The organism is Stenotrophomonas sp. BIO128-Bstrain (assembly GCF_030128875.1).
GTDB lineage: Bacteria > Pseudomonadota > Gammaproteobacteria > Xanthomonadales > Xanthomonadaceae > Stenotrophomonas > Stenotrophomonas bentonitica_A.
In genome coordinates this window covers 4,183,187-4,238,176 of the sequence record NZ_CP124620.1, presented here as the reverse complement: position 1 = coordinate 4,238,176, position 54,990 = coordinate 4,183,187, and the positions used below count along the sequence as shown (strand labels likewise).

At 67.0% G+C, this 54,990-nt stretch carries 59 protein-coding genes, 2 tRNA genes and 2 pseudogenes (2 of these 63 only partly in view); 30 read left to right on the top strand and 33 right to left on the bottom strand.

All coding sequences use genetic code 11. The annotated features are described in order from the left end of the window. The 4 genes from yccS to POS15_RS19310 form a co-directional block, all read left to right on the top strand. Positions 1–875 carry the 3' portion of a YccS family putative transporter gene (gene yccS / locus POS15_RS19325; protein ID WP_284128692.1) on the top strand. 1,303 nt of this gene lie to the left of the window's left edge, so 875 of the gene's 2,178 nt are visible here — the last part of the coding sequence; its start codon lies off the left edge, out of view; the stop codon is at positions 873–875. Positions 876–1,045: 170 nt separating this feature from the next. Then, the gene (locus POS15_RS19320) at positions 1,046–2,935 is read left to right on the top strand and encodes an MFS transporter (protein ID WP_284128691.1); all 1,890 of its coding nucleotides are present in this window, start codon (positions 1,046–1,048) and stop codon (positions 2,933–2,935) included. Between the two features lie 214 nt (positions 2,936–3,149). Next, positions 3,150–3,509 (top strand): CD225/dispanin family protein, encoded by a 360-nt coding sequence (locus POS15_RS19315; RefSeq protein ID WP_019185331.1) that lies wholly within the window; start codon positions 3,150–3,152, stop codon positions 3,507–3,509. Next, positions 3,509–3,928, top strand: a complete 420-nt coding sequence (locus POS15_RS19310) for a DUF2752 domain-containing protein (RefSeq protein WP_284128690.1) — start codon at positions 3,509–3,511, stop codon at positions 3,926–3,928. The genes POS15_RS19315 and POS15_RS19310 overlap by 1 nt, the downstream gene beginning before the upstream one ends. Before the next feature lie 9 nt (positions 3,929–3,937). Here the strand turns inward: POS15_RS19310 and ampE are convergent, their stop codons facing one another. From ampE to POS15_RS19285, 5 genes and pseudogenes are all read right to left on the bottom strand, one after another. Further along, positions 3,938–4,831 carry a regulatory signaling modulator protein AmpE gene (gene ampE / locus POS15_RS19305; protein WP_046273058.1) on the bottom strand — a complete coding sequence of 298 codons (894 nt, stop codon included), beginning with the start codon at positions 4,829–4,831 and terminating at the stop codon, positions 3,938–3,940. A gap of 120 nt (positions 4,832–4,951) precedes the next feature. Beyond that, complete coding sequence (nudC, locus tag POS15_RS19300; RefSeq protein WP_284128689.1) at positions 4,952–5,857, bottom strand: NAD(+) diphosphatase; 906 nt, start codon at positions 5,855–5,857, stop codon at positions 4,952–4,954. 69 nt (positions 5,858–5,926) lie between these two features. Continuing rightward, the gene (gene erpA / locus POS15_RS19295) at positions 5,927–6,316 is read right to left on the bottom strand and encodes an iron-sulfur cluster insertion protein ErpA (RefSeq protein ID WP_019185327.1); all 390 of its coding nucleotides are present in this window, start codon (positions 6,314–6,316) and stop codon (positions 5,927–5,929) included. 150 nt (positions 6,317–6,466) lie between these two features. Then, positions 6,467–6,832 (bottom strand): annotated as a pseudogene (locus POS15_RS19290) (polymer-forming cytoskeletal protein); the annotation flags it as partial. A gap of 4 nt (positions 6,833–6,836) precedes the next feature. Next, the gene (locus POS15_RS19285) at positions 6,837–7,586 is read right to left on the bottom strand and encodes a DUF6776 family protein (RefSeq protein WP_019185325.1); all 750 of its coding nucleotides are present in this window, start codon (positions 7,584–7,586) and stop codon (positions 6,837–6,839) included. A gap of 181 nt (positions 7,587–7,767) precedes the next feature. On the opposite strand from POS15_RS19285, the gene POS15_RS19280 reads away from it, so the two are divergent. Genes POS15_RS19280 through POS15_RS19270 form a run of 3 tightly spaced genes read left to right on the top strand, consistent with a single transcriptional unit; the run spans position 7,768 to position 12,629 of the window. Continuing rightward, positions 7,768–8,394: a DUF4126 domain-containing protein gene (locus POS15_RS19280; protein WP_019185324.1), complete on the top strand. Its 627-nt coding sequence runs from the start codon at positions 7,768–7,770 to the stop codon at positions 8,392–8,394. 57 nt (positions 8,395–8,451) lie between these two features. Further along, positions 8,452–10,311: an EAL domain-containing response regulator gene (locus POS15_RS19275; protein WP_019185323.1), complete on the top strand. Its 1,860-nt coding sequence runs from the start codon at positions 8,452–8,454 to the stop codon at positions 10,309–10,311. A gap of 2 nt (positions 10,312–10,313) precedes the next feature. Beyond that, positions 10,314–12,629, top strand: a complete 2,316-nt coding sequence (locus tag POS15_RS19270; RefSeq protein WP_080341517.1) for an ATP-binding protein — start codon at positions 10,314–10,316, stop codon at positions 12,627–12,629. Between the two features lies 1 nt (position 12,630). Here POS15_RS19270 and bfr read toward each other — a convergent pair whose 3' ends face one another. The 3 genes from bfr to POS15_RS19255 form a co-directional block, all read right to left on the bottom strand. Further along, positions 12,631–13,101: a bacterioferritin gene (gene bfr / locus POS15_RS19265; protein ID WP_019185321.1), complete on the bottom strand. Its 471-nt coding sequence runs from the start codon at positions 13,099–13,101 to the stop codon at positions 12,631–12,633. A gap of 143 nt (positions 13,102–13,244) precedes the next feature. After that, positions 13,245–13,451, bottom strand: a complete 207-nt coding sequence (locus tag POS15_RS19260) for a (2Fe-2S)-binding protein (RefSeq protein ID WP_019185320.1) — start codon at positions 13,449–13,451, stop codon at positions 13,245–13,247. A gap of 116 nt (positions 13,452–13,567) precedes the next feature. Then, positions 13,568–14,197, bottom strand: coding sequence for an RNA pyrophosphohydrolase (locus POS15_RS19255; protein WP_019185319.1), 630 nt, complete (start codon positions 14,195–14,197; stop codon positions 13,568–13,570). A gap of 121 nt (positions 14,198–14,318) precedes the next feature. Between POS15_RS19255 and POS15_RS19250 the strand changes: the two genes are divergently transcribed. Further along, a tRNA-Met gene (locus POS15_RS19250) sits at positions 14,319–14,395 on the top strand. A gap of 49 nt (positions 14,396–14,444) precedes the next feature. Further along, positions 14,445–14,519: transfer RNA gene (locus POS15_RS19245), tRNA-Gln, on the top strand. A gap of 266 nt (positions 14,520–14,785) precedes the next feature. Here the strand turns inward: POS15_RS19245 and rpsI are convergent. Both rpsI and rplM read right to left on the bottom strand, forming a co-directional pair. After that, on the bottom strand, positions 14,786–15,178 hold the full coding sequence (gene rpsI / locus POS15_RS19240; RefSeq protein WP_019185318.1) for a 30S ribosomal protein S9: 393 nt from the start codon (positions 15,176–15,178) through the stop codon (positions 14,786–14,788). Positions 15,179–15,180: 2 nt separating this feature from the next. Then, a complete protein-coding gene (gene rplM / locus POS15_RS19235) occupies positions 15,181–15,609 on the bottom strand; it encodes a 50S ribosomal protein L13 (protein WP_017354548.1) in 429 nt (142 codons plus the stop codon). Positions 15,610–15,790: 181 nt separating this feature from the next. On the opposite strand from rplM, the gene coq7 reads away from it, so the two are divergent. After that, entirely contained in the window at positions 15,791–16,435 is a 645-nt protein-coding gene (gene coq7, locus POS15_RS19230; RefSeq protein ID WP_019185317.1) for a 2-polyprenyl-3-methyl-6-methoxy-1,4-benzoquinone monooxygenase, read from the top strand. Between the two features lie 81 nt (positions 16,436–16,516). On the opposite strand, the gene sugE is transcribed toward coq7, so the two are convergent. Together sugE and speD are read right to left on the bottom strand one after the other, a co-directional pair. Further along, positions 16,517–16,834: a quaternary ammonium compound efflux SMR transporter SugE gene (gene sugE, locus POS15_RS19225; protein WP_019185316.1), complete on the bottom strand. Its 318-nt coding sequence runs from the start codon at positions 16,832–16,834 to the stop codon at positions 16,517–16,519. Positions 16,835–17,006: 172 nt separating this feature from the next. Then, positions 17,007–17,801, bottom strand: a complete 795-nt coding sequence (speD, locus tag POS15_RS19220; protein WP_019185315.1) for an adenosylmethionine decarboxylase — start codon at positions 17,799–17,801, stop codon at positions 17,007–17,009. A gap of 170 nt (positions 17,802–17,971) precedes the next feature. On the opposite strand from speD, the gene crp reads away from it, so the two are divergent. Together crp and POS15_RS19210 are read left to right on the top strand one after the other, a co-directional pair. Further along, positions 17,972–18,637, top strand: a complete 666-nt coding sequence (crp, locus tag POS15_RS19215) for a cAMP-activated global transcriptional regulator CRP (RefSeq protein ID WP_019185314.1) — start codon at positions 17,972–17,974, stop codon at positions 18,635–18,637. A gap of 123 nt (positions 18,638–18,760) precedes the next feature. Further along, positions 18,761–19,522, top strand: coding sequence for a sulfite exporter TauE/SafE family protein (locus POS15_RS19210; protein WP_019185313.1), 762 nt, complete (start codon positions 18,761–18,763; stop codon positions 19,520–19,522). A gap of 50 nt (positions 19,523–19,572) precedes the next feature. Here the strand turns inward: POS15_RS19210 and POS15_RS19205 are convergent. The 6 genes and pseudogenes from POS15_RS19205 to POS15_RS19180 form a co-directional block, all read right to left on the bottom strand. Beyond that, positions 19,573–20,288, bottom strand: a pseudogene (locus POS15_RS19205) (haloacid dehalogenase-like hydrolase). After that, positions 20,285–21,079 carry an indole-3-glycerol phosphate synthase TrpC gene (trpC, locus tag POS15_RS19200; protein WP_019185311.1) on the bottom strand — a complete coding sequence of 265 codons (795 nt, stop codon included), beginning with the start codon at positions 21,077–21,079 and terminating at the stop codon, positions 20,285–20,287. Before trpC ends, POS15_RS19205 begins: the two are co-directional and overlap by 4 nt. Positions 21,080–21,142: 63 nt before the next feature. Further along, complete coding sequence (gene trpD / locus POS15_RS19195; protein WP_284128688.1) at positions 21,143–22,180, bottom strand: anthranilate phosphoribosyltransferase; 1,038 nt, start codon at positions 22,178–22,180, stop codon at positions 21,143–21,145. Between the two features lie 33 nt (positions 22,181–22,213). Then, positions 22,214–22,792, bottom strand: coding sequence for an aminodeoxychorismate/anthranilate synthase component II (locus tag POS15_RS19190; protein WP_284128687.1), 579 nt, complete (start codon positions 22,790–22,792; stop codon positions 22,214–22,216). A gap of 75 nt (positions 22,793–22,867) precedes the next feature. After that, complete coding sequence (gene trpE, locus POS15_RS19185) at positions 22,868–24,343, bottom strand: anthranilate synthase component I (protein ID WP_284128686.1); 1,476 nt, start codon at positions 24,341–24,343, stop codon at positions 22,868–22,870. Between the two features lie 223 nt (positions 24,344–24,566). Further along, the gene (locus tag POS15_RS19180; protein WP_139146347.1) at positions 24,567–25,691 is read right to left on the bottom strand and encodes a hypothetical protein; all 1,125 of its coding nucleotides are present in this window, start codon (positions 25,689–25,691) and stop codon (positions 24,567–24,569) included. Positions 25,692–25,725: 34 nt separating this feature from the next. On the opposite strand from POS15_RS19180, the gene POS15_RS19175 reads away from it, so the two are divergent. The 3 genes from POS15_RS19175 to POS15_RS19165 are packed head-to-tail and all read left to right on the top strand — an operon-like array spanning position 25,726 to position 27,717. Continuing rightward, positions 25,726–26,619: a hypothetical protein gene (locus POS15_RS19175; RefSeq protein WP_284128685.1), complete on the top strand. Its 894-nt coding sequence runs from the start codon at positions 25,726–25,728 to the stop codon at positions 26,617–26,619. After that, a complete protein-coding gene (locus POS15_RS19170) occupies positions 26,574–26,990 on the top strand; it encodes a hypothetical protein (protein ID WP_152663718.1) in 417 nt (138 codons plus the stop codon). Before POS15_RS19175 ends, POS15_RS19170 begins: the two co-directional genes overlap by 46 nt. Before the next feature lie 10 nt (positions 26,991–27,000). Continuing rightward, on the top strand, positions 27,001–27,717 hold the full coding sequence (locus tag POS15_RS19165; RefSeq protein ID WP_284128684.1) for a hypothetical protein: 717 nt from the start codon (positions 27,001–27,003) through the stop codon (positions 27,715–27,717). A gap of 66 nt (positions 27,718–27,783) precedes the next feature. On the opposite strand, the gene yegS is transcribed toward POS15_RS19165, so the two are convergent. The 5 genes from yegS to POS15_RS19140 form a co-directional block, all read right to left on the bottom strand. After that, the gene (gene yegS, locus POS15_RS19160; RefSeq protein ID WP_019185303.1) at positions 27,784–28,716 is read right to left on the bottom strand and encodes a lipid kinase YegS; all 933 of its coding nucleotides are present in this window, start codon (positions 28,714–28,716) and stop codon (positions 27,784–27,786) included. Between the two features lie 75 nt (positions 28,717–28,791). Then, complete coding sequence (locus POS15_RS19155; protein WP_284128683.1) at positions 28,792–29,283, bottom strand: hypothetical protein; 492 nt, start codon at positions 29,281–29,283, stop codon at positions 28,792–28,794. Positions 29,284–29,503: 220 nt separating this feature from the next. After that, entirely contained in the window at positions 29,504–29,986 is a 483-nt protein-coding gene (locus tag POS15_RS19150) for a GNAT family N-acetyltransferase (RefSeq protein ID WP_284129670.1), read from the bottom strand. Positions 29,987–29,995: 9 nt separating this feature from the next. Beyond that, the gene (gene rpe, locus POS15_RS19145) at positions 29,996–30,673 is read right to left on the bottom strand and encodes a ribulose-phosphate 3-epimerase (RefSeq protein WP_284128682.1); all 678 of its coding nucleotides are present in this window, start codon (positions 30,671–30,673) and stop codon (positions 29,996–29,998) included. 42 nt (positions 30,674–30,715) lie between these two features. After that, a complete protein-coding gene (locus POS15_RS19140; RefSeq protein ID WP_019185299.1) occupies positions 30,716–31,045 on the bottom strand; it encodes a DnaJ domain-containing protein in 330 nt (109 codons plus the stop codon). A gap of 143 nt (positions 31,046–31,188) precedes the next feature. Here POS15_RS19140 and POS15_RS19135 point away from each other — a divergent pair, with 143 nt between their 5' ends. From POS15_RS19135 to POS15_RS19100, 8 genes are all read left to right on the top strand, one after another. Continuing rightward, positions 31,189–32,115 (top strand): phosphoribosylaminoimidazolesuccinocarboxamide synthase, encoded by a 927-nt coding sequence (locus POS15_RS19135; RefSeq protein WP_019185298.1) that lies wholly within the window; start codon positions 31,189–31,191, stop codon positions 32,113–32,115. Between the two features lie 166 nt (positions 32,116–32,281). After that, positions 32,282–32,761, top strand: a complete 480-nt coding sequence (locus POS15_RS19130; protein ID WP_019185297.1) for an Mpo1-like protein — start codon at positions 32,282–32,284, stop codon at positions 32,759–32,761. A gap of 359 nt (positions 32,762–33,120) precedes the next feature. Then, the gene (locus tag POS15_RS19125; RefSeq protein WP_284128680.1) at positions 33,121–35,946 is read left to right on the top strand and encodes a monovalent cation/H+ antiporter subunit A; all 2,826 of its coding nucleotides are present in this window, start codon (positions 33,121–33,123) and stop codon (positions 35,944–35,946) included. Beyond that, positions 35,946–36,329, top strand: coding sequence for a Na+/H+ antiporter subunit C (locus POS15_RS19120; protein WP_019185295.1), 384 nt, complete (start codon positions 35,946–35,948; stop codon positions 36,327–36,329). The genes POS15_RS19125 and POS15_RS19120 overlap by 1 nt, the downstream gene beginning before the upstream one ends. Continuing rightward, positions 36,326–37,861, top strand: coding sequence for a monovalent cation/H+ antiporter subunit D (locus tag POS15_RS19115; RefSeq protein WP_046273052.1), 1,536 nt, complete (start codon positions 36,326–36,328; stop codon positions 37,859–37,861). Before POS15_RS19120 ends, POS15_RS19115 begins: the two co-directional genes overlap by 4 nt. Next, positions 37,858–38,364: a Na+/H+ antiporter subunit E gene (locus POS15_RS19110; RefSeq protein WP_070426120.1), complete on the top strand. Its 507-nt coding sequence runs from the start codon at positions 37,858–37,860 to the stop codon at positions 38,362–38,364. Before POS15_RS19115 ends, POS15_RS19110 begins: the two co-directional genes overlap by 4 nt. Continuing rightward, a complete protein-coding gene (locus tag POS15_RS19105; RefSeq protein ID WP_019185292.1) occupies positions 38,361–38,645 on the top strand; it encodes a K+/H+ antiporter subunit F in 285 nt (94 codons plus the stop codon). Before POS15_RS19110 ends, POS15_RS19105 begins: the two co-directional genes overlap by 4 nt. Further along, complete coding sequence (locus POS15_RS19100; protein WP_019185291.1) at positions 38,642–39,055, top strand: Na+/H+ antiporter subunit G; 414 nt, start codon at positions 38,642–38,644, stop codon at positions 39,053–39,055. Before POS15_RS19105 ends, POS15_RS19100 begins: the two co-directional genes overlap by 4 nt. A gap of 84 nt (positions 39,056–39,139) precedes the next feature. Here POS15_RS19100 and POS15_RS19095 read toward each other — a convergent pair whose 3' ends face one another. Beyond that, a complete protein-coding gene (locus tag POS15_RS19095; protein ID WP_284128678.1) occupies positions 39,140–40,096 on the bottom strand; it encodes a sodium:calcium antiporter in 957 nt (318 codons plus the stop codon). 100 nt (positions 40,097–40,196) lie between these two features. Beyond that, positions 40,197–40,778, bottom strand: a complete 582-nt coding sequence (locus POS15_RS19090) for a hypothetical protein (RefSeq protein ID WP_284129669.1) — start codon at positions 40,776–40,778, stop codon at positions 40,197–40,199. 156 nt (positions 40,779–40,934) lie between these two features. Here POS15_RS19090 and POS15_RS19085 point away from each other — a divergent pair, with 156 nt between their 5' ends. The 3 genes from POS15_RS19085 (at position 40,935) to POS15_RS19075 (ending at position 42,367) form a co-directional block, all read left to right on the top strand. Further along, positions 40,935–41,465: a hypothetical protein gene (locus POS15_RS19085; RefSeq protein WP_284129668.1), complete on the top strand. Its 531-nt coding sequence runs from the start codon at positions 40,935–40,937 to the stop codon at positions 41,463–41,465. Positions 41,466–41,603: 138 nt separating this feature from the next. After that, positions 41,604–42,071, top strand: coding sequence for a hypothetical protein (locus POS15_RS19080; RefSeq protein ID WP_284128677.1), 468 nt, complete (start codon positions 41,604–41,606; stop codon positions 42,069–42,071). 68 nt (positions 42,072–42,139) lie between these two features. After that, positions 42,140–42,367 carry a hypothetical protein gene (locus tag POS15_RS19075; RefSeq protein ID WP_019185286.1) on the top strand — a complete coding sequence of 76 codons (228 nt, stop codon included), beginning with the start codon at positions 42,140–42,142 and terminating at the stop codon, positions 42,365–42,367. An 8-nt stretch (positions 42,368–42,375) separates the two neighbouring features. On the opposite strand, the gene hmgA is transcribed toward POS15_RS19075, so the two are convergent. Beyond that, positions 42,376–43,677: a homogentisate 1,2-dioxygenase gene (gene hmgA, locus POS15_RS19070; RefSeq protein WP_019185285.1), complete on the bottom strand. Its 1,302-nt coding sequence runs from the start codon at positions 43,675–43,677 to the stop codon at positions 42,376–42,378. Positions 43,678–43,796: 119 nt separating this feature from the next. Further along, positions 43,797–44,912 carry a 4-hydroxyphenylpyruvate dioxygenase gene (gene hppD / locus POS15_RS19065; protein WP_019185284.1) on the bottom strand — a complete coding sequence of 372 codons (1,116 nt, stop codon included), beginning with the start codon at positions 44,910–44,912 and terminating at the stop codon, positions 43,797–43,799. A gap of 127 nt (positions 44,913–45,039) precedes the next feature. On the opposite strand from hppD, the gene POS15_RS19060 reads away from it, so the two are divergent. Further along, positions 45,040–45,528 (top strand): MarR family winged helix-turn-helix transcriptional regulator, encoded by a 489-nt coding sequence (locus tag POS15_RS19060; protein ID WP_026070113.1) that lies wholly within the window; start codon positions 45,040–45,042, stop codon positions 45,526–45,528. A 4-nt stretch (positions 45,529–45,532) separates the two neighbouring features. Here POS15_RS19060 and POS15_RS19055 read toward each other — a convergent pair whose 3' ends face one another. The 6 genes from POS15_RS19055 to POS15_RS19030 all read right to left on the bottom strand — a co-directional run bounded on the left by POS15_RS19055 (position 45,533) and on the right by POS15_RS19030 (position 52,065). Beyond that, positions 45,533–46,675 (bottom strand): hypothetical protein, encoded by a 1,143-nt coding sequence (locus POS15_RS19055; RefSeq protein ID WP_019185282.1) that lies wholly within the window; start codon positions 46,673–46,675, stop codon positions 45,533–45,535. 100 nt (positions 46,676–46,775) lie between these two features. After that, the gene (locus tag POS15_RS19050; protein WP_284128102.1) at positions 46,776–47,996 is read right to left on the bottom strand and encodes an ISL3 family transposase; all 1,221 of its coding nucleotides are present in this window, start codon (positions 47,994–47,996) and stop codon (positions 46,776–46,778) included. A gap of 117 nt (positions 47,997–48,113) precedes the next feature. Continuing rightward, positions 48,114–48,722 (bottom strand): thioredoxin family protein, encoded by a 609-nt coding sequence (locus POS15_RS19045; protein WP_284128676.1) that lies wholly within the window; start codon positions 48,720–48,722, stop codon positions 48,114–48,116. A gap of 8 nt (positions 48,723–48,730) precedes the next feature. Next, a complete protein-coding gene (locus tag POS15_RS19040; protein WP_046273049.1) occupies positions 48,731–50,233 on the bottom strand; it encodes a peptide MFS transporter in 1,503 nt (500 codons plus the stop codon). A gap of 243 nt (positions 50,234–50,476) precedes the next feature. Next, complete coding sequence (locus POS15_RS19035) at positions 50,477–51,355, bottom strand: tryptophan 2,3-dioxygenase family protein (protein WP_019185279.1); 879 nt, start codon at positions 51,353–51,355, stop codon at positions 50,477–50,479. 71 nt (positions 51,356–51,426) lie between these two features. Further along, entirely contained in the window at positions 51,427–52,065 is a 639-nt protein-coding gene (locus POS15_RS19030) for an NAD-dependent dehydratase (protein ID WP_284128675.1), read from the bottom strand. Positions 52,066–52,212: 147 nt separating this feature from the next. On the opposite strand from POS15_RS19030, the gene POS15_RS19025 reads away from it, so the two are divergent. The 3 genes in view from POS15_RS19025 to POS15_RS19015 are tightly spaced (at most 57 nt apart) and all read left to right on the top strand, a layout consistent with a single transcriptional unit that may run on beyond the window. After that, positions 52,213–53,775, top strand: coding sequence for a GGDEF domain-containing protein (locus POS15_RS19025; RefSeq protein ID WP_019185277.1), 1,563 nt, complete (start codon positions 52,213–52,215; stop codon positions 53,773–53,775). Positions 53,776–53,832: 57 nt separating this feature from the next. Then, on the top strand, positions 53,833–54,345 hold the full coding sequence (locus POS15_RS19020; protein WP_046273067.1) for a sigma-70 family RNA polymerase sigma factor: 513 nt from the start codon (positions 53,833–53,835) through the stop codon (positions 54,343–54,345). A gap of 10 nt (positions 54,346–54,355) precedes the next feature. Further along, a protein-coding gene (locus POS15_RS19015; protein WP_284128674.1) for a hypothetical protein crosses the window boundary here: on the top strand, positions 54,356–54,990 show its 5' portion. 25 nt of this gene lie beyond the right edge of the window; only the first 635 of its 660 coding nucleotides appear in the window; it begins with the start codon at positions 54,356–54,358; the stop codon falls past the right edge of the window.

The following is a 54,990-nucleotide window of genomic DNA, read 5'->3' as shown; positions in this document are numbered from 1 at the left end:
GCCCGCACTTCGGTGCCACCCGCCAGCGGCTGGCGCAGCGGATCGCCGGCACCCTGATCGGCCTGGTGCTGACCTGGGCGCTGATGCAGTTGTTCCAGGACCTGCGCATCGAGCTGCTGATCGCACTGCTCTCGGCGCTGCTGTTCTTCTTCACCCGCAGCGATCGCTACCTGGTGGCCTCGGCGGCGATCACGGTGATGGCGCTGACCTGCTTCAACCTGATCGGCGATGGCTTCCTGCTGATCTGGCCGCGGCTGGTGGATACGCTGCTGGGCTGTGCGATCGCCGCGGCGGCAGCCTTCCTGATCCTGCCCGACTGGCAGGGCCGCCGCCTGAACCTGGTGATGGCGCGGGTGCTCGACAACTGCGCCAGGTACCTGCACGCCGTGCTCGGCCAGTACGGCAGTGGCATGCGGGACGATCTGGCCTACCGCATCGCACGGCGCGACATGCACAACGCCGATGCGGCGCTGTCCACGGCCCTGTCGAACATGCTGCGCGAGCCGGGCCACGTACGCCGCAACCTGGATGCGGGGTTCCGCTTCCTGGCGTTGTCCAACACGCTGCTCGGCCATCTCTCCGCGCTGGGTGCGCACCGCACCCAGCTGGACAGCTACGGCCAGGACCCACTCGCCCTGTCCGGCGGGGAACGCGTGGAGCAGGCGATGCAGCAGATCGCCAGCGCGCTGCAGCAGCGCGAGCCGGTGGCCGAGGACGCCAACGACGGCGACCGCGCCCTGGCCGAACAGCTCGAGCAGATCCCGGACGACATGCCGCCCCAGCTGCAGCTGATCCGGACCCAGATGGGCCTGATGCTGCGCCTGCTGCCCAAGCTGCGCGGTGCCGCCAACGAGGCCGCGCGCACGCTGCGGTAGGTATCGACCGGTGGTCGATACGGATGTTGAACGTCTCACGGCCTATAGAACGTTCTCACGACCAACGGTCGTGAGCTACCCAGGACGGGGCTGCCTGCACCGTACCGCGGCGCTGCCATGCTGCGCCAACAGGGAGAATGCTAGGCTGCGCCGGTTCGCAAGGAGTCTCCATGTCCGGCCATAGTCAGTTCGCCCTGCTCAGGCAACGCCGTTTCCTGCCGTTTTTCATCGTCCAGTCGCTGGGCGCGTTCAACGACAACGTCTACCGCCAGGCGATCATCGCGCTGCTGTTCTTCCTCGGCACGCCGATCGAAGAGCGCTCGCTGTACACCAACCTGGCACCGGCAATCTTCATCCTGCCGTACTTCCTGTTCTCGGCGCTGGCCGGGCAGATCGCGGAGAAGCTGGAGAAGTCGCGGCTGATCGTGATCACCACGACCATGGAGATCGCGATCATGTCGCTGGCCGCGGTCGGCTTCCTGACCGAGAGCATGCCGGTGCTGCTGGTCGCGCTGTTCTGCACCGGCATGCAGTCCACCCTGTTCGGGCCGGTGAAGTACTCGGTGTTGCCCTCCATCCTCAAGCCCGAGGAGCTGACCGGCGGCAACGGCCTGGTCGAAATGGGCACCTCGCTGTCGATCCTGACCGGCATGATCGCTGGCGGTCTGATCTTCACCCTGGCGGGCAGCCATGGCCCGATCGTCGCCGCGACCGCGGTGATCGTATTGGCCGTGGCCGGCAACCTCACCGCGCGGATGATCCCGAAGGTCGATGCCGGCGCACCGGACCTGAAGATCAACTGGAACCCGCTGCCCGAGTCGCTGGCGGTGCTGCGCATGGCCAAGAAGCAGAAGGCGGTGCGCAACGCGATCCTCGGCGTGTCCTGGTTCTGGTTCGTCGGCACCATGCTGACCTCGCAGCTGCCCACCTACGCCGAAATCAATCTAGGCGGTGGCTCCACGCTGTACATCTTCGCGCTGGCGCTGTTCTCGCTCGGCACCGGCACCGGGTCGCTGCTGTGCGAGAAGCTGTCCGGGCGCACCGTGGAAATCGGCCTGGTGCCGCTGGGCGCGTTCGGCATGACCGCCTTCATGCTCGACCTGTACTTCGCACGTGTCGGGGAAGCCGCCGCCGCCGGGCTGTCGATCTGGCAGTTCGTACAGGCGCCGGGCAGCGTGCGCATCATCATCGACCTGATCGGCATCGGTCTGTTCACCGGCTTCTTCGTGGTGCCGCTGTTCGCACTGATCCAGAGCCGCACGGCCAAGTCGGAGATGTCGCGCGTGTTCGCCGCGCTCAACATCCAGAACTCCGGTTTCATCGTGCTGGCCGCAGGCCTGGGCCTGCTCACCCAGCGCGTGCTGGACTGGACCATTCCGCAGCTGTTCCTGGCCCTGGCGATCGCCAACGCCGTGGTGTCGATCTACATCTTCACGATCGTCCCCGAATTCCTGATGCGCTTCCTCAGCTGGGTGATGGTGCGTGCGCTGTACCGCCTTCGCCCGCACGGGATCGAGGCCAACGTGCCGGACGAGGGCGCGGCGCTGATCGTGTGCAACCATGTGAGCTACATGGACGCGCTGATCCTCTCGGCCACGATCCCGCGCCCGGTGCGCTTCGTCATGTACTACAGGATCTTCAACATCCCGGTGATGCGCTGGATCTTCCGCACCGCCAAGGCGATCCCGATCGCCGGTGCACGCGAGGATCCGGCGCTGATGCAGGCCGCGTTCGACGAGGTGGACAAGGCATTGGCCGAAGGCGAGCTGGTCTGCATCTTCCCCGAGGGCGCATTGACGCGTGATGGGCAGATGGGCGCGTTCAAGTCGGGCGTGGAGAAGATTCTCGAGCGCCGCCCGGTGCCGGTGGTGCCGATGGCGCTGCGCGGCATGTGGTCGAGCATGTGGAGCCGGCGCGACACGCGCCTGGGCCGGATGCGCGTGCCACGTCGGTTCCGCGCGCATGTCGGGGTGGTTGCGTCGGCACCGATCGCCGGCGAGGTCGCCACGGCCCCGATGCTGGAGACACAGGTGCGCCAGCTGCGGGCTGACCAGGCGTGAGTCCCGCCCTGCCTGCATGTAACCGTATACATGGACGCGGGTACATCGGTTAGATTACCGCCCGGGGCACCTCGCCCGCGCTGGCCGGCGCGGGCGGACGCTCGATGCCGGACATTGCCGTCGTGTCACCTGTTGCCGATCGTGCCTCATCGCGTGTGTTGTTCGCCCCGGATCCATCCCGTACACACCCACCCAAGCAAATGGAGCTTCGCTGATGAATGCCACCGCCCCCCTGCCGCCCGCCCCGGGCAGCATTCCGAACCACCTGATCTGGTCGATCGTCGTCACCATCCTGGCGTTCTTCGTGTGCTGCCTGTCGTGCCTGAGCTTCCCGGGCATCGTCACCGGCGTGGTCGCGATCGTGTTCGCCAGCAAGGTCAACGGCCTGCTCAACCAAGGCGACCTGGAAGGCGCACGTCGTGCCTCCAAGAACGCCAAGATCTGGGCGTGGGTCACCACCGGTTTCCTGATCGCCGGCGTCGTGCTGTTCGTGATCTCGCTGGCCTTCATGGGCGTTGACGGTTACATGCAGCAGATGCAGCAGTTCCAGCAGCAGATCGAAAGCGCCAGCTGATGATCGCGCTGCACGGCAAGCGCTGGTTGCTGGCGGCCCTGCCGCCGGCCACCTTGGCCGCCGGCGCGGGGTTCTGGGTGCTGCGGCACTACGACCCCAACAGCGCCAGCAGTCCGTTCCCGCCGTGCAGCTTCCTGGCCGTTACCGGGTACTACTGCATCGGCTGCGGGCTGACGCGTGCACTGCACGCGCTGGCCCACGGCGATGTGGTCGCCGCGTTCTCGATGAATCCCCTGGCCATGCTGATGCTGGCCGTCGCCCCGCTGGTGATCGGCTGGGCGCTGGGCTGGCGCCCACGCGTGCTGCAGCCGCTGATCACGCTGCTGATGAAGCCCGCCTTCTGGCTGATCCTGCTGCCCGCGTACTGGATCGCACGCAACCTGCCGTGGGTGCCGTTTACCTGGTTGGCACCGGGCTGATCCCAACCGCTAGGTGACCCAGCCGGCGATCACCAGCAACGCCAGCACTGCCATCCACAACAGCAGCATGCGCCACACCAGGCTCATTGCATCGCGCAGTTCCGGCAGCCGACGCCATACCGGCACCATGCCCGCATCGCTGTAATCGTGCGCATCCTCGCGCAGCTCGGCACTGACGCTCGCCCGCGCGACCGCGCCAAGGAAGTGCGTGGAGGCGGCCCACTGGTTGCCATGCGCCTCGCGCCACGCCTTGAATGCGGTATCGAAGTTGCCGACCAGCGCCATCGACAGCGACATCAGCTGCGCCACCGGCCATTCGAGCCAGGACAGCACCACGCGTGCACCGGCGACCGCTTCCACGCTGGCCAGCGAGCGCATCGGGCCGACCGCCAGCAACGCCAGCAGGCGATACAGCAGCGCGCCGACCGGGCCCAGCAGCAGGAACCAGAACAGCACCGCGAACCAGCGCCGCAGCGCGTTGAGCACCGTTGCTTCGACGAGCGAGGGGACGTCTTCGTGCAGGCTGCCACCGGCGGACTGCAGCTGCGCGATCGCCAGATGACGCGCATGGGCGTCATCGGCATCGATCACCGCCTCGACATCGCGGTCCAGGTCGCGCGGGCCCCAGCACATCACCAGCACCAGCACGCCCAGCAGCAGTGACGGCAGGCCGTACATCCGATCATCGAAGAGCCACTGGATCAGGCCCAGCACCACGACGAACGGCAGCACCGCCAGCCAGGCACCCTTGCGTCCGCGCCAGGCGCCGTCTTCGGCGGCATGCCGGTCCAGCCACTGCAGCCAGCGCCGGTAGAGGCCGAACCGCCGCAGCGCAACGGCCGCGCCCGGCGCGACATGGCCCAGGGCCAAGGCAACCAGCACGGCGACCAGGGTGGTGAACATGTAAGCCTCCGGCTCGGGACGTGGAACGCGCCGCTACTATGCCTTGCGGCCCGGCAATTCCCCGGGCCGTAGGTAATGTAACGCGCCGCGTGTTCAGCCTGCGGCAACGGCAGGCGACGGTCAGGCGACCTGCTGGCGGTACCAGTGCTCGATCAGGCTGCGCGAGATCGAGATCGGCGGGGACAGGCGGATGCCTTCGCCGTCGTCCTCGACATCCCGGGCCAGGGCAGCGCCCACTTCCTGGGCGGTGAACCAGCGGGCATCCTCAAGCTCGCCGTTCACGGTCGGCACGTCGTCTTCGGCCGTCGCGGCGAAGCCGAGCATCAGCGCGCCGGGGAACGGCCATGGCTGGGTCCCCAGGTAGCGGCACTCGCGCACGCGCACCCGGCTTTCCTCGAACACCTCACGGACCACGGTCTGCTCCAGCGATTCACCGGGCTCGACGAAGCCGGCCAGCACCGAATAGCGACGCGGGGCCCAGTTGGCCTGGCGGCCCAGCAGCAGCCGACCCTGGTTTTCCACGGCCACGATCACGGCCGGATCCACCCGCGGGTAATGTTCGGTTGCGCACTGGCCGCAGCGGCCGACGAAGCCGCCGCGGCTGAAGGTCACCGCGCCGCCACACACGCCGCAGAAACGGGTGCGCGACTGCCAGTAGGACATGCCGCGTGCGTAACAGAAGGCGGTGGAATCGGCGATCGACCAGGTCGCGGCCGACTGCCGCAGGTCGACCCGCTGCGGGGCCGTCACCGACAGGCCGGCGGCCTCCATCGAGAACCACGCCTGCTCGCCGCGCAGGCCGAGGAAGATCGCGGTACCCGGGCCACCGCCCAGCTCGGCGCCGGTCAGTGGCAGGGGCTGGCCGTCGTTGCCCGCCAGTGCGGTGCCGTCCTGGTCGAGCACCAATACGCGCGCGTCCGGCCACAGCCGCAACAACGCATCAGCGTCATCGCGCAGGGTATCGGAGCGCTCCAACGGCTCGCTGACGAAGGCGAAACCGGAAAGCTGCGAAGAGAATTTGGACATCGCAAGAGCCTGCCCACATTCGGCGGGACTGGCAAGCGGCAACCGACCCGCAGGCCGGTTGCGCGCGCATCACATGCTGAAACTGCTGCCGCAGCCGCAGGTGGTCTTCGCGTTCGGATTGCGGATCACGAACTGCGCGCCGGTCAGGCTCTCGGTGTAATCCACCTCGGCGCCCATCAGGTACTGCAGGCTCAGCGGATCCACCAGCAGGGTGACGCCCGCGGTATCCACCGCCAGATCGTCCTCGGCCCGGTTCTCATCGAACTCGAACCCGTACTGGAAGCCGGAACAGCCACCGCCTTCGATGTAGACGCGCAGGGCGAGGGCAGCGTTGCCCTCATCCTGGATCAGCTCCTTGACCTTGGCCGCAGCGGCCTCGGTGAAGTTCAGCGGACGGTCCAGGGACTGGTAGTTCGGCGCGGCGGCGGGTGCGCCGGGCAGGGAAACAAGCGTGCTCATGCCCCCAGCATGGGGCTGCATGAGCACGGTTTCAAGGTGAGGCGCCGGCGCGATTCAGGCCATCGCCTCGGCCAGCTTCTTGCGGGCGGCGGTGTCCTTGCCCTTGCCCTCGTCCGCATCCCCGGACGGCGGCGGCAGGGCCATCTGCGCCGAGGTGTGGATCAGGCGGCCGGTCAGCTGGGCACCGGCGTGCATTTCCACCACCTGGTAGTGGATATTGCCGGTGACCCGGGCGCTGGGGGTCAGTTCGACCCGCTCGGTGGCGTGCACATCCCCATCCAGGCGGCCGCTGATGACCACCACCTGGGCGCGGATCTCGCCCTCGATGGCGCCGTGCTCGGCCACCGTCAGGGTGGCGTTGCTGGCGCCGTCCTGGGCGATCACCTTGCCCAGGATGGTGCCTTCCACATACAGGCCACCGCTGAATTCCACGTCCCCGCGGATCACCACCTGCGCGCCGATCAGCGCGTCCACGACCAGATGTCCGTCGCGGTTGGACTTGTTGCTGCCAAACATGGGCTTACTCCCCTTCTTTTGCCGATGCCGCCGGTGCCCCGGCCTGTTTCCAATCGAATACCTGGGTGGCGCCCCCCGCGCCCGATCCCAGCGTGACCCGCACACGTTGCGGGGTGAAGCCTTGGGGCAGCATCACGCTGCCGGTGAGCTGCTGGAAGTACCGGAAGGAATAGTCCTGGCCCGGTACCTTGGTGCGCTGGTGCAGCTCGTCCCAGCTGACCGAGGTCAGCTTGCCGTCCTTGACGCCTTCCACGGTGAAGCGCATCTGCCCCTGGCTGATCGCCCCGCGGTTCAGGTTCTGGGTCAGCACCACGGCGTACTGCCAGGTGCCGCCGGTTTCCGGCGAAAACTCCACCGAATGGGTGTTCAGGCCCTTGCGCTGGCTGGTCGCCCCGACCAGGCGCTCGTAGAAGGCCACGTCGGCGCGCAGGCCGGCGATCTCTTCATCGCGCTCACCCAGCGAGGCCTGGACCTCGGTATTGGCAGCACGGCTGATGCGGTCGGAGGCCTGCAGGGTCGCCTGGCGCTGCTGCAGTTCGATGAGCTGCTGCTGGAGGCGCTCGTTGCGGGTCTCGGCGGCCTTGAGCTGGGTGCCGACGTCGCCGCCGGGCGAGCCCAGCCAGGCGCCGAGCAGCGCGGCCAGGATCAGCGACAGCAGCCAGGCACCGCCCAGCACCAGCAGGCGCTTGCGGTCCTGCACGGGCGGCGTGCCCGGCCGACGGATCTGGATGCGGGAAGGTGTGGGCTTATTCATGGCAGTCCTGGGCGACCGCGCCTGCCGGCGCTGTCGCAACGGCCCCTGTCTGGAACGACGGGCTAGTGTAAGTCAGGGGAAAGGCCTTGTCCGCGCAGGCTCGGGATCCGGGCAGTAGCGTTCATGGACGTCATCCACGATAGTGTGCGCCTGTGCACATTCTGCCACCGGAGCGCGTGCCATGACCGAAGCCCACCTGTTCGTGATCGGCATCCTGCTGGCCTGGCTGGCCGGTATCCGCGTGTACCTGACCGTGTTCGGCGTGGGGCTGGCCGGCCTGCTCGGCTGGGTCGACCTGCCGCCCGCGCTGCAGGCCACCGAATCGTGGTGGGTGCTGGGCACCTCGGCCGCGCTGGCCATCGCCGAGTTCTTCGCCGACAAGATCCCCGGGGTCGATTCAGTCTGGGACCTGGTCCAGACCCTGGCCCGGGTACCGGCGGGTGCGTTCCTGGCCGCGGCCACGCTCTCGCCCAGCGGTGAACTCAGCGGTACCGCCCTGGTGGCCGGGGCCGGGGTGGCGCTGGCCAGCCACGGGCTGAAGTCCGGCACCCGTGCCCTGCTCAACACCTCGCCCGAACCGGCCAGCAACTGGGTCGCCTCGGCGGCCGAAGACACCGTGGTGGTCGGCGGGCTGGCGCTCGCACTGGCGCACCCGTGGCTGGCGCTGATCCTGGTGGTGGCGTGCAGCCTGATCGGCGCGTTGATCGTGTGGATGATCTGGCGGACGCTGTGGAAGGGGATGCGCTGGCTGATGCGCCAGGCCGACAGTGGGCAGACGCAGGTGAAACCGGGCACCCTGCCCCGGTAAGGCGCGCCCTGCCTCCGGGCGTTCATCGCATAATTGCGGCGCAGACTGGGAGTACGGATGGCCGTTCACGACAACGTTGTTGCACCCGCCCGCGCCGTGCGCGCTGAAACGCCGCCGGCCGAGCACTGGCAGCGCTGGCAACGCCAGGCCACGCCCGCCGCGTTGGCGCACAGCAATGTCGTCGCGCTCAATCCTGTGCCGGCCAGCCCGCCGCCGTTGCTGCCGCCAATGACCACCGATGCCAGCGACCTGGTGCCGCCAGGCATCGATTCGCCGTACCGCGTCCTGATCGTCGAAGACGACCGCTCGCAGGCGCTGTTCGCACAGAGCGTGCTGCACGGCGCCGGCATGCAGGCGCTGGTGCACGGCGATGCCGAAGGCGTGCAGCAGGCCATCGCCGAGCATCGCCCCGACCTGATCCTGATGGACCTGCACCTGCCCGGCCTGGACGGCATGCGCCTGACCGCGTTGATCCGCCAGCAGCCTGGCCAGCAGCTGCTGCCGATCGTGTTCCTCAGTGGCGACCCGGATCCGGAGCGCCAGTTCGAGGTACTCGACAGCGGTGCCGATGATTTCCTCAGCAAGCCGATCCGCCCGCGCCACCTGATCGCGGCCGTCTCCAACCGGATCCGCCGCGCCCGTGCGCAGGCCGCCTCGCAGGCGGGCAACGCGGGTGCGCCGGCGATGAACAATCCCGAGACCGGCCTGCCCACCCGCCATCACGTGATGCAGGAGCTGGGCACCTCGCTCGCGCACCGCGATCGCGGCGGCCTGTTCTTCATCGAGATCGCCAGTGCGCTCGGCCTGCGCGAACGCTATGGCTATGCCGCCTTCGAACGGCTGATGACCCAGGCCGGCCAACGCCTGGCCGATGCCGCGCAACCGCACCTGCTGGCGCGCTTGAACGACAACAGCTTCCTGGTCCTGGCCCGCGATGCCGACGAGGACACGCTGGATACGATGGCGCACGCGCTGCGCGAACAGTTGTCCACGCGCGCGTTCGTGATCCGCGATGACGAATCGGTGCACCTGCGCGGCGTGGTCGGCCATGCCCAGCTTTCCCCGGGCTTCTCCGACGCGGGCAGCGCGCTGGAAGCGGTCGAACGCACGACGCTGCAGGCGCGCCTGCTGACCGCCGGCGTGGCCGCCTATGTGCGTCGCGAAGATGTGGCCGCACAGGAACATCTTGCGTTGCTGGAAGGGCAACTGGAACTGGCCTATCAACCCATCGTCGCCGTCGCCGGCGGCAACACCGCGCAGTACCAGGTGCTGCTGCGGCTGCGCCAGGCCGATGGCAGTGTGCTGGCCGCCGGCCAGGTGATTCCGGCGGCCGAGGCGGCCGGGCGCATCGCCGATCTTGACCAGCAGGTGCTCGACCACGCGCTGGGCCTGCTGGATCTGTATCGCCACGCCGCGCAACCGCTGCACCTGTTCGTCTCGCAGTCGCTGCGCACGCTGGCCCGCGATGCGTTCGGCGATTGGCTGCTGGAGTCGCTGGCCAGCCGCCAGATCGACGGCAGCGCGCTGGTCATCGACGTGCGCCTGCCTGATGCCCTGATCCACACCGTCACCCTGCAGCAGTTCTGCACGCGCATGCATGCGGCCGGCGTGCGCTTCTGCCTGAGCCAGTTCGAGCCGGGCGATGAGGCCAACGCCTTGATGGCGCAGCTGCCGCTGGCGTATGTGCGCATGGCCGCGCGCTTCTCCAACAGCCATGCCAACCAGCAGACCCGCGACGAACTGCGCGCAGCGATCGACCGGGCGCACCGCGCCGGGCTGCGCATCATCGGCCAGCAGATCGAAGATCCGCAGGCCGCGGCCGCGATGTGGATCAGCGGCGTTGATTTCATCCAGGGCAACATGGTCCAGTCCGCCGGCAGCGAACTGAACTTCGACTTCCAGAACTCGGTGCTCTGAGCATGGGACGCCACGGACGGCCAGCCCCCTCGCCCACCCCGGCCTCGCTGTGGATCGCCGCCGGGTCGGCCGCGGCCTGCGCGACCGCCGGCGTGATGGCACGGATCGGCGCCAATGGCCCCTGGATCGACATCGCCGCGGGCACCGCCGTGCTGGCGCTGCTGGCTGCGCTGCAGGTGGTGCGCCGCTGGCGGGAGACGCAGGATCAGTTCCACACCCTGCAGCTGCGCAGCGAGTCGCTGCTGCTGGAGCGCGATCACCTTCAACAACGCCGGCAGCAGCAGAACCAGCTCGAACAGGAACTGCTCAGCGCCAAGCAGGCCGCCGAAGCCGCGGCGCTGGCCAAGGGTGAGTTCCTGGCCACGATGAGCCATGAGATCCGCACGCCGCTCAACGGCATCCTGCCGATGCTGGACCTGATCGCGCGCGGCCAGCTCGGCAGCGACCAGCGGCAGATGCTGCAGACCGCCGCGACCAGCTCGCAGCAGCTGCTTCGCATCGTCGATGACATCCTCGATTACTCGCGGCTCGAAGCCAGGGGCCTGAACCTGGAGATCACCACGTTCAACCTGCGCGAGCTGCTGGAAGGACTGGTGCAGCTCATGCAGCGTGCCGCCGATCCCAAGGGCCTGCAGCTGTCGCTCGAGCTGGACCCGGCGGTGCGGTTGTCGGTTCGCGGCGATCCGGTGCGGCTGCGCCAGGTGCTCAGCAACCTGCTGGTCAACGCGATCAAGTTCACCGAGCGCGGCCAGATCCGGCTGCGCGTGCAGCGCCAGGGCGAGACCAACGCACAGCACCAGCTGCGGTTCGAGATCGCCGACAGCGGCATCGGCATCGATGACGCCCTGCAGGCGCGCCTGTTCCAGTCCTTCAGCCAGGCCGATGCCTCGACCACGCGCCTGTATGGCGGCACCGGCCTGGGGCTGGCGATCTGCAAGCGCATCATCGATCTCATGCACGGCCGCATCGGCGTGCATTCCACGCCCGGGCAGGGCGCCACGTTCTGGTTCGAGATCCCGCTGCTCAAGGTGATCGGCGACCTGCCCGCCATCGGCACCGTGCGCCGCGCCCTGCTGATCACGCGCGATGCGTTGCTGGCCCAGCGCATCGAGCGCGTGGCCCAGCACCATGACCTGCGCCTGCACACGGTGGAGACCGCCGCCGAAGCGATCGACGCCCTGCGCGCGCCGCAGCGCCCCGGCATCGACCCGGTGCTGGCCTGGGTCATCGCCGACACTGACGGCCTGCGTCACGGCACCCAGGCGCTGCAGAAGGCATTGGCCGGCAACGAGCGGCATGCCGGAGCGCAGCTGTTGTGGCTGTACGGCGAGGAGGCACCCGCGCCCGAGGCCCTCGGCCCGGGACCGGCGCTGCCGCGGCAGGTTGCAGACAGCGAACTGCATGCACTGCTGAGGCCGGTGGTCGCCAGCGCCCGGCCGGCCGCGCTGCTGGCCGAGGTGGAGTACGCCGGCTCGCCCATGGCCCTGCCGCAGTTCCCATTGCGCGTGCTGCTGGTGGAGGACAACAGCGTGAACCTGCTGGTCGCCCAGCGCCTGCTGCAGGTATTGGGCTGCGAGGTGGAGACCGCCACGCAGGGCGAGCAGGCGCTGGCGGCGCTGCACGCGCGGCCATTCGATGTGGTGTTGATGGATTGCCAGATGCCGGTGCTGGATGGCTACGACACCACCCGCCGTTGGCGCGCGCACGAGGCCCCGCGCGGCACCGCACGGTTGCCGATCGTGGCGATGACCGCCAACGCGATGGCCGGCGACCGCGAGCGCTGCCTGCAGGCCGGCATGGATGACTACCTGTCCAAGCCGATCAACCGCGAAACGCTGCAGGCCGTACTGGCGCGCTGGGGCAGTGCGATGGCCGATGACCCGGCAGTGCAGCCACCGTCCCTGCCTCAGCACGCGCCGGCTCCGCCCGCCGCTTCGCCGACCCGCGACGAGTCACCGGCCCCGGTGCTCGATCAGGAGGTGCTGGATGAACTGCTGGAGGTAGTCGGCGCCGACACCGCGCGCATCATCGGCGTGTTCCTGGATGACACGCCACCGTTGATCCGGCAGCTGCAGGACGCCTCGGTTGCCGCGGATCTGGACCAGCTGCGCGCGTTGGCGCACAGCCTCAAATCCGCCAGTGCGAATGTGGGTGCGATGGCCTTGTCGGCCGCGGCCTGGCGGATCGAGCACGATGCCCGCGCCGGCACGCTGGAGCGCCCCGCGGTCGCGGTGGCGCTGTTGATCGCCGAGTTCGCGCGTGCACGGATCGCGCTGGGCGGCTATCACGCCCGCCTGCGCGCCCCGTTGCAGGGCTGACTCAGTCTTCGATCTTAGTCAGCAGGTAGTTCGGTTCGCCGATGCGCTCGATCAGATCCAGCTGGGTTTCCAGCCAGTCGATATGCTCTTCCTCGGACTCGAGGATCTTCACGAACAGCTGGCGGCTGACGTAGTCACCGATCGAATCGGCATAGGCCACCGCTTCGCGCAGGGTCACCACGCCATCGCGTTCCAGGCTGAGGTCGCACTGCAGGATCTCGGCCGGGTTCTCGCCGATGCGCAGCTTGCCCAGTGCCTGGAAGTTCGGCAGGCCTTCGAGGAAGAGGATGCGGTCGGACAGGATGTCCGCATGCTTCATCTCTTCGATCGATTCCTTGTACTCGTGATCGGCGAGCTCCTTCAGACCCCAGTTCTTCAGCATCTTGGCGTGCAGGAAGTACTGGTTGATGGCGGTCAGCTCGTTGTAGAGGACCTTGTTGAGGAATTCGATGACTTTCGCGTCGCCCTTCATGAGCGTGCTCCTGCTGCGTGGAATCGCGGGCACTGTAGCGCGTCGCGCGGAAGCATGAAGGAACGCGAATCGTGCTCAGTTGCGACCCGGCAGAAGGGCAAGCCCACCCTGGGCGGCCGGCGGCTCGCGGGCGCACCGCCCGGTCAGGCGGCCTGGAGGCCCAGGACCGGCAGGGGCAGATCGTGGGTGGCGCTGAACTTGGCCAGCAGGTCCGCCGCCATGTCCAGGCAGGACCCGCAGGTGGCGCCGCAGCCGGTGCGCATCGTCAACTCGGACACGCTCGCGACACCGCTCTGGGCGGCTTCACGGATCTGATGGTCGGTAACCCCGTTGCAGATGCAGACGTACACGTGCGGACTCGGCAGGCAGGCCCGGATCGGCCTGCTGCTATTCCAATCGAAACGAGAATGGTTGTCAATTTCGAACCTGAATCATTCTCGATACGGTTCACGGCCACCGGGATCGCTCAGACCGCGCCCGGCTCGCCCTTGGTCTTGCGCGGCCAGTAGCCGCCGCCCCGCTTGGGCGTGGTGCGCTTGCGTGGCCGGTCGTGGCCGGCCGCATTGCCGGGCATCCAGGCTTCCTGGGCGGATTTCGGCATCGATTCCACCCCCGTCCCGGCCACTCCCCGGGCCAGCGGCGCCAGATGGCGCAGGGCGCGTGCGTAGACGCCCCGCTTGAACATCACCACGTGCTCCACCGGGTACCAGAAGTCGACCCAACGCCACTGGTCGAATTCGGGGCTGTCGGTATGGTCCAGGGTGACGTGGGATTCGTCCCCGGCCAGCCGCAGCAGGAACCACACCTGCTTCTGGCCGATGCAGACCTGCCGTTCATTGCGGCGGATGGCCCGGGCCGGCAGCCGATAGCGAAGCCAACCCGGCGTCGCCCCGAGCACTTCAACGTGCTCCGGCAACAGCCCGGTCTCTTCCTGCAACTCGCGATACATGGCTTCGACAGGCGTCTCGTCGGTGTTCATGCCGCCCTGCGGGAACTGCCAGCCATCCCGGCGCACGCGTCGTGCCCAGAAAACCTGCCCATCCTGCCGCATCAGCACAATACCGACGTTCGGTCGATAGCCGTCCGGATCGATCACGATGCGGACTCCTAGAAAAATCTACTGATCGGGACTGTGCCACGCCCGCTGCCCACTCACAAGCGCGGTGAAAAAGTGTTGACAGATTCCAGATACATCTCCAGAATTACCGGCTCCCTGAGGCTATGTAGCTCAGCCGGTTAGAGCACAGCACTCATAATGCTGGGGTCGGTGGTTCGAGTCCACCCATAGCCACCAAGTTCGCTTGGTTTTTCAGGGAGAAAGTGCAATAATTGCACGCACATTTTGCCCCGTCGCCAAGCGGTAAGGCACCTGACTCTGACTCAGGCATTCGGTGGTTCGAATCCATCCGGGGCAGCCAAACAAACAGAAAAGGCCGATCGAAAGATCGGCCTTTTCTGTTTGTTTGGGCGTTTGTCGGGACGCGAAGCGCCCGGACCCCACACCTTGCGCAGCAAGGTGTGGGCGCCAGCCCTCCCCTGCCCTGCCTGCCACATCCCCTCGCCTGGCGGCGCGCGCCCCCGGACGGGGACACCCACCCCCGGAAACGACAAAAGCCCGGCCGAAGCCGGGCTTTTGCGTACCTCCCAGGGGGATCCCGAAGGATCCCACGCCAGGCGCGATGGATCAGCGCTTGGAGAACTGGGTGGCGCGACGTGCCTTGTGCAGGCCGACCTTCTTACGCTCGACTTCACGGGCGTCACGGGTCATGAAGCCAGCCTTGCGCAGCTCGGACTTCAGGGTTTCGTCGTACTCGATCAGCGCGCGGGCGATGCCCAGACGGATCGCACCGGCCTGACCGGTGGTACCACCGCCAGCAGCGGTGACCATGATGTCGAAGGTTTCGGTGTTCTTGGTCAGTTCCAGCGGCTGACGCACGATCATGCGTGCAGTCTCACGGCCAAAGAACTCGTCCAGCGGACGGCCATTGACGGTGATGTTGCCGGCGCCCTTGCGCAGGAACACGCGGGCGGTGGAGGACTTGCGGCGGCCGGTGCCGTAGTTTTGCGTGATAGCCATGATTAGATATCCAGAACCTGGGGCTGCTGAGCGGCGTGCGGGTGCTCGGAACCCGAGTACACCTTGAGCTTGCGGTACATGGCGCGGCCCAGCGGGCCCTTCGGCAGCATGCCCTTGACGGCGGTCTCGATGACGCGCTCCGGGTGGCGCTCAAGCGCCTGGGCCAGAGTTTCGGTCTTCAGGTTGCCGATGTAGCCAGTGAAGCGGTGGTACAGCTTGTCCTGCAGCTTGTTGCCGGTGACGGCAATCTTTTCTGCATTGATGACAACCAGGTAATCACCGGTATCAACGTGGGGGGTGTAGACCGGCTTGTGCTTGCCGCGCAGACGGCGGGCCAGCTCGGTGGACAGACGGCCCAGCGTCTTGCCGGAAGCGTCGACGAGATACCAGTCGCGCTGGACGGTCTCGGACTTTGCAGTGAAAGTGCTCATGAAAGAACTCAAGTAGGTCGGGCTCATTACGGCGCAGTACGGCCGGAACTCTGCCACGCGTTGTGAAGAGGCGGGATTGTACTGGCCATCCCCACCACATGCAAGTTGACCCCGATCCCGGCTTGGCACACCGGCCCCATGGGGCGAGAATCGACGGTCCCCCGCCGCGACACCGCCTGCCATGACCGCGCTCCGCCAGATCACCCCGCTCGACCACCTGCTGACCGAAGCCCAGCGGGCCCTGGATACGGTGTTCGGCAACCCGCCGGCCAGCCGCCCCTACCCCGCCGAGGGCACCCCGGACGTGCAGATGGCCGCACCCGAGCGCCGCCACGCCGCCGGCCTGATGCGCATCAACCACGTCGGCGAGGTCTGCGCCCAGGGCCTGTACTTCGGCCAGGCCGCGGTCGCCCGCGAGCCGGAAACCCGCGCCCACCTGCTCGATGCGGCCCAGGAAGAGACCGACCACCTGGCCTGGTGCGCCCAGCGCCTGCGCGAACTGGACAGCCGTCCCAGCCTGTTCAACCCGATCTGGTATGCCGGCAGCTACACCATCGGCACCCTGGCGGGCCTGCGCGGGGACGGCTGGAACCTGGGTTTCGTGGTTGAAACCGAGCGCCAGGTGGAAGCCCATCTGGACGAACACCTGGACACCCTGCCGCCGGCCGACCTGCGCAGCCGCGAGGTGATCAAGGTGATGAAGATCGACGAGGCCCGCCACGCCGACCACGCCGAGCATGCCGGCGCGCGCAGGCTGCCCGCCCCGATCCCATCGGTGATGGCGCTGGCCTCCAAGGTCATGAAGACCATCGCGTACCGGTTGTAACGGCGTATCGACCAACGGTCGATACCTGCCGCGGTGGCGCGGAGGCCCAGCGGTAGCGTCCGACCGTTGGCCGGGCGACGATCAGACCGAGACCAGCTTCAGCCCGATCACCCCGGCCACGATCAACGCGATGCAGGCCAGCCGCGACGGCGAAGCGCTGTCGCCGAACAGGAAGATGCCCAGCATCGCCACGCCCAGTGCGCCGATCCCGGTCCAGATCGCATAGGCGGTGCCGACCGGAATGGATTTCATGGCCTGGCTCATCAGGTAGAGGCTGACCAGGGCGGCGGCGACGGTGGCCAGCGTGGGAAGGGGCTTGCTGAAGCCTTCGGAGTACTTCATTCCGATGGCGAAGCCGATCTCGAACAGACCGGCCACGAGAAGATAGATCCAGGGCATGGGGGATTCCTTGGGTTAACAAAAACAAAACGGCCCGGTGTTTTCACACCGGACCGTCGTCGGTAGCTGCCGTGGAACCCGATTTTGCGCAAACACCGGTTCCACAGGGCGGGCCGTCCCGCCTGGACGAGGTCGGCCGGGGCCAGGCCCGGACGAAATCGCAGGGTGTGCCTTACTCGGCCAGGTTGCGCCCGTGGAACAGCTCTTCGATCTCACGACGCAGCAGCGCCTCGATCTTCATGCGTTCCTTGAACGACAGGTTCTTGGCCTTCTCTTCGAACAGGTACTGGTCCAGGTCGAAGTCCTTCAGGTGCATCTTCGTGTGGAAGATGTTTTCCTGATAGACATTGACGTCGAACATCTCGTAGCGCGACTTGATGTTCTTGGCCAGGAAGTTCTGGATCGAGTTGATCTTGTGATCGATGTAGTGCTTCTTGCCCTTCACGTCACGGGTGAAGCCACGCACGCGGTAGTCCATGATCACGATGTCCGATTCCAGACTCTCGATCAGGTAGTTCAGCGCTTTCAGCGGGGAAATCACGCCACAGGTGGCCACATCGATGTCCGCGCGGAACGTGGCGATGCCCTCCTGCGGATGGGTTTCCGGGTAGGTATGGACAGTGATGTGGCTCTTGTCCATATGGGCGACCACGGCATCGGAGATCAGCTCCTTGCCGGCCTGCTTCTTGTCGATCACCGGCTCTTCCGAGATCAGGATCGTCACCGAGGCACCCTGGGGGTCGTAGTCCTGGCGGGCCACGTTCAGGATGTTCGCGCCGATGATCTCGGCAACGTCGGTCAGGATCTGAGTCAGCCTATCGGCGTTGTACTCTTCATCAATATATTCGATGTAACGCTGACGCTCCTCTTCGGTGCGGGCGTAACAGACGTCATAGATGTTGAAGCTCAGCGCCTTGGTGAGGTTGTTGAAACCCTGCAACCTCAGGCGAGGCAACGGCTTGACCACGGCGGTCGATCCTGTGTGTGGTGGGAAAGAAGTAATTATGGGGCAAAGTGATCGGGGGCGAAACTTGCATTGAAACGAGTAGCTGTGCTCGGTTTGCCCTTAACAATTCGGATCGTTAAGCTCCCGGCACATAGCCGTGAATTCTTCATGAGCAATCGGAGCGCCTCAACGTGTCAACTGTGCGCCTTGCCACAAGTCCATTGGCCCTGGATATCGCAACAATCGATCGCTTCCTGGCCCACAGCCACCGCCGCCGTTATCCCGCCCGTACCGACGTGTTCCGTCCGGGGGATCCGGCAGGCACCCTGTACTACGTCATCAGCGGCTCCGTCTCAATAATGGCTGAGGAAGATGACGATCGTGAGCTGGTGCTGGGCTACTTCGGCTCGGGAGAGTTCGTCGGCGAGATGGGGCTGTTCGTGGAATCGGACCGCCGCGAGGTGATCCTGCGCACCCGCACCCCGTGCGAACTGGCCGAGATCAGCTACGAACGCCTGCATCAGCTGTTCCTCGGCCCGCTCTCCGCCGATGCCCCGCGGCTGCTCTACTCGATCGGCCAGCAGCTCTCCAAGCGCCTGCTCGACACCAGCAGGAAAGCCAGCCGCCTGGCCTTCCTGGACGTGACCGACCGCATCGTGCGGACCCTGCACGACCTGTCCCGCGAGCCGGAGGCCATGAGCCACCCGCAGGGCACCCAGCTGCGCGTCTCGCGCCAGGAGCTGGCGCGCCTGGTCGGCTGCTCGCGTGAAATGGCCGGCCGCGTGCTCAAGAAGCTGCAGACCGACGGGCTGCTGCATGCCCGTGGCAAGACCGTCGTTCTGTACGGCACCCGTTGATCCTGCCCGCGTAGTGCCGGCCGCTGGCCGGCAACCATGCAGATCCCCCCTTGCCCGTCGACCTGGACGAGGTGGCCGGCCAACGGCCGGCACTACCTGCCCATTTGCCGCTAGGCTGTTCGCATGGAACTTGGCAGCGAATTCTATTGGTTCATCCTGATCGGCCTGGGCGCACAGCTGGTCGATGGCGCATTGGGCATGGCCTTCGGGCTGGTGTCCTCCTCGGTGATGCTGAGCATGGGCGTGCCGCCGGCAGCCGTGAGCGCCAGCGTGCACACCGCTGAAGTCTTCACCACCGGCGCCTCCGGGGTGTCGCACCTGGTCGCCGGCAATGTGGACCGCCGGCTGTTCCTGCGCCTGGCCCTGCCCGGCGCGGTCGGTGGTGTGGTGGGCGCCTACGTGCTGACCCAGCTGCCCGGTGACGTGATCCGCCCCTTCATCTATATGTATCTGCTGGTGCTGGCGATCTTCATCCTGCTGCGCGCGGCCGGCCGGATGCTGCCGGCGCAGGAAGTGAAGCGTGTCCCGCTGCTGGGCTTCGTGGCCGGCCTGCTGGATGCCAGCGGCGGCGGTGGCTGGGGCCCGGTGGCCACCTCCACCCTGCTCGCCCGCGGCGGAAAGGCCCGCACCACCATCGGCACGGTCAATGCCGCCGAGTTCGTGGTGACCCTCGCGGTGTCGATCACGTTCCTGCTGACCATGGGCGTGCAGTACCTGAACATCGTCGCCGGCCTGCTGATCGGCGGCATGATGGCCGCGCCGATCGCCGCGATTCTGGTCAAGAACGTCAAGGAACGCTGGGTGTTGATCGCCGTCGGCGTGCTGGTCCTGGGCATCAGCCTGTTCCAGATCAGCCACGCAATCGTGCAGTGGCGCGCAGGCTGAGCCGGACGCGACACGCTTTTCAGCCCTTCCCGGGCGTTTTCAGCGCCGGATCAGACCGGGTCGCCGGCCCGGTCCACGCAGCCCCAGTTGAGCACCGGGGTACCGGGGGCAGCACCTGGCGGAAGTACGCCACCCGCGAGGCCTTGGGATTGACCACGACCGGCGCGGCCGCGGCCAGCAGCAGCGGCAGGTCGGCGCTGCTGTCGGAGTAGGCGACGTCGATCTCGCCATAGCCGCGCTCGCGCAGCATCCGCATCTTTTCTTCGTTGTGGCAGTGCCGGGTGGCGATGACCGCGCCCAGGAACGGGCCGACCTCGCTGCCGATCACCGGCACGCCCTGGTGGGCGACGAAGGCCAGGATCGCGCGGGCCAGTTCCGGCGGCGCACCGGTGGCGACCACCACGCGGTCTCCGGCGGCCCGGTGGCGGGCAAACACCTCCAGCGCGACCGGCAGCAGGCGGCGGCGGATGTCGGCCTCGTGCTTGAGCACGTAGCGGTCGATCACCTTGTTGAACTCGCGCGCCCGGTGCAGGCCGAACGTGGCGATCCAGACATAGCCGGAGATGCCGCGGCGCCGGGTCGGCAGGAACGCCACCAGCGGGCCGAGCAGCGGCGTGGCGATGAGGGCGGCCAGCAGCCGCAGCGGGTTGCGCTTGATCAGCCAGGCGAACAGATGGCTGCCGGAATCGCCGTCATACAGGGTGTGATCGAAATCGAAGACCACCAGCGGGGCGTCGTCGCGCGGCGTTGGGTAGATCGCTGTCATGCGCTGAAGAATAGCTGACGCAGGCCCTCGCCGGGCTCTTCCACGCGCATGAAGGCCTCGCCGACCAGGAACGCATTGACCCCGGCCTCACGCATCACCGAGACATCGGCCGGGCCGAGGATGCCGCTTTCGGTGACCAGCAGGCGGTCGCGCGGTACGGCCTGGCGCATGTCCAGCGTGGTCTGCAGCGAGACCTCGAAGGTGCGCAGGTTACGGTTGTTGATGCCGATCAGCGGCACCGGCACCTGGATGGCACGCTCCAGCTCGTCGATGTCGTGCACTTCCACCAGCACGTCCATGCCCAGCTGCATGGCCAGGTCGGAAAGCTCGGCCAGCTGGCGGTCGTCCAAAGCAGCCACGATCAGCAGGATGCAGTCCGCGCCGAGCACGCGCGCTTCATACACCTGGTAGGCATCGATCACGAAGTCCTTGCGCAGCACCGGCAGCGTGCAGGCCTCCCGGGCCTGCTGCAGATAGGCATCGCTGCCCTGGAAGAAGTCCACGTCGGTCAGCACCGACAGGCAGCTGGCGCCACCGAACTCGTAGCTCACCGCGATATCGGCCGGATGGAAGTCAGGGCGGATCACGCCCTTGGACGGGCTGGCCTTCTTGATCTCGGCGATCACGGCCGGGTTGCCGGCGGTGATCGAGGCGCGCAGCGCATCGGCGAACCCCCGCACCGGCGGGGCCTGCTCCACGCGCGCGATCAGCGCCTCCAGCGGCACCTGGGCACGGCGTGCGGCGACTTCTTCGGCCTTGCGGGCCAGGATGGTATCGAGGATGTCGCTCATGTCATTGGGGTCCTGGAGGCCGGCCATTATCGGCCAGCCCCGCTGAATTCTGAAAACGCGGGCTCAGACGGCCCCGCGGATGCGGCGGGTGGCGGCTACGTACTGCTCCATCCGCGAGCGCGCACTGCCATCGGCCAGCACCGCGCGCGCGCGGGCCAGGCCATCGGCGATGCTGTCGGCGACACCGGCCACATACAGGGCGGCGCCGGCGTTGAGAGCGACGATGTCCAGCGCCGGGCCGGGCTGGTTGTCGAGCACGCCGCGCAGCATGGCGATGGATTCCTCCGGACTCTCGACCTTGAGGTTGCGGCTGGCCGACATCGCGATACCGAAGTCTTCCGGATGGATCTCGTACTCGCGCACCTTGCCGTCGCGCAGCTCGCCGACCAGCGTGCCGGCACCGAGCGAGATCTCATCCATGTTGTCGCGGCCCCACACCACCAAGGCGCGCTCGGCACCGAGTTCGCGCAGCACGCGTGCCTGGATGCCGACCAGATCCGGGTGGAACACGCCCATCAGCACATTGGTCGCACCGACCGGATTGGTCAGCGGGCCGAGGATGTTGAAGATCGTACGCACGCCCATTTCGCGGCGCACCGGCGCGACGACCTTCATCGCCGGGTGGTGCATCGGCGCGAACATGAAGCCGATGCCGGTTTCGGTGATCGCGCGCGCGACTTCGTCGGGGGTGAGGTCGATGATCGCGCCCAGCGCCTCGACCGCATCGGCACTGCCGGACTTGGAGGAAACACTGCGGTTGCCATGCTTGGCCACCTTGGCCCCCGCCGCGGACACCACGAACATCGCGCAGGTGGAGATGTTGAAGGTATGCGAGCCATCGCCGCCGGTGCCGACGATATCCACCAGATGCGCCTTGTCCTCCACCGGCACCGCGAGCGCGAGTTCGCGCATCACGGTGGCCGCACCGGCGATCTCGCCGATGGTTTCCTTCTTGACCCGCAGGCCGGTCAGGATCGCGGCGGTCATCACCGGCGAGACCTCACCGCGCATGATCTGCCGCATCAGGTCGACCATTTCGTCGAAGAAGATTTCGCGGTGCTCGATGGTGCGCTGCAGGGCTTCCTGGGGGGAGAAGGTCATGCGGGGGTCCTTTGTGATGCAGGTGCAGCGCGCTCAGCGCTGCAGGAAATTCTTCAGCAGGGCGTGGCCATGCTCGGTGAGGATCGACTCGGGGTGGAACTGCACGCCCTCGACCGGGTACTCGCGATGGCGAAGGCCCATGATCTCTTCGATCGAGCCGTCCTCGTTCTCGGTCCAGGCGGTCATTTCCAGGCACGCCGGCAACGTGGTCTTGTCCACCACCAGCGAGTGGTAGCGCGTGGCCTGGTAGCGGTCCGGCAGGCCGGCGAACACGCCCTTGCCCTCATGCCGGATCGGCGAGGTCTTGCCGTGCATGATGTTGGTGGCGCGGATGACATCACCGCCGTAGACCTGGCCGATGCTCTGGTGGCCCAGGCACACGCCGAGGATCGGTGTGGTCGGGCCGAGCCGGCGGATCAGCTCCAGCGACACGCCCGCTTCGTTGGGCGTGCACGGGCCGGGCGAGATCACGATGCGCTCGGGCGCCAGCGCGGCGATCTCATCGACGCTCAACGCGTCGTTGCGCACCACCTTCACCTCGGCGCCCAGCGTCTGCAGGTACTGTACGAGGTTGTAGGTGAAGCTGTCGTAGTTGTCGATCATCAACAACATGGTCAGGGTCCGTCTTGAATGGGGAAGTGGCGTGCGCGCAACCGCGCACGGGCCAGGCCGTTCGGCAATGCGCCGTTACAGGCCCTTGGCAGCCTGCGCGACCGCACGGAACAGCGCGCGGCCCTTGTTCATCGTCTCGTCCCATTCCTTGCCGGGATCGGAGTCGTAGACGATGCCGGCACCGGCCTGCACGTGCAGGCGGCCGTCCTTGATCACCGCGGTGCGGATCGCGATGGCGGTGTCGGCATCGCCATGCCAGCCGATGTAGCCGATGCTGCCGGCGTAGACGTTGCGCTTGATCGGTTCCAGCTCGCGGATCACTTCCAGCGCGCGGATCTTCGGCGCACCGCTGACGGTGCCGGCCGGGAACGTCGCACGCAGCACGTCTGCATAGCTCAGGCCCGGCTGCAGCTGCCCGGTGACTTCGCTGACGATGTGCATGACGTGGCTGTAGCGCTCGATCACGAACTGCTCGCCCACTTCCACCGTGCCGGCCTTGGACACGCGGCCCGCATCGTTGCGGCCGAGATCGATCAGCATCAGATGCTCGGCGCGCTCCTTGGGGTCGGCCAGCAGTTCCACTTCCAGCGCGTTGTCTTCTTCCACCGTCGCGCCACGCGGGCGCGTACCGGCGATCGGACGCACGGTGACTTCCCCGTCCTGCAGGCGCACCAGGATTTCCGGCGAGGAACCGACCACCTGCACATCGCCGGTATCGAGGAAATACATGTACGGCGAGGGATTGAGCGCACGCAGCGCGCGGTACACATCCACCGGGCGCGCCTTGAACGGCACGCTCAGGCGCTGGCTCAGCACCACCTGGAAGATGTCGCCGGCGCGGATGTATTCCTTGGATTTGTCGACCGCGGCGATGAAGCCTTCGCGGGTGAAGCCGGAGACGAAATCGTTCTCGTCCAGCACGTCGCGGGTGATCGGCGCGGGGTAGCCGGCACCCGGGGCGCGCAGCTTGGCGACCAGTGCATCCAGCCGTGCCTGGGCCTCCTCCCATGCACCGGGCTGGCCCGGGTCGGCATGCACGATCAGGTACAGGCGGCCCTTGAGGTTGTCGAACACCGCCAGTTCTTCGGAGTGCAGCAGCAGGATGTCCGGCGTGCCCAGCTCGTCGCGGCCACGCGGCGGCGCCAGGCGCGGTTCGATGTAGCCGATGCACTCGAACCCGAACCAGCCGACCAGGCCCCCGGTGAAGCCGGGCAGACCGGCCAGCTTCGGCACCGAGTGGGCGCTGCGCAGGGCCTCGACCTCGGTGAACGGGTCGGCGACCTCGCGGGTTTCCACCACGGTGCCGGATTCGCTGATGGTCAGGGTATGGCCGTGGAAGGCATACACCCGGCGCGCCGGCAGGCCGATGATGGAATAGCGCCCGAAGCGTTCGCCGCCCTCGACCGATTCAAACAGATAGGTATGCGGGCCGTCGGCGAGCTTCAGATAGACCGAGAGCGGCGTGTCCAGGTCGGACAGCACTTCACGGACGACGGGGATGCGGGTGTGGCCTTCAGCGGCCTGCTGCTGGAACTGCTCGAGCGTAATCAAGACGACTTTCCTTCCGGGAAACGGCGGTGGCGGGACGGACGACGGCAACAGGCCACCATCGCCACCAACGGCGAGCGGAAGAAAGGGTATGCGGGGTCGTCAGAATGGACACCCGGCGACTGTACCTCAGCCCGGCGCGGGGGGGAACCCCGCCCGGGCCTGCGTGCAGCCGCTCCAAGGCCGACGTGGCGGCCCACTCCGGCATGGAGCGACTGCCCGGGCGTCAGTACAGCGGCAGCGGGCGCTCACTGGCCAGCATGCCGTTCAGGGTGTCCAGCATCCTGACCAGGTCCACCTGCCGATGCAGGCGGGTCTTCTCGAAAATGCTCTGCAGGCGGGTCCGCGCACTCCCGACACCGATGCCGCAGGTCGCTGCGGCGGCCGACAGCTCGCCCTGGTGATGCAGCGCTACGGCCAGCGTCGCTTCGCCCGGGGTCAGGCCGAAAAGCTCGCGCAGGGTGGCGGACAGCCCCGCCGAGGAGCGGCGCACCAGCGTGTTGACCGTCATGACGAAACGGGCGGTGCCCGTACCGGGAATGTACTTTCCATAGGGCCGAAGCGATGCGAATCCTGCCAGGAGTCCATCTGCATCGTGCAGAGCGACGATATCCTCTCCGGGGTCCTGCGCCGGACCGCCCCGCAGCGCCAGGCGCCGGACCAGGGCATTCCAACCCGCCCGCGAGGCGGGATGCACCGGCTCCAATGCCGCCTTTCGGCGCACACGCAGGACGCGCGCCAGCAGCATCTCCTCGCCCCCGGCATTGACCGATACTGGCCGCAGGTTCTCATCGAGAAGCAGCAGGGCCAGCGTTCCTGCCTGCCGCCACGCGTCCTGCAGTGCCTGGCGCAGCTCGAAGGCATTGACGAAGTGAGGGGCCAACGCTTCGCACAGTGCCACCTCGCGGGCATCGAAATCACCGCGCCGCTCGGTTCCCACGAAGGTCAGCATGGTCACCTGGTCCGGCTTGCGCGAGGCACACAATGCCACCGAACGCAGCGTGTCGATCTGGCGCAGGAAATCCAGGTAGTACCGCGTTCCACGCATCTCATCGAGCGTGGCCACCCGATCGCTGACGATGACGCTGCCAGCACGCATCGTCGGCGCGGCCCGGTTGAACCAGAGGTTGTCCACCGAGTAGAGCGTGTCTTCGTTGAAGCGCTCCACCGTACGCGGGTCGGCCATCGCGCCGGCCGCGACCAGCGCCCTGTGTCGCCCCCCGTGCACGTCGCGCAGGGTCACGCTGCCGGAGTGGCAACCGACTGCGCGACCGAGACGTTCAACGAATGACTGCATCCGCTCCGGGTCGGTGACCCCCGCGTACAGCTCTTCCATAAGCTCCGCTTTCACAACCATCTCCTGTGTTGTTCGTCAAGTCATGTCCATGACCTGCGTCGCTGCGCATCTGGACGCAGATTTGCCGCCATCCCATCACCACGTCAAGGACGCCATGGCCCTCTCTGCGCTGCGATCAGTTTCTACTGCGCTCACCCTGTCCCTGCTGCTCGTCGGATGCGGCGGCAGAGGCGATGCAGCCTCCCCGAGTACCGATAAGGACAGCAACGCCGCTGCGGCCGAGGGTGAGGCAAACGCCGATAAACCGGCGCCCACCCCCCTTCCTCAAGCCGACCTGGCCAAGCCGCTGGCCGAGTACCGCAAGTTGGATAGCGGCCAGCAGGTCATGTTTCTTTATGCCGCCATGTCCAGGCTTCCGACGGATTTCGACACGATGGCCAGCCTTGCCTCGCAGGAATACCGCGGCACCGCCGATACCTTCCGCCGCAAGGACCTGATGGGGGCGCTTCGCCCGCAGCTCGAACAGAGCATCGCAGACGCTGGCCGCTCGCCCTATTACTGGAGCGAACTGGAGGATGCCGACCTGCAGGCCTATGACTTCGAGCGGAAGGGCTTCCCGGTCGGCGAATTCAACGGCGGCAAGTACCGCTACTTCATGGACATTCCGGAGTACAGCTACACCTGGGCCAATCCCGCGCAGGTCCAGCTTGCCCCGGTCGCTGACGAAACGGTTGCCCGCCAGCTCGAAGGGCTTCGCAGCCGATGGAACAGCAAACCCCGGCTGCGGACCTACTTCTTCGTCCAGTCTGCCGATCTGAACCAGCGTCGCATCAATGCCTATGTCACGCATGTCCAGCTTCTGGACCGCAGCGGACGCGTCCTGGCGTCCTACTCGCCCGATCCGGCGGTGGCAGCGCAGCCAGCGGAAGAGGATCCGTGCGTTTCACCGGAGGACTGCGCACGGCGTGCGTTGGGCAGCTGATCGTTTCGGAATCCACAGGGGAATCATCCATGAATCAACTCAATGAAAGCGACGTCCAGAACGCGCTGCAGCAGCGCCTCGTGCGCGAGGAAGCCGGGCGGCGCGCAACCGACGGCCTGATGCGCACGGCCAGGACGCTGCGATGGATCGGCTGGGGCTGCGCGCTGGTGCCGATCGTCGGCATCGTCGGTGTGGTGCTGTTCCTGCTCAGCACGATCCTGTGTTTCGCCTATGCGCAAAGCAAGGGGAACCCCGATGGCATCAAGCAGTTGTTGATCACCTTGGCCAGCCTGTTCGCTGCGGGCATCGTCTGGGTGCTGGTCAATCTCACCGTGCTCGGCCTGTTTGGCGCAGCCATGTCCATGCATTGAGGATCTGCACATGAACGGAATCACCTTGAAGCAGTCGCTGCTGTCGGCCGCTGCGGCGGCCGCATTGCTGGCCGGTCAGGCCGTGCCTGCCCACGCACAATCCGCCGACGCGCTCCGTCGTGAGAACGCACAGCTGCGTGCCCAGCTGGACGCGTTGAACCAACGCTGCGGCGTGCCAGCCCCCGACAACACCGGCGCACTGGAGCGATTTGGCGATATCGAAGCGCGACTGGATTCGATCCGGGCAGGACAGCGCACGCGCGGCTCGGTAGAGATCACGGTGACGATGACACTGCGCAATGTGTCGTCGCAGCCGATGGTGTTGAATTATGAGTACGACACCTTCAACGTGACCGACAGCCACGGCTATACCTACCGCTTCTTCGGCGGGCAGGACAAAGACACGATCAAGGGCATCCCGATCGCCACCACGAACCGGGTCGACCCGACCTTCACCCTGCTGCCAGGCCGATCCAGCACGGTCACCTTCCTCGTGCAGCGCGCCATGAACGAGGCGCAGACCCCGGGCAGCCGCTTCGATATCAGTGCCAGCTTCGGCCAGTACGAAAACCTGGGCCAGGGACGACTGCGACGGCTGCAGACATTCCCCGTTTCCTTCAAGGATCGCCCAGTCACGTCGGCCGGCGTCGCCACGGGTATCGGCGGGCGCGCGGATCAGACGGTTGAAAACGCGGCCGGCAGGTTGTTGGACCGCCTGTTCAAGTGAGCCGGGCACGGCAGGCGCCACCACGCGCCAGCCGTATGCAGGACGGCCCCGCAGCCGCGCCGGGACTCAGGCCCTGGACAGCAGCGGGCTGTCCAGCGCCACATGCAGGTTCACCCGCCCCGGCACGCAGTCGATGCGGAAATGGCGGGCTTGGACCGGCTCGCCATCCAGATTGAGGGTCAGCGGCGCCTCGGCCTCGATCTCCACCCACGGCGCCTGGACACGTTCGGCCACCTGTTCCAGCGCACCGCGCTTGCCGCCCTTGACCAGCGCAGCGAAGGTGGACGCCACCTCCCCGCTCAGCTCGGGAATCACGGTGATATCGAGCACACCATCGTCGATCAGGGCCTCCGGGCACAGCACTTGGCCGCCGCCGGCCTGGCGGCCGTTGCCAACGCCCAGCGCGATGAAGCCACCGGCCCATTCGAAGCCCGGCGCCCGGACCCGCGCCTGGATGGGATCGATCCGGCCCAGCCGCGAGACCCCGGTCACCAGATAGGCCAGCCCGCCGAGCACCTTCTTCAGGCCCTCATCGGTCTCCACCGTCACCTCGGTGCCGAAACCGCCACTGGCTACGTTCGCGCACCACCACACCTTGCCGTCGGCATCGATGCGCAGCAGATCGACCGGCCGCGCCGGCGCGTGCCTGATCAGCTCCAGCGCCGCCAGCGGTTCGTCGGGAATTTCGGCCGCCGTGGCGAAGTCATTGGCCGTGCCCAGCGGCAACAGGCCCAGCGACGGCAGTGCATCGGCCGGCTCCTCGCGATGGGCCAGCGTCTCGGCCACCTCGCTGAGCGTGCCGTCTCCGCCGGCCGCGATGATCGTGTCGACCCCGTGTGCGATCGCCTCGGCCACGTAGCGCTCGGCATCGCCCGACTCCCAGGTCACCCGCACCTCCAGCTGCACCCCGCGCTCGCGCAGTGCTGCCACCGCCTCGCGCACATCCTCATTGCCGGTGGCCTTGCCGTTGAGGATCAAACGCCAATGGGGACGGCTCATGCGGTACTTCCAGGGAGTGGGGAAGCGAAGGCTAGCAGCGCGCGGGGTGGCCGTCGGTGAAGCCGGCGAAACCGTTCAGCCGAGCGCCATGACCGCGACCCTCAGGGGATGCTTTTCCGTGTACATCGGCTCGTTTACATCGACATCGATGCCGCCGTCTGCACCGTCTTCTTCAAAGCACATGTATCGAGGGTTGTTCCAATCGTCGACCACGATGGCTTGCACAACGCTGCGGATATCCGTCGTTTCAACGTAGTGGCAGCCAAATGGCAGATGGCCGTGCCCGAATGACACCAGACTCAGGCGCAGCTGCCGCACCATCGCGTCGTGCCAGCAGTAGAACGTCATTGCGTGACCCGCGACCTGCGAGGCCCGGTGCGTGGCAACCCGGTTGATGAAGGCAACCACCGGCTCAACTTCCAGGTTCATTTCTGGAGGTGGAGAGAAAGCGCAGAGATTCCCACGCGCCTCGGTATTGATGGAGTCCAGATCAACGACCAGTGCATCTTCTGCCGCAAACTGGAACCATGATTCAAGCAGCGCAACGACATCGGCATCATTTTCCATCGACGCATTCTAGTGCGCATGCGCTGCTCTCCACAGGGCCATTGACGACATCATGTCATCTGCCTGTCATCGGCCACCGGGAGAATGGAAGGCCATAGCAGGGAAGATGGATGGAGGCAGGATCAGCCTCCCGCTGTTCCCGGGGCCGCATCTGCAAGGGTGCGGTCTTTTTTCTTGCCGCCGGGAGGGCAGCCGACCAACGGTCGGCTCTACCGGGTGCTCAGCCTTCGGCGAAGGTCCGCAATGCCTCGCCTTCCATCCGGTACACCGTCCACTCGCTTTGCGGCTTCGCACCGGCGGCCTGGTAGAACTGGATCGCCGGTTCATTCCAGTCCAGCACCGACCACTCGAACCGGCCGCAGCCTTCGGCCACCGCGATCCGTGCGATGTGCTGCAGCAATGCCTTGCCGGCCCCGCTGCCGCGCCGTTCCGGGCTCACGTACAGGTCTTCCAGGTAGATCCCGTTGCGGCCCAGCCAGGTCGAGTAATTGTAGAAATACACCGCATAGCCGATGGCCACGCCGTCGGCCTCGCAGATCAGCGCGTGCGCTTTCGCTTCCGGCCCGAACAGGCTCGCGCGGATGCCCGCTTCGTCGGTCTGCACCGACGACTCGGCCTTCTCGTAGATCGCCAGCTCGCGGATGAAGCGCAGGATCAGCGCTGCATCGTCGGCGGTGGCCACGCGGATGGTCACAGTGGCCACCGTCATGGCTCAGCCCCGCGCTTGGGCGACGTTCTGGCGCATCTGCGCGATCACGTCCTGGTAGCTGGTCTTCGCATTGAAGATCGCCGAGCCGGCCACGAACGCATCCGCACCGGCCGCCGCGATGGCACCGATGTTGTCGGCCTTCACGCCACCGTCGATCTCCAGGCGGATGTCCTTGCCGCTGGCATCGATCTTCCTGCGGATCGCGCGCACCTTGTCCAGCGCCGAGGGAATGAAGGCCTGGCCGCCGAAGCCCGGGTTGACCGACATCACCAGCACCAGGTCCAGGTCATCGAGCACCCAGTCCAGGATGTCCACCGGCGTGGCCGGATTGAGCACCACGCCCGGCTTGCAGCCCAGCGAACGGATCAGCTGGATGGTGCGGTGCACGTGGCGGCTCGCCTCCGGATGGAAGCTGATGTAGGTCGCGCCGGCCTCGGCGAAATCCGGAATGATGCGGTCCACCGGCTCCACCATCAGGTGCACGTCGATCGGTGCGGTCACGCCATGCTTGCGTAGCGCCTGGCAGACCAGCGGGCCGATCGTCAGGTTCGGCACATAGTGGTTGTCCATCACATCGAAATGCACCCAGTCGGCGCCGGCCGCGAGCACGTTGTCCACTTCCTCGCCCAGGCGGGCGAAATCGGCGGACAGGATGGAGGGAGCAATGATGCAGTTGGACATGGCCGGGACCTTCAGGATGTTGAAAGGGGGCGCCGCGCGGAATCAGCGCTTGCGCAGGGTCTTGATGCGGTCATAGGCGGCATTGAGCTGGCGCGACTTGCGCTCGGCCTGCTGGCGCAGCTCCGGGGCGGCGCCGACCACCTTGTCCGGGTGGTACTGGGACATCAGCCGGCGGTAGGCCAGGTCGATCTCGGCATCGGTCGCCTCGGAGGTCAGCCCCAGCTCGCGGTAGGGGTTTTCCCTGTTCAGCCGGAACCAGTCGGCGTCGAAGGCATGCCCCAGCAACAGCCCGAACGCGGCCCCGAACAGCGGATTGGGCCTGAACAACAGGGCGCCAGCGATGAATCCGAGCAGTTTTCCGTACCAGCGCATGGTGGTCTGGGCAGCCGAGGCGACAAAGGATCCTCATTTTACGTCACAGCGGGCCCAACCCGCTTTACACTAGGCCGCCCGCTGTCTGTGCGGGCCCTCCGGGTCCCCTGGACAGCTGTCATGACGAAGCCTCAGGAGTGCCCGTGCCGACCACGTTGTTGCAATCCGATCTCCCCGGCCTGCCCTTGCGCCATCGCGGCAAGGTGCGTGATGTTTTCGACATTCCGCGCGACCGGCTCCCCGCCGGCACTCCGCCGGGGGACTACCTGCTGATGGTCGCGACCGACCGTCTGTCAGCCTTCGACGTGGTGCTGCCCGATCCGATCCCCGGCAAGGGCGAAATGCTCTGCCAGGTCTCGAACTTCTGGTTCGCCAAGACCGCGCACCTGATGCCCAACCACCTGACCGGCATCGATGTCGCCAGTGTGCTGCCCGAGGGTGTCGATCCGGCGCTGTACGCCAAGCGCGCGGTGGTCACCCGCAAGCTCAAGCCGGTCCCGGTGGAGGCGATCGCCCGCGGTTACCTGATCGGCAGTGGCTGGAAGGACTACCAGCGCACCGGCAAGATCAGCGGCATCGAGCTGCCTGACGGCCTGCGCCAGGCCGAGCAGCTGCCCGAACCGATCTTCACCCCCTCGACCAAGGCCGCCGTCGGCGACCATGACGAGAACATCGATTTCGATGCGATGGTGAAGGCGGTCGGTGCGGACCTGGCCGAGCGCGTACGCGATGCGACCCTGCGCATCTACGCCTTCGCCGCCGACTATGCGCGCGAGCGCGGCATCATCCTGGCCGACACCAAGTTCGAGTTCGGTACCGATGCCGATGGCCGTCTGTACATCATGGACGAGATGCTGACCCCGGATTCCTCGCGCTACTGGCCGGCCGACGAGTACGAGGTGGGCACCAGCCCGCCAAGCTACGACAAGCAGTTCGTCCGCGATTACCTGGAGACGCTGGACTGGGGCAAGACCGCGCCCGGCCCGAGCATCCCGGCCGAGATCATCGAACGTACCCGCGCCAAGTACGCCGAGGCGCTGCAGCGCCTGGCCGGGATCTCCGTCGACTGATTCGCCTGCGCCCCCGGCCGTGATGGCCGGGGGGTCCCGGCCGTAGAGTCGACCGTTGGTCGACGGCCGCGGACGTTGGTGGCCTAGTGCCTGGGTGAGAGCAAGCCGACCAACGGTCGGCTCTACCCGCCCGGGGCGGTATGCTCTGCAGATCCTGGGAGGGACCATGGCCACCACCGTCGCACGCCCGATCGACCGCTACTTCGCCAGCTATTCCGACGACCACCGCAATGTGCTGAACCAGCGCATCCACGTCCTGGCCGTCCCGGCGATCGCGTGGTCGGTCATCGCCCTGCTGTGGTGCCTGCCGCCGCTGATCACCTGGTTCCAGAACGGAATCTGGGCCGGCCTGGCGATGTTCGCCGCCTGGTGCTTCTACAACCGTCTTTCGCGCACGCTGGGCTACGGCATGCTGGCGTTCTTCTTCGTCAGCGGCTGCGTCTGCCGGTTGCTGGAAGCCGAGATCGGCCTGGTGAACCTGTTCTGGCTGGCGCTGGGGGTTTTTGCCGTGGCGTGGGTGGCGCAGTTCATCGGCCACAAGCACGAAGGCCGCAAGCCGAGCTTCCTGACCGATCTGGTCTACCTGTTGATCGGCCCCCTGTGGGTATTGGCCAAGCTCTATCGCCGGATGGACTGGCGCTACTGACCCGCTTTTCCTGAACGAGCGCGGACACTCACCGGCACTCCACGCCGCACCCTCCAGCATCGTCCCCAGTGGCCTTTCGAGCGACGGCCACCGTTCATCTTCGTGCACACCGTTTCGGCCCCGCAGCCCCTGCGACGCCTGGTTCCGGATCCGTTTCCACAGGCGTCGGGAGGCCACAGTCGGCAAAGTCACCAGCGGGCTTCCATACGGCCGCCGACGGACCCGAATGGGGCCGGGCGCTGCCCGGAAAAAATGAATCAGTGCACGTTACATGCAATTGAGGGCGTATTCGGGTGTATCGGCAGCAATTGCCTGCCTGTTAGACTGAACGGCCTGCTCGTGAATCCCGCATTCCCTGCATGAATCCTAGTCTGCTCCTGCTGCTCGCCCTGCCCTTCCTGATGGCAGTGGCTGTCGCTTCATTCCGCCGCACCTCCCGCTCCACGGCCGCCTGGGTAGCCGCGGCCGCTCCGCTGGGGGGACTGGCGCTGTTGGCGACGATGACCCCGGCGATCATGGACGGCGGCATCGTCCGCAGTTACGGGGAGTGGATACCGCAGATCGGCCTGGCCTTCTCGCTGCGCCTGGATGGCCTGGCCTGGATGTTCGCCGGGATGGTGCTGGCGATCGGCGCACTGGTGGTGATGTACGCCCACTACTACCTCAGTGCCCGCGACAGCGCCCACCGTTTCTACTGCTACCTGCTGCTGTTCATGGGCGCCATGCTGGGCATGGTGCTGTCGGGCAACCTGTTGCTGCTGATGGTGTTCTGGGAAATGACCAGCATCAGCTCGTTCCTGCTGATCGGCTTCTGGTCGCACCGGCAGGACGCCCGCGAGGGCGCCCGGATGGCCCTGGTGGTCACCGGCGGCGGCGGCCTGGCCCTGCTTGGCGGCGTGCTGTTGATCGGCCGCATCGTCGGCAGCTTCGAACTGGATGCGGTGCTCGCCGCCGGCGATCTGATCCGCGCCAGTTCGCTGTATCCCTATGCGCTGTTCCTGGTCCTGGCCGGCATCTTCACCAAGAGCGCCCAGTTCCCGTTCCACTTCTGGCTGCCGCACGCGATGGCCGCGCCGACGCCGGTCTCGGCCTACCTGCACTCGGCCACGATGGTCAAAGCCGGTGTCTTCCTGCTGGCCCGACTGCACCCGGCGCTGGCCGGCACCGACCTGTTCTTCTATACGGTCAGCGGCATCGGTGCGATCACCCTGTTGATCGGTGCCTGGAACGCGATCTTCCAGCATGACCTCAAAGGCCTGCTCGCCTATTCGACGATCTCCCACCTGGGCCTGATCACGATGCTGTTCGGCCTGTCCGCGCCGATGGCGGTGGTGGCCGGTGTGTTCCACATCCTCAACCACGCCACCTTCAAAGCCTCGCTGTTCATGGCCGCCGGCATCATCGACCATGAAACCGGTACCCGCGACATGCGCAAGCTGGGAGGACTGCGAAAGCTGATGCCCATCACCAGCGCGCTGGCGATCATCGCTTCGCTGGCCATGGCGGGCATCCCGCTGCTCAACGGCTTCCTGTCCAAGGAAATGCTGTTCGCCGAAGCCCTGACCGCCGGGCCGGAGGCGATGCGCATCGCCATGACGATCGCCGCGCTGCTGGCCGGCGTGTTCGGTGTGGCCTACAGCCTGCGCTTCGTGCACGACACCTTCTTCGGCAAGGGGCCGCACGATCTGGACCGCGTCCCGCATGAGCCGCCGCGCTTCATGAAGGTGCCGGTGGAGATCCTGGTGGTGGTCTGCGTGGCCGTCGGCGTTGCGCCGGCGATCACCATCGCCCCGGTACTGCACGCCGCCGCCTCGTCCATCCTCGGCCCGGCGATGCCGGCTTACAGCCTCTCGGTCTGGCACGGGTTCAACATGCCGCTGGCGATGAGCGCAGCCGGTGTGGTCGGGGGCATCGCGCTGTACTTCGGTCTGCGCCGCCTGATCGACCTGCACGCGGTGGTCAGCCGCAGCATCGGCCGCAACATTTTCCACAAGCAGCTGGACCTGGTGTTCGGCTTCGCCCACCGGCTCACCCAGGGCCTGGCCAACGGCAGCCTGCAGCGCATGCTGATGGCGCTGGTGGTGGTGGCGGTGATCGTCGCCGCCGCCCCGTTCGTGGCCCATCCCGCCTCGCCCAACTGGCCCTCGCCGCAGCCGATCCCGCTGCTGGGCTGGGCCCTGTGGCTGGTGATGATGGCCTGCGCGCTGGGCGCGCTGTTCGTCTACCGGCAGCGTTTGCTGGCGGTGCTGGTGGTCGGTGGCGTCGGCCTGATGGTGTCGCTGACCTTCGTGTTCCTGTCCGCGCCGGATCTGGCCCTGACCCAGCTGCTGGTGGAGATGGTCACCCTGGTGCTGATGCTGCTGGGCATGAACTACCTGCCGATCCAGTCGCCGCCGGAGAAGTCGGTCTGGCGCAAGCGGCGCGATGCGGTGATCGCGATCGTCGCCGGTGGTGGCCTGGCCGCGATGGCGTACACCGCCATGACCCTGCCGCCCAACACCATGGCCGGCGAGCTGCTGGCACGTGCGCTGCCGGAGGCCTATGGGCAGAACGTGGTCAACGTGATCCTGGTCGACTTCCGTGGCTTTGATACGTTCGGTGAGATCACCGTGTTCGGCATCGCCGCGCTGGTGGTGCACGCCATGCTGCGCCGCTCGCGGATGGCACCGGAGCAGATCATGCCCGGCCCGCCGATCAAGCTGCCGGTACCGGCCGATCTTGCCCAGATCATGTTCCCGCTCACCCTGACCGTCTCGATCTTCCTGTTCCTGCGCGGCCACAACGCGCCCGGCGGCGGCTTCATCGCCGGCCTGGTGCTGGCCGTGCCGCTGCTGATCCAGTACGTCATCCAGGGCACCACTTCGGTGGAATCGCGCTTCGGCTTCGATTACATCCGCTGCATCGGTGCCGGTCTGCTGATCGCCATCCTCAGTGGCTGCGCCTCGATGCTGTTCGGCGTGCCGTTCCTGACCAGCGGCCATCTGGACCTGCACATTCCGCTGATCGGCGAGGTGCCGCTGGCCAGTGCGGTCGGCTTTGATACCGGCGTGTACCTGGTGGTGTTCGGCGGTGTGATGCTGATGCTCTCGATGATGGGCACGATCAAGCCCTCGCGCACCCGCAACGCCCGCAAAGGCGAGATCGATCCCACCCGCCGTTCGGCAAAAACCGGGGAGATGCACTGATGGAACTGGCCCTGGCAAGCGCCATCGGCGTACTGAGCGCGATCGGCATCTACCTGTTGCTGCGCGCGCGCAGCTTCGATGTGATCCTCGGCATGACCTTCCTGTCGTATGCGACCAACCTGCTGATCTTCGCCGGTGGCCGGCTGGTGCAGGGCAAGGCGCCGGTGCTGCGTGAGGGCATCGACAGCGACCTGGGCAACTACACCGATCCGCTGCCGCAGGCGCTGGTGCTGACCGCCATCGTGATCGCGTTTGCGATGACCGCGGTCAGCATCGTGCTGGCCATGCGCAGCCGCAGCGACAACCACAGCGACCACGTGGACGCGCACGAAGAAGAAGAGCTGCCTGCCGATACCGCGCCGGGCCGGGAGGGCGGCGCATGAACCATGCGGTGATCCTGCCCATCCTGATTCCCCTGTTCGGCGCGGCCTGCTCGCTGTTCGTCGAGCACCGCCGTTACGGGCCGAAGGTGCAGCGCACGGTGGCGTGGACCACGCTGACCGCGCTCGCCGCGGCGGTCGCACTGCTGTTCGCGCAGACCGCCGATGGCAGCATCGCGGTGTACCTGCTGGGCGACTGGCCTTCGCGGCTGGGCATCGCGCTGGTGGCCGACCGCCTCTCGGCATGGATGCTGGTGACCACCCTGCTGCTGGCCATCCCCTGCCTGCTGCACGCCTGCTCGGGCTGGGACCGGCGCGCGCCGCACTTCCATGCGCTGTTCCAGTTCCAGCTGGTCGGCCTCAACGGCGCGTTCCTGACCGGCGACATCTTCAATCTGTTCGTGTTCTTCGAGGTGATGCTGATCGCCTCCTACGGCCTGCTGCTCAGCGGCGGGCGCGGCCTGCGCATGCGCATCGGCCTGCACTACGTGGTGTTCAACGTCACCGCCTCGACCCTGTTCCTGATCGCACTCGGCCTGCTGTACGCCTCGCTGGGCTCGCTCAACATGGCCGAGCTGTCCCAGCGCATCGCCGAAGTGCCGGCCTCGCACCTGACCCTGGTCAAGGCGACCATGGGGCTGTTGCTGCTGGTGTTCTGCAGCAAGGCCGCGCTGATGCCGCTGTACCTGTGGCTGCCCGAAGCCTACGCGCGTGCGCCGGCTGCCGTGGCCGCCCTGTTCGCGATCATGACCAAGGTCGGCCTCTATGCAGTGCTGCGGGTCAGCACCCTGTGGTTCGGCGACGGTGCCGGCCCGATGGCCGGCTACGGCAGCCAGTGGCTTCTCTGGGCAGGCGTGGCCACGCTGGTGCTGGGCGGCCTGGGTGTCCTGGCCGCGGCGCGCCTGCGCGTGCTGATTTCCTACCTGGTGGTGGTCTCGGCAGCGACGCTGTTCATCGCCTTCTCGGTGCGCACACCCGAAGTGCTCTCGGCCGGCCTGTACTACCTGCCGCACAGTACCTTCGTGGCTGCCGCGCTGTTCCTCATTGCCGATCTGATCCGCCGCCGCCGCGGCGGTGCCAGCGACAGGAAGGAAATCATCGCGCCGATGCCGGGCAAGGAAACGCCGGCGGTGCTGTTCCTGATCGGCGCCGTCTCGGTGGCCGGCCTGCCGCCGCTGTCCGGCTTCCTGGCCAAGGCGGCCCTGCTGGCCGGCATGCCGGCGCAGTACACCTGGGCGGTCTGGGCCGCGGTGCTGGGCAGCAGCCTGATGGTGATCATCGGCCTGACCCGCGGCGGCATCCGCCTGTTCTGGCGGGTGCCGGTGGTCGAAGAAGGCGCCCCCAAACCGCGCAAGGCGCCCACGCGCACCGTGGAGCTGTTCGCCGCGGCGCTGCTGCTCAGCTACGGCATCGCGATGAGCGTGTTCGCCGGCCCGCTGATGCAGCACACCGATGCGATGGCCACCCAGCTGCTGCAGCCGCAGGACTACGTGGGTGAGCTGCGCGCCACCACGCCGGAGATCCGCCAGCCATGACGCGCAAGCCTTCCCTCTACAAACGCGTGCTGCCCTCGCCCTCGCTGAGCGTGATGGTCGTGGTGTTCTGGCTGCTGATGTCCGACAGCTTCACCCTCGGCCAGATCGTGCTCGGCATGATCCTGGGCGTGGTGGTGCCGCTGTTCGCCGCGCGGCTGGATCGCGAGTTCGCCCGCATCGGCTCGCTCCGCCCGCTGCCCAAGCTGCTGTTCGTGACCCTGTGGGACATCCTGGTGTCCAACATCCGGGTGGCGATCCAGGTGCTGGGGCCGGAGCGTCGCATCCATCCCGGTTTCATCTGGCTGCCGCTGGATATCGCCAACATCCACGGCATCGCCGCGCTGACCAGCATGATCACGCTCACCCCGGGCACGGTTTCGGCGGCGTTGTCCGATGACCGCAGGTATCTGCTGGTGCATGTGCTGCACCTGGATGATCCGGACGAGCTGATCCGGCAGATCAAATCCCGCTACGAAGCCCCGCTGATGGAGATCTTCCCATGACCGGACATATGTTCATCCAGACCACGATGGTGGTGTGCATGCACGTGGTCGGCCTGGCCATGCTGCTGGCCACCTGGCGCCTGCTGCGCGGCCCGACCGTGCCCGACCGCATCCTCGCCCTGGACACGCTGTCGGTGACGGCGATCGCCGAGCTGATGCTGTTCGGCATGTACCTCAACTCGGCGGTGTATTTCGAAGCCGCGCTGATCATCGCCATGCTCGGTTTCGGCAGCACGGTGGTGCTGAGCAAGTTCGTGCTGCGCCGGGACATCGTCGAATGATCACCTTCATCCAGATCGTGCTGTCGATCCTGCTGCTGTTCGGCTGCTTCTTCATCCTGGTCGGCGCGCTGGGCCTGGTGAAGCTGTCCACCTTCTTCAAGCGCCTGCATGCGCCGACCAAGGCCAGCACGCTGGGCGTGGGCTGCGTGCTGGTCGGCTCGGTCTGTTATCACATCTTCCTCGGCGAGGATCCGCAGCCGCGCGAGCTGCTGATCACCGTGTTCCTGTTCATCACCGCGCCGATCAGCGCGCACATGATGGCCAAGGCGGCGCTGTCGCTGCTGATGGAAACCCGGCCAGAGCTGCCGGGACACAAAACCGCCAAGGAAGAACAGCTGCCGCCGCCGGAACCGCGCCGCGCAGACGAGACCGACGATGCCAAGGCCCCCGTTTCCCGGGACAGCCAGTAGAGCCGACCGTTGGTCGGCTGCAACACGCCTGCGAAACGGTAGCGCCGGCCGCTGGCCGGCTGCTTCAACGGTTGGCCGTCAACCTCACACGCTGCCGATCAACGCCAGCTCGAGCGCGATCCAGCCGACGAAGGCCACCACCAGCACCGCGCCTTCGCGGCGGCTGATGGTGAGGTCACCGCGGAGCATGGGATAGAGCACCAGCACGAAGGCGATCGCCGCCGGCAGCTCCAGCTTCACGAACGATGCGGGCAGCGCCAGCGGGCGCAGGGCAGCCATGCCGCCGACCACCACCAGCAGGTTGAACAGGCTCGAGCCGATCACATGGCCCAGCACCATGTCACCCTGCCCACGCCGCGCCGCCGCGATCGCCCCCGCCACTTCGGGCAATGCGGTGCCGATCGCCACCGGCAACAGGCCAACCAGCAACGGCGACCAGCCCAGCCCGGCGCCGAACACCGGCGCGGCCTGCACAACCCAGCGCGCGCCGACATACAGGCAGAGCGCCGCGAACAGCAGCCGCAGGAGGTTCAGGAACAGCCCGGTGCGGGTCATGGCATAGCCGGCGATGGCCTCGCGCACCGGCTCGGTTTCCAACCGCGCACGGCGCAGCAGGAACACCAGCAGCCCGACGAAGGCGAGCAGCAGAACCGCCCCTTCCCAGCGCGCGATGACGCCATCCAGGCCGAACAGGATCAGCAGCAGGCTTGCCGCCGCCAGGCATACCAGCAGCGGCGAGAGCAGGCGCGCACGGACCAGCAGCGGTGCGGCCAGCGCCGCCAGCCCCAGGGTCAGGCCGACATTGACGATGTTGCTGCCCACCGCGTTGCCCAGCGCGAGTTCTTCCGCCCCGACCACGAAGGCGCGGGCGTTGACCACCAGTTCCGGCAGCGAGGTGCCGAAGGCCACCAGCAGCAACCCGGCCACGAACGGTGAGGCGCCAAAGCGCTGGGCCAGCCCGGAGGCGGCACGGACGATGCTGTCCCCGCCCAGTGCCAACAGCACCAGGCCCAGCACGAACCAAACAGTGGCAGCGATCATCTGGTGCTCCCCGGTGACGGATGTGGGCCGATTCTAGGGCCCGCCCGGCCCGAACGGTGAACGCCCGCCCCGGCACCCGGGCCAGGGCGGTAGCGGTGGCTCAGGAACAGCCTTCCACGTAGTCGACCTGCGGTGTCTTGCCAACGCGCCACGCGGTCACGTTGCCATCGCCGTTGATCTCGAAGTTGATCAGCGCACCGCCCTCGGCCGCCGGGCGCACGCGCAGGTTGTGGCCCTGCGCGTCGTACTTGTGCGGGGTCAGATCGCCGCGGTCGGGGTACAGCGTCTGCAGCTGGCCCAGCGACATGCCGACCTTGCCGCCACCGGGGGCGACGGTGCGGTCGTTGCGCACGTCATAGCGGACCAGGCGCCTGCCCTCGATCATGAAAATGACGTCCTCGGCCTGTGCGCCTTCGGGTTGCAGCGCATGGCAGTAGTCGTCGGCGACCTCGCCCTGCAGCGGTTCTTTCCAGGCCGCGCGGACCTCCTCCAGCGTACTGCCCAACGCAACGGGGCCGTAGCCGTCCAGGCGTGCCGGCCCCGCCGTTGGCGTCCCCGATGCCGCCGTGGCGGGCGCGCTGGGCGCGGTGTCCGCTGCCGGCGCAGGCACCGCTGCCTCGGCGTCGCTGGACGGGGTTTCCGGCGCGCGTCCGCACGCGGCCAAGGCGAGCACCATCCCCAGTGCCATCACGCTTCCCAGCTGTTTCATGCCTGCATCTCCCGGTGAATGGGCGCAGCCTAGCGCGTGCGCCGTGTGGGCGGCATGCACGCTGTCGTTGTCATCGGCGTTTCACCTGCCGCGTTCAGGCTCGGCCTGCACCGCATCGACCCCGCCCCCATGCAACCGCAGAAGACCGACCTTGCCCGCACCGCGCTGCAGGCCCACCGCGCTCCGCTGGACATGCGCCAGCGCCGGCTGTTGATCCTGTGCGACGGCCAGCGTGACCTGGTCCAGCTGGGCCAGCTGGTGGGCCCGGAGACCCCGGCGATGGTGATCCAGCTGATCCAGAGCGGGTATCTGGTGTCCAGTGCGGCCGCGGAGGTCGCCGTTGTCGCCCCCGCCGCGCCCGCGCCCAGCGTGATGCCGACCGCGGCGCTGGCGCCGGTGACCGAACGCCGCCGCTCGCTGGTCGCCGCGCGGATCTACCTGCTCGACATCCTGGAACTGCAGCGCCATCCGCAGGCGGCGGCGCTGTTCCACACCCTGCAGCAGGCCCGCAGCGACGATGCGGTCATGGCCGCACTGCACGCCGCGCTGGAGGCGCTGCCCGGGCTGACCTCGACCGGCTACGCCGAACGGGTGCGGCAGCGGTTGCTGGAGGTGCTGCCGACGGCGCATGCCGAGCGGTTCCAGATCGCGGCGGTTTGAGGGTAGTTACCGGATCCGGTTTCGATGAGGATATTGAATTGGACGCGGCAAGAAGCTGCGCGCAGGGTAGGAGCCCTACCCGCCAGTGAGGTTTTACTAATGTATGATTCCCAAATAACAGTTAATTGGGAGTCGATCATGGTCGAAACGATCAAACTGGCGACTGCCCGGGAACTCGCCGAATCCGGAAGCCTGCGCGAAACGACGGTGACCGCCGAAGCGGGAGGCTACGTTGTCACCTTCGCCCTGGAGAACAGCGACCGTGCGTTGGCCACCAAAGATGGGACGCCGCGCATTTTCTCTGGCGTCGCGGCGGCCGCGCGTGTCCTGGCCCGGTTGGGGATCACACGCTATCGCGTAGACGCCTCGGCGACGGCTGGCGCCGAGCCCCCGCGCCGCTCGCGACCGGATCGGGCTCGGGTGCTGAAGCAGCTGCATGAAGACTCGGCCTATCTGGAACGCATCCGTGAAGCAGTGGCTGAAGCGCGCGCGGATTCACGGCCGGCACTGTCCGGTACCGATGCGCACCTGCACATGGCGGCGCTGAAAACGCGACTCGGTGACGAGTTGCAAACGGCATTGAAGCGCCGCCCGTCCACGAAATGACGGTTGCGTGGGGCAGGCTGGCCCTTGAGGATAGAACCCAACAACTTGTTGCCGCCTTCGAGCGCGCCATGGCACTGCCGGACCCGCATCTGTTCATCGCAGCCGTAGCGCGAGACGATGCGATCGAGAACGAAGGAGAGGCCCTGGATGGCCCGGCGGTCTACCGCCTCGATGCCATCAAAGGGGCGTTCCTGTATGCAACGCGCGATGGCCGGTATCTGATCGCCTACCAACGCAACGGCAACGACGTTTACATTGACCGCGTGTTGCCTACCCGCAGGTCGGACGGCAGCTGAGCGCCCGCCTACCCCGAGAAATTCGCCTTCAAGCCCTGCCAGCAGTGCTGGTACCCGCGCTGGCGGTGCGCTGCCGCCATCGCCTGGGCGGTCGGGCGGATCACGCCGCGGGTTTCGAACATGAAGGCCATGGTGTCCTTGATCACGTCCGGTCTGCTCAGGTCGGCGGCGGAGGCCTTCTCGAAGGTCGCCGCATCCGGGCCGTGGCCGCTCATGCAGTTGTGCAGTGACGCGCCGCCCGGCACGAAGCCTTCGGCCTTGGCATCGTAGGCACCGTGGATCAGGCCCATGAACTCGCTGGCGATGTTGCGGTGGAACCACGGCGGGCGGAACGTGTTCTGCGCGACCAGCCAACGCGGCGGGAAGATCGCGAAATCCATGTTGCTGGTGCCCGCTGTATCACTGGGCGAATGCAGCACCAGGAAGATCGACGGATCGGGGTGGTCGTGGCTGATCGAGCCGATCGTGTTGAAGCGGCGCAGGTCATAGCGGTACGGCGCGTAGTTGCCGTGCCAGGCGACCACGTCCAGCGGCGAATGATCGATGTCCGCGCGCCATAGCTGGCCCTCGAACTTGGCGATCAGTTCGAACGCGCCATCGACGTTCTCGAATGCGGCGTGGGGCGTCTCGAAGTCGCGCGGATTGGCCAGGCCGTTGGACCCGATCGGGCCCAGGTCGGGCAGCTTCAGCAGGGCGCCGAAGTTCTCGCAGACGTAGCCGCGTGCATCGCCATCGGGCAGTTCGACCCGGAAGCGCACGCCACGCGGGATCACCGCGATCTGCTGCGGTTCGATCTCGATCACGCCCATTTCGGTGAGCAGGCGCAGGCGGCCGAGCTGCGGAACGATCAGCAGCTCGCCATCGGCGTTGTAGAAGTAGCGGCCCTGCATGTCGCGGTTGGCCGCATACAGGTGGATGCCCACGCCATGGTGGGCGTCGGGCGAGCCGTTGCCGCCCATCGTGTACAGCCCCTCGACGAAATCCGTGGGCGTACCCGGCAGCGGCAACGGATCCCAGCGCAGCTGGTTGGGCGAGACCGCGCCCTGCGCGAAGTCACCGTGCAGGTGCGGCTGGGCGAAGGGGGTGAACTCACCGTGGGTCACCGCGGGGCGGATGCGGTACACCCAGCTGCGGCGGTTGCTGCCGCGCGGCGCGGTGAATGCGGTGCCGGACAGCTGTTCGGCATACAGGCCATGGGCGACACGCTGCGGGGAGTTCTGCCCCACCGGCAGCGCACCGGGCACCGCCTCGGTGGCGAACTCGTTGCCGAAACCGGTCTGGTAGCCGCGCGATGACATCGGGTTGTTCATGGTCCTGCTCCGCCGGAGGCGTGGATGGCAAGGGAGTACAGCCGATGGCACCGGCGCGGACGCCGATGCCATCGTTGCAGCGTAACGCGGGCGGCTGCCGGTGCGTTACAGCGCGCGTCTTACAGCACGCCGCGCTTCATCTGGTCGCGCTCGATGCTCTCGAACAGCGCGGTGAAGTTGCCTTCGCCGAACCCTTCGTTGCCCTTGCGCTGGATGATCTCGAAGAAGATCGGGCCGATGCAGTTGGTGGTGAAGATCTGCAGCAGCTTGCGCTGCTTGGTCTCCGGATCGGCATCGATCAGGATCTTGTTCTTCGCCAGCCGGGCCACGTCTTCACCGTGGTTGGGCACGCGCATGTCGATCACGTCGAAATACGTCTCCGGCGTGTCCAGGAACTCCACGCCCTGGGCGCGCATCGCTTCCACGGTCTCGTAGATGTTCTCGGTGAAGCAGGCGATGTGCTGGATGCCCTCGCCCTTGTAGGCGTCGAGGTATTCGTTGATCTGGCTCTTCGGATCGGAGGATTCGTTGAGCGGGATGCGCACGATGCCATCCGGGGCGGTCATCGCCTTGGACACCAGGCCGGTCTTGAGGCCCTTGATGTCGAAGTAGCGGATCTCGCGGAAGTTGAACAGGCGCTCGTAGTAGTCCGACCACTGCTGCATGTTGCCGAAGTACAGGTTGTGGGTCAGGTGGTCGATGAAGGTCAGCCCGAAGCCCTTCGGGCGCGGGTCCACGCCCTCGATCGGCGCGTACTCGGTATCGAACATGCTGCCGTTGGCGCCATAACGGTCGACCAGGTACAGCATGCAGTCGCCGATGCCCTTGATGATCGGGGCGGCGACGGCGCGGGTGTCAGGCTTGAAGTCGATCGCTTCGGCGCCGTTGCCCAGGGCCATCTGGTAGACCTCGTCGCCCGGCTTCTTGAAGCGGATCGCGAAACCGCAGGCGCACGGGCCGTGCTTCTCGGCGAAATCCGAGGCGAACGAGTCCGGCTCTTCATTGACCAGGAAGTTCACGTCGCCCTGGCGATAGACTGTGATCGCACGCTGCTTGTGGCGCAGCACGGCGGTGAAGCCCATCTTGCGGAAATAGTCGTGCAGTTCGGCGCCACGGCCGGCCGGGGCGGCGAACTCGACGAACTCGAACCCATCGATGCCCATCGGGTTTTCGAAGGTGGTGACCTGCATGCCCGGATCGGGTGCGTAGGACGCGGTGCTCGTTTGGCTGGTCATGCTGTGGCTCCAAAGCAGTCCGCATCGGAAAAAACCAGGTGCGGTAGGAAGGCAGACCCGCGAGAATGCGGAGTCCGGAACGTAGGTTATAGTTTCACATGAAACCACCATCAAGGTGCACCGCAACATGAGCCCGCCCGATCCCAGCAGTCACAGCATCCGCGCGTCGCACGCCCTGCTCGATCTGGAGCAGTTCCTGCCGTACCGGCTGAGCGTTCTGTCCAACCGTGTCAGCGGCAACATCGCCAAGCTGTATGGGGACCGTTATGGGCTGGCGATCCCCGAGTGGCGGGTGATCACGGTCTTGGCGCTGTACCCGGGCTCGTCGGCCAGCGAGGTGTCCGATCGCACCGCGATGGACAAGGTCGCGGTCAGCCGCGCCGTGGCCAGACTGCTCGAACGGGGCTTCATCAAGCGTGAAACCCATGGCGACGACCGGCGCCGCTCGGTGCTGGCGCTGTCGGCGGCCGGTTTCGAGGTGTACGAAACCATCGCCCCGCTGGTGATCGACATCACCCGCAAGCTGATGTCCGTGCTCAGCGAGGAAGAAGAACAGATGCTGGAAACGCTGATCCTGCGCCTGGCCGGCGAAGGCCTGCAGCGGATGGACGAGTAGCGCCTCAGCTCAGGTGTTTGCGCCGCGCATGCACCCAGGGCGCGGCCAGGGCGCCGATGGCACCGCCGGCGAACCCCAGCGAGGCCGCCACGGCGGCCGCTTCGATCGCCCCCGGCAAGGCCAGCGCGGCCACCACCAGCAACAGGGATGGCAGACCGATGAAGGTCGCCATGAAGTAGCGCCAGCGCGGTGACCAGGTGCCGACCTGGAGCAGGCTGACCGGCATCCAGGCTTCGCCGGAGGCGTCCTGGGCAACCTTGGCGGCCACCTTGCCCAGGTCCGCTTCGACCGGGCCCTTGCCACCACGCGCGGCGGCCAGCATCGCGGCCACCTCATCGACCGCCGGGAAGCTGGTCGGCCAGCTCTGCGGGGGGGTGACCCCATAGGCGGTCAGCAGCGGCACGCTGAGCCACGGCGCCAGCAGCGGGCGCACCTTGCGGCGATCCAGCACGCACCAGAGCTGCGTCACCCCGTGCGCGGTCACGCTGTACAGCGCCAGCTGCGCCGGCGCCGGGTACGGCAGCAGGTGCACGCGCGCGGCCATGCTGTCGTAGCCCATCGCACGCAGGAAGCCCGCGCGGGTACGCCCCTCGTGTGCCCAGGCCAGGCCGAGCGCCCCGACCAGATACACCTCGGCAGGATCCTTCGTACCGGCACTGGCGCGATCGTCGCTGGCCAGGAAGAACGCCAGCGATTTGGGTTCTTCGACGTCGTGCTGGTCCCAGCGGCCGGCATCACCGAGTACATGCTTGAGCGGCACGCGCGCCGGGGCGGTTTCGTCCTTGCTGGCGTTGTGCAGGAACGGGACCACGCTCAGCACGAAGCCCTGCAGGTCCACCCCGCGCAGGCCGCTACCCTGCCACTCGGCCGGGATCAGGCCGGTCAGGCTGCCCTGGCGTGCCAGCGCGTCCAGCTGCGCCTTCTGCTCGACCAGTTTCTGCACCGCGGCCTTGAGCAGCACGTTGCCGGGCACGGAGACCATCGGCAGGCGGTAGCGGATCGCACCCGGCGCCGGCGTCCCGCCCTCGCCATCGAGCGCATCCGGCGCGGTCTGGTCGTCCAGCAGCACATCGACCGACGGCAGGCTCACGCCGGCCGGCGCATCGAGGGAAACATCGGTGGGGGTGTCACTGGTGCCCGGCTGCATGCGTCCAATTCCGTCGGTTGCCCGCCACGAACAGCGCGGCATGAGGTCCTTGGAGGTAGCGGCAGGGTGGCCGACAAATTGAGCGCAAAAAAAAGGTTCTTCACCCAACTCCGGGGAAGGCCGCCCGGATCTTCAGGAAGAAGTACGCGTCATCTCGGTATCCGTAGGCAACGCGCTTGATGACCTTGATCTTGTTGTTGATGCCTTCCACCAGGTTCGTCCCGAGCGGCCATCGGCAGTGGGCCAGGATGCCCGGGAGATAAGGCTGCAGACGGCGGACAAAGATGCGCAGCGGCTCCAGCCCGCTTCGCAGGGCGCGATGCTTCCATGACCGCCAGGCCTTCTCCGCCCAGCTCTGGCTTCGGTAGCGCCACAGCTGCTTCAGGTCGTCTTTGAGCAGATAAGTGGTCAGCAGGGCTTTGTTGGCGGCCAGCAGCTCCTCGAGTTGGACGCGCTGCTCGGCCGGGACGTTTTGCCGGTTGCGCAGCAGGAGCCAGCGCGAGGTCTTCACCACCCGTCGCGCGGGCTTGTCGGTGCGTAGGCGATTGGCCTCGTCCACCCGCACCCGATCAATGACTTCGCGCCCGTACTTGGCCACGACATGGAAGAGGTCGTAGACCACTTCAGCATTGGGGCACTGGGCTTTGACCTCCACATCAAAGGCCGAATTCATGTCCATTGCTACGGCTTGGATGCGTTCGCAACCGACCCTGCCGAGTAGTTCAAAGAAGGGACGGATGTCAGCGCGGCTGCGTCCTCGGCCGACCCAGAGCACGCGCTTGCGCGATGGCTCGACGACCACGGTGGCGTAGCGATGCCCCTTCTGGATCGCAAACTCGTCCATCGCGATCACGCGTACGTCCGATAGGTCCACTGGGCCCAGCGTCTGCATCAGATGCCTGAAATCAAGCGCTTTGACCGTCTTCCAGTCCAGACCATGCCACTTTGCGGTGGCATGGATCGAGGTGGTGGCGCACATGCGTGCCACGCTCTGCGCAAGCCGTTGCGTTACCCGGGCATGCCGCTCCAGCCAATCCAAGTGCTCCAGTTTCGGCCCGCAGCGAGGGCAGGCCAGCCGCTGCCGCTGGACTTCCAACTCCACCGGCTCGTCGAACACGGGCAAGTCACGGATGCGCCGGAGCGTCTGGTCGTGGATGGCCACGACCCACTTGCCGCAGCCACTGCAGCGTCGTCGGCGGCGTGAATCAGGCAACAGCGAAAGCACCAGCCACGTGGCTCCGCCACGTGCCTCGCGGCGCCATCCATCCAGGCGATACCCCGCCCAGCCTCCCAGCAACGGCATACAATCCAGCTTGGCCACGGCCGGCCTCGGTTTGTTTTCTCGACAACTACAAATCTAGCTGGTCGGCCGTGCGCCTTCTCCCCTCAGATGGGAGAAGAACCAAAAAAAAGGCCGCGGAATCCGCGGCCTCTTCGATCACGACGCCTTCGGTGGCGCCCATTGCTTCATGAAGGCGAAGAAGCGGCCACGGTCGTAGCCCTTTTTCTGCCCCTTGTCCGCTTCCAGCTCGCCGGTGAACTGCGAGTGCAGCAGCGTGCCGTCGGCGTCGAGCACGAACAGGTGCGGGTAGCCCTTCACTGCCGGGAACTGCGACAGGAACGCCGCGTTCTCGTTTTCTTCGCTGTAGTTGACCTTCATCCAGACGTAGTTGGCATCGCGGAAGCTGCGGATCTCCGCATCGCCTTCGATGAACCCGTCCATCAGATGGCACCACGGGCACCACTCGCCGCCCACATCCAGGATGATCCGCTTGCCACCGCGCTGGGCCTCGACTTTGGCCGTGGCCAGATCGGCGACCGGATCACGCGCAGGATCGAACTGGGCGTTGAGCGCCGCGATCGCGGCGATGTCCGCCGCGGCCGGGGTGTTGCCCGAGGCCACCGGTGCGCCGGGATCGGCGACCGGGGTTTTCTGCTCGGAGGTGTCCAGCGGCTGCGCAGGCGCAGCGGTGGGCGCCGACGACGGTGAACAGGCGGCCAGCAGGCCGGCCGCGATCATCGACATTGCCGCTGCTTTCATGCGCATCGCGGTCCTCACTTGACGCCGTGCATCAGCTTGTTGATCAGCGGGGCGACCAGGAACAGCACCACGCCGGAAATGATCAACGCCCAGAAGCCGAAGGTGTAACCCTTCAGGGCCGATTCCACGGTCATGCCGCCTTCGCCGCTGACCACGCCGGCGAAGATGCCGGACATGTTGTTGCCGATGCCGGTGGACAGGAACCAGCCGCCCATGCCGAAGCCGACCAGGCGCACCGGGGCCAGCTTGGTCACCATCGACAGACCGATCGGCGACAGGCACAGCTCACCGATGGACTGGATGACGTAGACCATGAACAGCGTCCAGAACGGAATCTTGCCGTCCACGACCATGCTCGACAGCGCCACCATCAGCAGCGCGAACGCCGCACCGTTGAACAGCAGGCCCAGGCCGAACTTGCGCGGGATCGACGGGTTGGCGCGGCCCAGCTTGATCCAGATCCAGGCAATGATCGGGGCCAGGGTGATGATCGCCACCGAGTTGACCGACTGGAACCAGGCGGTCGGGAATTCCCAGCCGCCCAGGTTGCGGTTGACGATGTTGTCGGCCAGGAAGGTGAACGAGCTGCCGGCCTGTTCGAAGAACATCCAGAACATCACGTTGAAGGTGAAGATGATCAGCATCGCGATCACACGGTCACGCTGGACCTTGCCTTCGCGGATGCCTTCGACCAGCAGCAGGATCGCCAGCGCGATGAACATCACACCCAGGATCCAGGCCAGCGCGGTGGCGCCGGTGGAGAGCAGGAAGAAGGCCACCGGGATCGCCACGATCGCGCCGATGAACACCATCACGATGCGGCCGTAGCCTTCGGCACCGGCCGGCGGGGCGCCAATGCCCTTCAGGCCGGCACGGCCGACGTAGAACCAGGCCAGGCTGATCAGCATGCCGATGCCCGAGGCGATGAAGACCATCTTGTAGGACGGCATCGCCTGCGTGCCGAACACGCGCTCGGCCAGGTACTGGGTCAGCACCGGGGCGATCATCGCGCCGATGTTGATGCCCATGTAGAAGATGGTGAAGCCCGAGTCGCGGCGCTCATCCTTCAGGCCGTACAGCTTGCCGACCATGGTCGAGATGTTGGGCTTGAACAGGCCGTTGCCGATGATGATCGTGGCCAGGCCCAGCTCGAAGATTTCCTTGTTGGGCATCGCGACCATGAACAGGCCGGCAGCCATGATCACCGCGCCGGTCAGGATGGAACGCTGGTAGCCCAGCACCCGGTCGGCGACGTAGCCACCGAAGATGGCGGCGGCGTAGACCAGCGCCAGGTAGGCGCCGTAGGTCCGGCTGGCCGCGGCCTGGCCGGCCGAATCACCGTCGAAGAACTGCGCGACGATGTACAGCACCAGGGCCCAGCGGATCCCGTAGAACGCGAAGCGTTCCCAGAATTCGGTCATGAACAGCATCCACAACGGGCGCGGATGGCCCAGCGTGGTCTTGAACTCCGGCAGCGCCGGATCGGGAACGGATTTCGCGGCGGCGTCTACGCTCATGCGGGATTCCTGGGTTCGGTGGAAGACATGCACGTCCGATGTGCGAAAGCAGCGCGGGAGAATCCCAGACCAACCACGTTCACGTCAAATACACGCTGATGTGTACCGCTGGCAGCATGGTCGCTGAACTTGCATCTGCAACTTCCGGCCAGAGACCGGCAGCGCAGCAACGGCGGGGCCTGCCGCACCCTACGGCGGATGGGGCAGGTAAATATGAATAGGCTTATTGCGGCCGATGCCCGATCAGGCGTCCGGCGGCATCGGGTCGTCGTTGCGGATCGTGGTGCGCACCTGGAACAGCTCCGGGAAGAAGGTCAGCTCCAGCGCCTGGCGCAGGAAGCCGACCCCGCTGGACCCGCCGGTGCCGCGCTTGAACCCGATCACCCGCATCACTGTGCGCATGTGGCGGAAGCGCCACAGCTGGAAGGCGGTCTCCAGATCGACCAGGTCCTCGCACAGCGAATACTCCCGCCAGAAGCGGTCGGTATTCTGGTAGATCCGCTCGAACACCGGGTGCAGGGCGTCGTCGGCCACGTGCGGCTGCTGCCAGTCGCGGCCCTGGTAGCCGGCCGGGACCGGGTGGCCGAAGCGGGCCAGGTAGCGCAGGAACTCCTCATACAGGCTGGGGGCATCAAGCACCTCCTGCAGCTGGGCCTGGCCGGCCGGGTCGTGCGAGAACACCTGCAGCATCTGCGCGTTCTTGTTGCCCAGCAGGAACTCGATGTAACGGTACTGCAGCGACTGGAAGCCCGAGGACGGGCCCAGCACATCGCGGAAGCCCATGTACTCCGAAGGCGTCAGCGTTTCCAGCACCGACCACTGCTCGGTGAGCTGGCGCAGCACCTGCTTGCTGCGCGCCAGCACCTTGCGGCACTGCCAGACCTCGTCGCGCTGCAGGAACCCGATCGCCGCGCGCAGTTCGTGCGCCAGCAGCTTCAGCCACAGCTCCGAAGTCTGGTGCTGGATGATGAACAGCATTTCGTCATGGTGCGGCGGGTTGGACAGCGGCTGCTGGGCCGACAGCAGCTGATCCAGGCGCAGGTAGCCGCCGTAGGTCAGCCGCCCCTCCAGATCGGTGTGGATACCAGCTTCGAGATCGCGTTGGTTCTTGTCGACGGACATGGCAGGGACCGCTAAAGGGGCTGAAAGGGTAGCGCAGTGACCGGGTCGCCGCGCATCCGGCCGTCAGCGGCTCACCGCTCCGCCAGGTCGGCCGAACCCACGATCCTGACGCCGGGCGTGGGCACCAACGCCGCCTCGACCAGCGCGGCGGCGATGTTCCCGGCCGGATTGATCCGCCAGGCGCGCGGCAGCACCGGGCCGAGCACGCCGAGCACCACGCTGGCCAGATGCTCGCCGGTACGCCGTTCGGCACGCTCACCGCAGATCAGCCCGGGCCGGACCAGGGTCAGCGAGGGGTAGCCCAGCGCCCGCAGGTCCTGCTCCAACCGTCCTTTGACCTGGTTATAGAAGATCCGCGAGCCCGGGTCGGCGCCCATCGCCGAGTTCAATGCGAAGGCATGCGCACCGTGGGCACGCGCGAGCCGCGCCACGGCCAGCGGGAAATCATGGTCGACCCGTGCGAAGGCCTCCTTGCTGCCGGCCTGCTTGATCGTGGTGCCAAGCGCACAGATCACGGCATCCACCGCCCACCAGTCGGCCCCGGCCGGCAGCTGCGCGAAGTCCACCACCGGGTTGAGCAGCGCTGCATCCGTGGTCTTCAGCGCGCGGCGGGTCGGGGCGATCACCGCATCGCAACGCGGGTCATCCAGCAGTTGCCGCAGCACATGGCCCCCGACCAGTCCGGTCGCGCCTACCAGCATCACCTTCATCGCACGCTCCTGCGGTCAGATTGCCTACCATCGTGGCATATCGGGCGTAGCGGGCCCCGCGTTCAAGCCGGCGTGCCGCGCGCCGATACTGTTGCCACCTCCCCTCGCCCCGGCGCCCCTCGCCGGTCACTGCCAAGGACCTGCCGCATGACGGACCCGCACGACGCTTCCCCCCGCCCCGGCACCGCCGTCGGGCGGCTGCTGTCGCGGCGACAGAGCGTGGGCACCGGGGTGGAGACCGCCAGCGAGCCGGCGCCCGGGCCCAAAGGCGGCAGCAGCGCGATGCTGCAGCGGCTGTTCGCCGGCATCGATGCGCCCGAGCCGCTGCTGGCCGCGTTCGCCAATGGCATGTCCACCCTGCCCGGCGAGCTGGGCGACATGGGCCTGCGCCTGCAGTCGGCGCAGCGCAGCGCGGACTGGGTGAGCTATGGCCGCGCGATGCGCCAGCTGATCGACAAGTACATCCGCACCATCGAGCAGGAAACGCCCGACGGCCAGCCTGACAGCCTGCGCCTGCGCGAGCTGCTGCGGCACACCGTCGGGGTGACCGTGGCCAGCCTGCTGCAGAACATGCCCGAGCTGCGCGAGGAGCCGGTGCAGCTGGCCGGTGAACTGCGCCACTGGCATCCTGGCCAGCCGCTGCAGCCGATCGAACAGCGGCTGCGCGAGCTCTCGCACCAGATCGGCGTGCGCAGCGACGGCTGGCAGGAGCAGCAGGAGCTGCTGCTGAGTCTGTTCGATCTGCTGTTGGACAACATCAGCGAGCTGCTGGATGACAGCAGCTGGCTGCACGGCCAGGTCCACGCGGTGCGCTCACTGATTGGCGGCCCGCTGGATCGCGATTCGGTCGAACAGGCGCGCGCCAACCTGCGCGAGGTGATCTACAAGCAGGGGCTGCTCAAGCAGGGCATCGTCGAATCCAAGGCGGCGATGAAGAACGTCATGGGTGGCTTCATCGAGCGCCTGGACGGCATGGCGGTGAGCACCGGCGAGTACCACGACCGGATCAGCAGCTACGCGCTGGCCCTGAAGGAAGCGCGCAGCATCGCCGACCTCAACCAGCTGCTGCAGGATGTGCTGCAGGACACCGGGCGCGTGCAGGACCAGGCGCTGCAGGCGCGCGACCACCTGGGCAATGCACGCCGCGAAGTGGAACAGGCCGAACAGCGCATCGCCGAACTGGAGCAGGAGCTGCGCGAGGTGTCCGGCTTGATCCGTACCGACCCGCTGACTGGCGCGCTCAACCGGCGCGGTCTGGACGAGCTGCTGGAGCGCGAGCTGGCGCGCGCCGCACGCCACGGCCATCCACTGGCGCTGGCGCTGCTCGACCTGGACGATTTCCACCAGACCAACACCCTGCACGGCCATGCCGGTGGCGATGCGGTACTCCGCCACCTGGTGAGCGTCTGCCAGCTGCACCTGCGCAGCAGCGATGCCATCGCCCGGCTCGGTGGCGACGAGTTCGTCCTGCTGCTGCCGGAAACCCCGGCGGCCGACAGCATGTCCACCCTGCTGCGGCTGCAGCGCTCGTTGGCACAGCGGCCGCTGCCGCTGGACGAACAGCGCGTGCCGGTGCATTTCAGTGCCGGGCTGGCGCAGTGGCAGCCGGGCGAGCCGGCCGAGGCGCTGCTGCGGCGCGCCGATGCGTCGCTGTATGCGGCCAAGCGGGTCGGCAAGAACCGGGTACTGGCGGCCGAGCCGCCGCGCTGAGCCTGCGCCTGTGATATTCGGCGCAGCGGCGCGAATCATCCGGGTATGGACATGACACTGCCCGCCACCGACACCGATCTGCGCCCGCGCTTCGCCGCGCTGCTGGAGCAGCACCGCGGCATCGTGCTGAAGGTGGCGCGCGGCTATTGCCCGCAGCACGAGGACCGGCTCGATCTGGTCCAGGAGATCAGCGTGCAGGCCTGGGCGGCCTTCGAGGCGTTCGACCCGGCGCGGGCGCGTTTCTCGACCTGGCTGTACCGGGTGGCGCTCAACGTGGCGATCTCGCAATGGCGCCGGCAGCAGCATCGGCAGCGCCACCACGCCGCGCTGGACGACGACCTGCCCGCCGCCGACGAAAGCGCGCCGCCCGAGCAGCGTCACGCGCTGCACCAACTGGAGGTCGCCATCCACGCGCTGCCGCCGCTGGATCGTGCGCTGATGCTGCTGCACCTGGACGATCACGACCATCGGCAGATCGCCGAAGTGCTGGGCATCAGCGTCGCCAATGTCTCTACCCGCCTGCACCGCCTGCGCCAGCAGCTGCGCACGCGCCTGAACCCCACCGACTGAGAACCCCGCCATGCAACCGGATGACCTCAAGCAGCTGTGGAACAGCACCAGCCAGCACGCGGATGCGCAGGAGACCTTCGCGCTGGAGGCGTGGCGCAGCCATCGGCACCGGGCGGTGCAGCGCCAACTCGGGCTCTTCAGCCTCTGGCAGGGGCTGCAGCTGGTGGCCTGGCTGGCATTGGCGGTGTACTGCGGGAGCCAGTGGTGGCAGCAACCGCCGCTGGCGGTGATGCTCAGCGCGATGGCGCTGCACGCCTATTGCATCGCGGTGATCATCGCCAGCATCACCCGCCTGCATCGCCGCCGGCAGCTGGAGCCGACACACACGGTGGTGGAGCAATCGCAGCAGCTGGCCGCGCTTGCCCGGCACACCGCATTGACCGAGCTGCTGCTCGGCCTGCCGTGGTGCTGGCTGTGGCTGGCGGTGCCGGTCCTGGTGGCCTGGCAGGCCTGGGGGGTGGACCTGGGGGCCTTGGCCGCACCGTGGCTGCTGGCCTCGCTGGCGGCGGGGGCGCTGGCCATGCTGGCCGCGGTGCTCCTTGCCCGCCGCTGGGTGCAGCACGCACCGGCGTCGCCGTGGCTGCAGCGCGCAATCGACGCGCTGTCCGGGCGCCGGCTGGCCCGCGCCCGCGCCGAGCTGGACGC

Bases quoted from the DNA above. Each gene is read 5' to 3' on its own strand.
- POS15_RS19320 (WP_284128691.1), top strand. From the start codon at position 1,046: ATGTCCGGCCATAGTCAGTTCGCCCTGCTCAGGCAACGCCGTTTCCTG.
- POS15_RS19315 (WP_019185331.1), top strand. From the start codon at position 3,150: ATGAATGCCACCGCCCCCCTGCCGCCCGCCCCGGGCAGCATTCCGAAC.
- POS15_RS19310 (WP_284128690.1), top strand. From the start codon at position 3,509: ATGATCGCGCTGCACGGCAAGCGCTGGTTGCTGGCGGCCCTGCCGCCG.
- ampE (WP_046273058.1), bottom strand. From the start codon at position 4,831: ATGTTCACCACCCTGGTCGCCGTGCTGGTTGCCTTGGCCCTGGGCCAT.
- nudC (WP_284128689.1), bottom strand. From the start codon at position 5,857: ATGTCCAAATTCTCTTCGCAGCTTTCCGGTTTCGCCTTCGTCAGCGAG.
- erpA (WP_019185327.1), bottom strand. From the start codon at position 6,316: ATGAGCACGCTTGTTTCCCTGCCCGGCGCACCCGCCGCCGCGCCGAAC.
- POS15_RS19285 (WP_019185325.1), bottom strand. From the start codon at position 7,586: ATGAATAAGCCCACACCTTCCCGCATCCAGATCCGTCGGCCGGGCACG.
- POS15_RS19280 (WP_019185324.1), top strand. From the start codon at position 7,768: ATGACCGAAGCCCACCTGTTCGTGATCGGCATCCTGCTGGCCTGGCTG.
- POS15_RS19275 (WP_019185323.1), top strand. From the start codon at position 8,452: ATGGCCGTTCACGACAACGTTGTTGCACCCGCCCGCGCCGTGCGCGCT.
- POS15_RS19270 (WP_080341517.1), top strand. From the start codon at position 10,314: ATGGGACGCCACGGACGGCCAGCCCCCTCGCCCACCCCGGCCTCGCTG.
- bfr (WP_019185321.1), bottom strand. From the start codon at position 13,101: ATGAAGGGCGACGCGAAAGTCATCGAATTCCTCAACAAGGTCCTCTAC.
- rpsI (WP_019185318.1), bottom strand. From the start codon at position 15,178: ATGGCTATCACGCAAAACTACGGCACCGGCCGCCGCAAGTCCTCCACC.
- rplM (WP_017354548.1), bottom strand. From the start codon at position 15,609: ATGAGCACTTTCACTGCAAAGTCCGAGACCGTCCAGCGCGACTGGTAT.
- coq7 (WP_019185317.1), top strand. From the start codon at position 15,791: ATGACCGCGCTCCGCCAGATCACCCCGCTCGACCACCTGCTGACCGAA.
- sugE (WP_019185316.1), bottom strand. From the start codon at position 16,834: ATGCCCTGGATCTATCTTCTCGTGGCCGGTCTGTTCGAGATCGGCTTC.
- POS15_RS19210 (WP_019185313.1), top strand. From the start codon at position 18,761: ATGGAACTTGGCAGCGAATTCTATTGGTTCATCCTGATCGGCCTGGGC.
- trpC (WP_019185311.1), bottom strand. From the start codon at position 21,079: ATGAGCGACATCCTCGATACCATCCTGGCCCGCAAGGCCGAAGAAGTC.
- trpD (WP_284128688.1), bottom strand. From the start codon at position 22,180: ATGACCTTCTCCCCCCAGGAAGCCCTGCAGCGCACCATCGAGCACCGC.
- POS15_RS19190 (WP_284128687.1), bottom strand. From the start codon at position 22,792: ATGTTGTTGATGATCGACAACTACGACAGCTTCACCTACAACCTCGTA.
- POS15_RS19175 (WP_284128685.1), top strand. From the start codon at position 25,726: ATGACCTGCGTCGCTGCGCATCTGGACGCAGATTTGCCGCCATCCCAT.
- POS15_RS19165 (WP_284128684.1), top strand. From the start codon at position 27,001: ATGAACGGAATCACCTTGAAGCAGTCGCTGCTGTCGGCCGCTGCGGCG.
- yegS (WP_019185303.1), bottom strand. From the start codon at position 28,716: ATGAGCCGTCCCCATTGGCGTTTGATCCTCAACGGCAAGGCCACCGGC.
- POS15_RS19155 (WP_284128683.1), bottom strand. From the start codon at position 29,283: ATGGAAAATGATGCCGATGTCGTTGCGCTGCTTGAATCATGGTTCCAG.
- rpe (WP_284128682.1), bottom strand. From the start codon at position 30,673: ATGTCCAACTGCATCATTGCTCCCTCCATCCTGTCCGCCGATTTCGCC.
- POS15_RS19140 (WP_019185299.1), bottom strand. From the start codon at position 31,045: ATGCGCTGGTACGGAAAACTGCTCGGATTCATCGCTGGCGCCCTGTTG.
- POS15_RS19130 (WP_019185297.1), top strand. From the start codon at position 32,282: ATGGCCACCACCGTCGCACGCCCGATCGACCGCTACTTCGCCAGCTAT.
- POS15_RS19125 (WP_284128680.1), top strand. From the start codon at position 33,121: ATGAATCCTAGTCTGCTCCTGCTGCTCGCCCTGCCCTTCCTGATGGCA.
- POS15_RS19120 (WP_019185295.1), top strand. From the start codon at position 35,946: ATGGAACTGGCCCTGGCAAGCGCCATCGGCGTACTGAGCGCGATCGGC.
- POS15_RS19115 (WP_046273052.1), top strand. From the start codon at position 36,326: ATGAACCATGCGGTGATCCTGCCCATCCTGATTCCCCTGTTCGGCGCG.
- POS15_RS19110 (WP_070426120.1), top strand. From the start codon at position 37,858: ATGACGCGCAAGCCTTCCCTCTACAAACGCGTGCTGCCCTCGCCCTCG.
- POS15_RS19105 (WP_019185292.1), top strand. From the start codon at position 38,361: ATGACCGGACATATGTTCATCCAGACCACGATGGTGGTGTGCATGCAC.
- POS15_RS19100 (WP_019185291.1), top strand. From the start codon at position 38,642: ATGATCACCTTCATCCAGATCGTGCTGTCGATCCTGCTGCTGTTCGGC.
- POS15_RS19095 (WP_284128678.1), bottom strand. From the start codon at position 40,096: ATGATCGCTGCCACTGTTTGGTTCGTGCTGGGCCTGGTGCTGTTGGCA.
- POS15_RS19085 (WP_284129668.1), top strand. From the start codon at position 40,935: ATGCAACCGCAGAAGACCGACCTTGCCCGCACCGCGCTGCAGGCCCAC.
- POS15_RS19080 (WP_284128677.1), top strand. From the start codon at position 41,604: ATGGTCGAAACGATCAAACTGGCGACTGCCCGGGAACTCGCCGAATCC.
- POS15_RS19075 (WP_019185286.1), top strand. From the start codon at position 42,140: ATGGCACTGCCGGACCCGCATCTGTTCATCGCAGCCGTAGCGCGAGAC.
- hmgA (WP_019185285.1), bottom strand. From the start codon at position 43,677: ATGAACAACCCGATGTCATCGCGCGGCTACCAGACCGGTTTCGGCAAC.
- hppD (WP_019185284.1), bottom strand. From the start codon at position 44,912: ATGACCAGCCAAACGAGCACCGCGTCCTACGCACCCGATCCGGGCATG.
- POS15_RS19060 (WP_026070113.1), top strand. From the start codon at position 45,040: ATGAGCCCGCCCGATCCCAGCAGTCACAGCATCCGCGCGTCGCACGCC.
- POS15_RS19055 (WP_019185282.1), bottom strand. From the start codon at position 46,675: ATGCAGCCGGGCACCAGTGACACCCCCACCGATGTTTCCCTCGATGCG.
- POS15_RS19045 (WP_284128676.1), bottom strand. From the start codon at position 48,722: ATGCGCATGAAAGCAGCGGCAATGTCGATGATCGCGGCCGGCCTGCTG.
- POS15_RS19040 (WP_046273049.1), bottom strand. From the start codon at position 50,233: ATGAGCGTAGACGCCGCCGCGAAATCCGTTCCCGATCCGGCGCTGCCG.
- POS15_RS19035 (WP_019185279.1), bottom strand. From the start codon at position 51,355: ATGTCCGTCGACAAGAACCAACGCGATCTCGAAGCTGGTATCCACACC.
- POS15_RS19030 (WP_284128675.1), bottom strand. From the start codon at position 52,065: ATGAAGGTGATGCTGGTAGGCGCGACCGGACTGGTCGGGGGCCATGTG.
- POS15_RS19025 (WP_019185277.1), top strand. From the start codon at position 52,213: ATGACGGACCCGCACGACGCTTCCCCCCGCCCCGGCACCGCCGTCGGG.